Here is a 54,678-nt window from a genome sequence, read left to right as displayed (position 1 = left end):
CCGGCCGACGTCGTTGCGGCCGAGGTCGAGCAGCATCAGGTGCTCGGCGCATTCCTTGGGATCGGCCAGCAGGCTCTGCTCGGCCGCATCGTCTTCCTGCCGCGTGGCGCCGCGCGGGCGCGTGCCGGCGATCGGGCGGATCGTCACTTCGCCGTCGCGCACGCGGACGAGTATCTCCGGGCTCGAGCCGACCACGGCGAAGCCGGGAAGGTCGAGAAAATAGAGGAACGGCGAGGGGTTCACGCGCCGCAGCGCCCGGTAGAGCGCGAACGGCGGCAGCGGGAAGGGGCAGGTGAAGCGCTGCGCCAGCACGACCTGGAAGATGTCTCCGGCGGCGATGTAGTCCTTCGCCTTGAGCACCATCGCCTCGTAGTCGCTGCCGTTCATCACGGGCGCGAGGGCCATGTCGGGCAGGCTTGCGTCCCGGACCGCCGGCGGAGCGGCCTGAGCCAGCTTGCGCAACACGATGTCGATGCGCTCCGCCGCAGCTTCCAGCGCGCGGTCCGGATCGGTCCCGTCTGCCCACAGGGGCGCGATGCAGAACAGCTCGTCGGACAGGTTGTCGAACACCAGGATCGTCGTCGGGCGCACGAACAGCATGTCGGGCAGGGCCAGTTCGCCCTGCGGCGCGCGCGGCAGCTTCTCGACCAGGCCGATCGTCTCGTAACCGAAATAGCCGACCAGGCAGGCGATCGGCGGCAGGTCTTGCGGCACGTCGATGCGGCAGGCCTGCACCAGCGCGCGCAGTTCGGTGAGGCTGTCGCCGGCCAGCGGCTCGAAGCTCTCGCGATCCTGCCGCCAGCGGCGGTTGACCTCGCATTCGCGGCCGGTGGCGCGGAACACGAGATCGGGATCGATCCCGAGCAGGCTGTAGCGTCCGCGCACCTCGCCGCCTTCGACGGATTCGAGCAGGAAATCGCCGCGGCCCGGCTCGATCAGCTTGAGCGCGGCGCCCACTGGCGTTTCGGTGTCGGCGATCAGCCGGCGCCAGACCAGCGCGGGGCGGCCTTCCGCCAGCTGCTTGCGGGCAGCCGCGGCGTTATCGGGCAGGGGACCGGACAGAGTAGGGGTCCTACTCGGTCTGGCCGGTGAGCTGCCTCGCCACCGCGTCGATCGCTTCCTGGTTGCGCTCCACGCCGACTTCGCGCTGCGCCGCCTTCACCAGCTGCTCGGCATATTCCTCGCCGAACACGCCGGCCAGCTGCTGCCGGGTCGCGCCGACCAGCGGATCCTGCCGCTCCATCTCCGGGACCGTGACCTGATCGAGCTGGACCACGAACCAGCCGTTGTCCTGCGGCGCTTCGAGCCGCTTCACCGTGCCCTTGGCCATGCTGAACAGCAGCGCGAGCACCGGCGGGACCTGCTGGGCTTGGGCGAGTTCCTCACGCCCCATGTTCACCGGGTCGATCGGCGGGAGCTGGACCTTCTCGGCCGCGAGCGCAGCGGCAAGGGCCTGGCCCTTCTGAACCCGCTGCAGGACCCGCTGGGCCGCAGCCTTGGCCCGTTCAGAGCCGACGCTGCGGCGCCAGTCGGCGATCACGTCCTCGCGGATCTGGGCGAGCGGCGCGGGCGCCGAGGGCGTGATGTCGGTCACGCCGAAGACCAGGAACGTCTTGCCGGGCTCGACTTCGGCCAGCTGCGGCTCTTCCTCCTCCATGTCGAACGCGGTGCGCAGGGCCGGAGCGAGAACCGGCGGAGCGGTTTCGTCCGTGCCGTAGACGCGCCCATCGGCAGTCAGCGGGCGGGTGGTCTGGAGTTCGAGGTTCAGCTCGTCTGCGACCTCGGCCAGGCTGCCGCCCTCCTCGAGCTGTTCCTCGATCCGCGCGGCGATATCGAGAAACGCGGTGCGGCGCAGTTCGGCGGCGAGCGATTCGGCGATCTCGCCGCGCACGTCCGCCAGGCTGCGCGCCGGCTTCCGGTCGATCTGGTCGACCCGCAGGACATACCAGCCCAGCCCGCCGCGCGCCGGGGCGGCGACTGCGCCCTGGCCGGCAGCGAACGCCGCATCGGCCACGGCCTGAGAAGTCTGCGCCGCGAACGCGGCCTTCGTCACCGGACCTACGGTGGTGGTGGCGAGGCCGCTGGCGCTCGCCGCTGCGGCCAGGGAGGTACCGGCGGCGACCCTGTCGGCGACCGCCTTGGCCGCGGCCTGGGTCGGCACGACGAGCTGGGTGAAAGTGCGGCTTTCGCTGGCCGCGTATTGCTCGCGGTTCTGTTCGTAGCGCGCGGCAATCTGCGCATCGGTCGGCGCGGGCGTATCGCCAAGCACTTCCTCGCCGAACGTGGCGTAGCTGATTACGCGCCGTTCGGGCCGGATATAGTCGCTGTTGTTCTCGCGGTAGTAGGCCTGCAGCTGCTCGGCCGTGGGGGCGCCCTCCGGTGCGAACGCGGTGCTGGGGAGCACGGCGATCGATCCCTGGCGGCGTTCACGCAAGAGACGGGCGTAACGCTGCGCCAGGCTTTCCGGCACGGCCGTGCCGAACGTCGCCGGAAGCAGGACTTGCCGCGCGAACAGCCCGGCGGCAATGTCCTGCCGCACCAGCGCCTCGGACAGGCCGCGCTGGCGCAGCACTGCCTGGAAGGCTTCGTTGTCGAACTTCCCGTCCGCGCCGCGGAAGGCGGGGATCTGGACCAGTTCGCTGTCGATCAGCCGGTCGCCGGCGCGCAGGCCGTGCTTGCGGGCGTACTCGGAGATCGCCGTGCGCTGCAGCAGTTCGTTCAGGACCCGGTCCATGCCGCCCTGGGCGATGAACGCCTGCATCGTCAGCGTGGGGTTCTGCTGCTTTTCGTTATCCAGCGCGGCGGTCATCGCCGCGGCGAGATCCGCGGTGCTGATCCGCTGGTCGCCAACCACCGCGACCCGGTCGCCGCCCGAAACGCCCCCGAAGGTGCCGGTGTTGGCGACGTCGGCGCTGGCGAAGGCCAGGCCGATCAGCACCAGGAACGCCAGCATCACCGGAACACCGAGCTTGGATTTGAAGAAATTTCGGAAAAATTGCAGCATCGGGCCACTTCATCATGAGGAACGGCGTATCAGGAACGGATGGCGCCATATCCCCGCTGCGGCGCTGCGGCAACAGTTCGCCGCGCCTTTCCCACTCTGTGGAAATGCGACTTTGACAAGCGGGGCCTTGCCGATTAGCGCGCCTCATCCCGCCTGGCTGTCAGGCTTTTCCAATGGTCTGTTTCTAAGGCAACATGTCTGAACGTCCCTACATCGTCGGTAACTGGAAGATGCACGGCACCCGTGCGATGCTGTCGGAAGCGCGCGCGATCGATCGCGCCGCCGAACGGCTCATGAAGGTCGAAGTCGCCCTGGCGCCGCCGTTCACCCTGATCCACGCCACCCGCAAGGAAGCCTCGCTGATCGGCGTCGGCGCGCAGGATTGCCATGCCGCCGAAGGTGGCGCGCACACTGGCGACATCTCCGCGGCGATGATCAAGGATTCCGGCGCCGGTTTCGTGATCGTCGGCCACAGCGAACGCCGCGCCGATCATGGCGAAACCGATGCCGACGTGCGCGCCAAGGCGGAATCCGCCCTGTCGGTGGGCCTGAACGTGATCGTCTGCGTCGGGGAAACCGAAGCGCAGCGCGATGCCGGCGAGGCGGAGGCGGTCGTTGCCCGTCAGCTCGAAGGCTCGCTTCCGCAGGCCGATGGCGCCGTGGCCAAAGTCACCGTGGCTTACGAGCCGGTCTGGGCGATCGGCACGGGCCGCACCCCGACGGTCGAGGACATCGGCGCGATGCACCGCGCCATCCGTGCGAAGCTCGTTTCACTCTATGGCGAAGACGGCGCCTCGGTGCGCATTCTTTACGGCGGTTCGGTCAAGCCGGACAATGCCGGTGTGTTGCTGGCGGCGGACGAAGTGGGCGGCGCCCTTGTCGGCGGCGCAAGCCTGACGGCCGAAAGCTTCCTCGGCATTGTCGCCGCAGCGCACGAGGCTCTGGAAGCCTGAGATTGTAAAGCAGCGCCGCGCTCGCTATCTCGCGCGGCGACTGCAAGCTTGCGAGTATTTCGGCTATGAGCCTTTTCCTGTTCCTCACCGTCGTCCAGGCGATCATCGCCGCAGCGCTCGTCGGCCTCGTGCTGATGCAGCGTTCCGAAGGCGGCGGCCTGGGGATCGGCGGCGGTGGCAGCCCCGGCGGCCTGATGTCGGCGCGCGGCGCGGCGGACTTCCTGACCCGCTCCACCAAATGGCTCGCGGTCACATTCGTGGTCCTCGCCATCGTGATGGCCGCGGTTGCGGTGGAAACCACGTCGGAGCGCGAGATCGACGATTCGCTCGAGCGGATCCAGGTCCCGGCCGCCGGCGCGCAGCAGGCTCCGGCCGCTCCCGCCCAGCCGGCGCAGGACGATCCACTGGCCGACGTCGCGCAGTAAGCGCTTCCAAGTTCGCAACCCTGTGTAAATCCGCAAGCAATCGCTTGCGCCGAATCCGAAAGCGGGCGTAGGGCCCACCTCCCATGGCGCGGTTCATTTTCATTACCGGCGGCGTGGTCTCATCGCTCGGCAAGGGTCTCATGGCGGCAAGCCTCGCGGCGTTGCTGCAGGCGCGCGGCTACAAAGTCCGCATTCGTAAGTTCGACCCCTATCTCAACGTCGATCCCGGGACCATGAGCCCCTATCAGCACGGCGAGGTCTATGTGACCGACGACGGGGCCGAGACCGATCTCGACCTCGGTCACTACGAGCGCTTCACCGGCGTCTCCGCCCGGCAGAGCGACAACGTCACCTCCGGCCGCATTTATCAGCAGATCATCGCCCGCGAGCGGCGCGGCGACTATCTCGGCGCGACCGTGCAGGTGATCCCGCACGTGACCGACGCGATCAAGCAGTTCGCGCTGGCCGATACCGACGGTCACGACTTCATCCTGTGCGAGATCGGCGGCACCGTCGGCGATATCGAGAGCCTTCCGTTCATGGAGGCGATCCGCCAGCTCAGGAACGAGCTCGAGCCGCTGCAGACGCTGAGCGTGCATGTGACGCTGGTGCCGTACATCGCGGCGGCGGGCGAGCTGAAGACCAAGCCGACGCAGCACTCCGTTCGCGAGCTGGCTTCGCTCGGCATCAAGCCCGACGTCCTGCTGTGCCGCACCGAGCATCCGCTGCCGGACACCGAGCGGCGCAAGATCGCGCAGTTCTGCAACGTGCGCGCCGAAGCGGTCATTCCCGCGCTCGACGCCCGCTCGATCTACTCCGTGCCGCTGCAGTACCACCAGGAAGGGCTCGACTCCGAAGTCCTGCGCGGCTTCGGCATCACCGACGCGCCCGAACCGGACCTGACCCGCTGGCACGACGTGACCGAGCGCTACTTCAACCCGGAAGGCGAAGTGACGATTGGCGTCGTCGGCAAGTACGTCGGCCTGCCTGACGCCTACAAGTCGCTCAACGAAGCGCTGGTCCACGGCGGCCTGGCCAACCGGGTCAAGGTCAACATCCGCTGGATCGACGCCGAGGTGTTCGAGCAGGACGAAGCGGACATCGCCGCCCAGCTCGAACCGATGCACGCGATCCTCGTGCCCGGCGGGTTCGGGGAGCGCGGCTCCGAGGGCAAGATCGCCAGCGTCCGCTTCGCGCGGGAACGCAAGGTGCCGTTCTTCGGCATTTGTCTGGGCATGCAGATGGCATGCATCGAAGGCGCGCGCGCCGCCGGCCACGAGGAAGCCTCCTCCACCGAGTTCGGCCCGACCGAGGCGCCGGTGGTGGGCATCATCACCGAATGGATGAGCAAGGAAGGGCTGCAGCAGCGGTCCGCGGAGGGCGATCTCGGCGGCACCATGCGGCTCGGCGCCTACGAGGCGAAGCTGGCCGGCAACAGCCATGTCTCCCAGATCTACGGCGGGGCGACCGAGATCTTCGAACGCCACCGCCACCGCTACGAGGTCAACTCGGCCTATCGCGACCTGCTCGAGAAGCAGGGGCTGATCTTTTCCGGCATGTCGCCCGACGGCCTGCTGCCCGAAATCGTCGAGCGGCCGGACCATCCCTGGTTCGTCGGCGTGCAGTTCCACCCGGAGCTGAAGAGCAAGCCGTTCGACCCGCATCCGCTGTTTTCCGGCTTCATCGCCGCAGCGCTTGCCCAGTCCCGACTTGTCTAAAAGCGAGACACTTCCGCTCGGTTGAGCGAAATCGCTTGCGTTCCTTGCCCGCGCGGACTTAGCGCACGAATTCGGGTCGCACCGAGATACCCGTGCCTACGCGGCACGGGGGAGGGCGCCTGACACTCCGAAAAATCAGGGCGTCCGAGCAGTTCGCCGCTTGGACTGGCCGTCTTCTGCGACCCGGTCGGCCATTTTGGGGGGCGGATCGGCGCTTACGCGTCGAGGGGGCGGAGCCTTGCGGTTCCGCCCCCGAATTCCGGAGCTTGGGTAGCGAAGGCCGGCCGATCAGGCGGCGTCGGCCTGCCGCTCCTGGTGCTCCACGACTTCGAGCTTCTGCTGGCCCGGAAGCAGGATCTTTTTCGGCTTCATGGCTTCCGGAACCTCGCGGACGAGATCGATCACCAGCAGCCCGTCGGCCAGGTCGGCATTATCGACTCGCACGAAGTCGGCCAGTTCGAAGCGGCGTTCGAACCCACGGTTGGCGATGCCCAGGTGGAGCATCTCGCCTTCCTCCTGCTCTTCGCGCTTCTTGCCCTGGACCACGAGCAAGTTCTGCTGCGCGGTGATCTCCAGGTCGTCGGGCTTGAAGCCGGCGACCGCCAGGGTGATGCGATAGCTGTCCTCGCCGCGGCGCTCGATGTTGAACGGCGGGTAGTTGTCGCCGGTGTTGTTGCGCACCTGGTTTTCGAGCAGGTCGAACAGGCGATCGAAGCCCACCGTCGAACGGCGATAGGGGGTAAAGTCAAAGCGGTTCATCGAAACAAATCCTCCGTTGAGCAATTTGACACGCGGGGGCCCGCAATCGGCACCCCCATCTGCCGCCATGCCCGCGACGGAGCCTGGCGACAGAAAATAGATATGATAACGCGTGCACCGTTCAAGAGGTGAGGGCGCCCAGCGGAAAGGACGAAACAACCGTGGTTGCGAAGGTCGAAATCTACACCAAGATGTTCTGCGGCTACTGCGTGCGCGCCAAGCGATTGCTCGAGCAGAAGGGCGTCGGGTTCACCGAGTACGACATCACTATGGACGGGGCGAAGGGCGAAGAGATGCGCCAGCGCGCGCCCGGCGCCATGACCGTGCCGCAGGTGTTCATCGACGGCAAGCCGGTGGGCGGCAGCGACGATCTCGCCGCACTGGAACGGCAGGGCAAGCTGGACAGCCTGCTCGGCATCTGACTACGACCCGGGCCATGAGCCGCATCGCCATCCTGCAAATGACCAGCGGCGTCGACCCCGCGGCCAACGCGGAGACCCTCGTCAGCGCGGCCGGACAGGCCGCAGAGGGCGGAGCGGCGATGCTGTTCACCCCCGAGATGTCCGGAATGCTCGACCGCGACCGCACGCGTGCGGCCGGGAACATCCGGCCGGAGAGCGAGGACGTCGTGCTCGCCGCGGTGCGCGACGCGGCCGCTGCGAACGGAATGTGGATCGCGCTCGGCTCGCTGGCGGTGCAGCGCGAGGACGGCCGCTGGGCCAATCGCTCGTTCCTGATCGACGGCAGCGGCGCGATCGCCGCCCGCTACGACAAGATCCACATGTTCGACGTCACGCTGGCGAACGGGGAGAGCTGGCGCGAGTCCGCCGCCTATGCTCCCGGCGAGGCGGTCGTCACGGCCGAGACGCCGATCGGGAAGCTCGGCCTGACGATCTGCTACGATGTTCGCTTTCCTGCGCTGTTCGAGGAACTGGGGCGCCAGTCCTGCGATGTCATCGCAATTCCGGCCGCCTTCACCGTGCCGACGGGCGAGGCCCACTGGCACTTGCTCCAGCGCACCCGCGCGATCGAGGCATCGGCCTTCGTCGTCGCGGCGGCGCAAGTCGGTGAACATGAGGACGGCCGCCGGACCTACGGCCACTCGCTGGTGATCGATCCTTGGGGCGAGGTCCTGCTCGACATGGGCGGAGAGGCCGCCGGGCTCGGTTTCGTCAACCTGGATCCCGCGCGCATCGCCGATGTTCGCTCGCAATTACCGAGCCTTGCCAACCGCCGCGCGATCCCTAGATCGAGCGCATCATGATCGTGTTCGACCTTGCCTGTCACGCCGGCCACCAGTTCGAAGGATGGTTCGGTTCTTCCGAGGATTACGCCAGCCAGCAGGACCGCGGCCTGCTCGCTTGTCCGCAATGCGGTTCGGCGGAGATCGGCAAGGCGCCGATGGCTCCGGCCGTGCCCAGGAAGGGCAACCAGCAGTCGGTCGCCAAGCAGCCGGTCGCCGGGGGCAAGCTGCCGCCGGAGGTGACCGAGATGCTCGTGAAGCTGGCAGAGGTTCAGGCCAGGGCGCTTGAAAGTTCGACCTGGGTCGGCGACGACTTCGCCGAACGGTCGCGGGAAATGCATTATGGGGAGCGAGAGCCGGAGCCGATCCACGGCCAGGCGACCCGCGACGAGGCCATGGAACTGGTCGAGGAAGGCATAACCATCGCCCCTTTGCTGGTGCCGGTGGTGCCGCCCGAGGAACGCAATTGACCACGCGCCCACGCGTTTCGCCGATTGCATCCCCCGCACCCGCATCCTAAATGGCGCGCCAAGCGCCCGTAGCTCAGTCGGATAGAGCATCGGATTCCTAATCCGGGGGCCACAGGTTCGAATCCTGTCGGGCGCACCACATTGTCAGCGTCGATCCACGTCTGCGTTGCAGAAGCGCAATGCCCCGTCGTGCCATGACTACGGCGGGGCATTCTCGTCATGTGACTGCTGACGAAGCACGGCCAGTGCGGATTCTGCCGTGGCTTCTTGTGGCCTACTCGGCCTTACCAGTAGAAGCCCGTCTTCAGGCAAGCTTCCCAACGTCGCATGGCGCTCATCCTGCCCGTGGTATCGGATGCGAGCGCCGCGTCGGCCGCGAACTTCTGTTGGCACTCGAGCTTCCGCCTGTCTTCGGGGTTGTCGGGCGCCTTCGCGGAGTTGTCCGATCCGAGCAGTGCCTTCATCTCGGCTGAGGTTGCCAGATGGGCTGCCGTTTCACCGTCCTTGTTTCGCGACCCGCTCTTCGCACCATAGTCGAGGAGGATACGCGCCAGCGGCACACGATCGCGCTGCGCTGCGTGGTGCAGGAGAGTCCAACCGTACTCGTCAGCGTCTGCAGGGCCAACGCAATCCTGCAGCAAGCCTTCGAGCTCATCGGGATGATTATACCAAATGGCGTCTCTGGCGGCCAGGAACGGACGCATGGCGGGTGAGCGGCTTGAGCTGGCCGGATTGTTACGTGCGAGCTCGCACATGCCATTGGAAGCGCGCACGGCGCCAAGGCCGGCTTGCGGAGCCGTGACCGCCGGAGCGGGGGTGGTCGTCCGGGGCGCCTGCGGCGATACAGCAGCGCGAGCCGTCATCGCTTTGCGGATCTCCGCCTTCACCATGGTACCGATCGCCATCTCGTACGGAGTGCCGCCTACAGCAGCCTTGAGCGTGGGATCGGCGCCACGCGCGATCAGCGCCTTTACCATCTCCAGGTTACCGGCGCTGGCCGCATAATGAAGGAGGCTATAGCCCTCATCGGTCTGCATGTTCACGTCGAATTCGCCGCTGTCGATCAGCGCGATGGCATCCGCGTTCGACTTCGTGCGGATATGATACCGCGCGTCGTCGAACGGATCGCCAGCGAACGCGGCAGTGGAGATGGAGAGTGCGATAACTCCCGCGACGAATCGATGCATGTTTAGCCCCCTAGCCAAGTTACGCCCGCCCTCTTGCTCAATTGTGTCTGGAAGACAATACGGCGCAGAGCACTGACTCGAGTTCAGCGAGCAGCCGCAAGCGCCTGTTTGTTCTCAGGTTTTCGGGCGCGGGACGAGATGCTGCGGGCCCTCGGGCATGCCGCTACGTTCGTGGGCACCGGGCAGACTGGCACCGGATTAAGCTGCCGTCCAACAGGCCCCCCGTAGGAACGCAAATCACCCTAGACGCGGAGGACACCTCTTGCTTGACGCTTCCGGCGATGCTGACCTAATGGCGCATGCGCGAGCGGAGTTACTTCCCTCGATGCAACGCAGATGCAGTAACGGGGGAAAACCCTAGGATACTCTAGGGCCTGAACCGATCCTCGATCAGGGGACCACTGGTTCGAACCCTGTCGGACGAACATTATGAGACGCGCTGCCGCCTCGCCACCTGAGCGCGGATGGGCGCTGTAAGGCCAAGGATCTCGCTGCCGCGCAGCTTTGCCAGTTCGATGCACGCTTTCGCCAATCCCGCACGCTTCTTGCGCATTGCCCGGCCGCTGACGCCGGTGCTGCTGCTGTCGGGCCTGGCGATCACCGCGGCCGCGCTGGTCTATGGCCTGTTCTTCGCCCCGGCCGAACGGCTGCAGGGCGAAACGGTGCGCATCCTGTTCATCCACGTTCCCACTGCCTGGCTCGGCATGGGCGGGTGGACGGCCATCGCCATCGCCAGCCTGGTCGAGCTCGTCTGGCGCCATCCGCTTGCGGCGCTCGCCGCGCGGGGGGCGGCAGTGCCGGGTGCGGTGTTCGCCGCCGTCTGCCTCGCCACCGGATCGATCTGGGGCCGTCCTGCCTGGGGCACCTGGTGGGTGTGGGACGGGCGGCTGACCAGCATGCTGGTGCTGCTGTTCCTCTACATCGGCTATATCGCGCTTGCCGGCGCGGTGCAGCGGGAAGGCGGCTCGAGCCGCATACCGGCGATCTTCGGCCTTGTCGGTGCGGTGAACATCCCGATCATCCACTACTCGGTGATCTGGTGGAACAGCCTGCATCAGCCTCCCAGCCTGGGCATGGGCAGCTCCGCCATGGCGGCGCCGTTCCTCTGGGGCCTGCTGGCTGCGACGCTCGGCTTCAGCCTGCTGTTCGGCGGTGTCGTGCTGGCGCGAATGCGCGCCTTGCTGGCGGACATCCAGGCGGAGGCGCGGCTTCGCCGCAAGGCACAGGAGGTCTGATGCGCGAAGCTCTCGACCAATGGACTTTCGTGATCGCGGCTTACGTGGTCGGCGTCGGCGCTACGCTGGCGCTGGTGCTGTGGAGCTGGTGGGCGATGCGGCGCGCCGAACGCCGCCGGGACAAGGCACGCGGCAAATGAACACGGGTTTGAAGGCGAAGCACCAGCGGCTCGTGCTGGTCGTCATCGCGCTGGTCGCGATCGTCGCAGCCGGCATCCTCGCCGCATGGGCGCTGCGCAATCAGGCGAGCTATTTCTACGTTCCCAGCGACATCGCTTCGGACCCGCCGGAGCCCGGCCAGGCCGTGCGCCTCGGCGGAATGGTCGAGCAAGGCTCGCTGCGAACCGCATCCGATGGGGTGACGCTGCATTTCGTCGTCGGCGACGGCGAGGCGCGCGTGCCGGTCGTGTTCGCCGGCATCGTGCCGGACTTGTTCACCGAAGGTTCTGGCGTGGTCGCCGAAGGCGAAATGATGCCGGACGGGACTTTCAAAGCCAACAACCTGCTCGCCAAGCATGACGAGAACTACATGCCGCGCGAGCTCGAGCAGATGTCAGAGGATCAGGCGCGGGCGACCGTGGCCGAAGCCACTGAATGATCGCCGAGTTTGGCCTCGCCGCATTGTGGCTCGCCGCCGCGCTGGCGGTGCTGCAGCTTGTCGGCGCCGCGCTGGCACAGACCGCGGGCGGCAAAGTGCTGGCGCAAGTGGTGCGGCCGGCGGCAGTGGTCCAGGCGCTGCTTTGCACGATCGCCTTCGTCATGCTGCTCTGGCTGTTCGTCCGCACGGACCTCTCGGTCCTGCTCGTCGCCAGCAACTCGCATTCGGCCAAGCCGCTGATCTTCAAGCTGGCCGGTGCCTGGGGCAATCACGAAGGCTCGATGCTGCTGTGGATCACGGTCATGGCCCTGGCCGGCGCGCTGATCGCGCTGATCGAGTACCGCCTGCCTGAGAAGACGATGCATGCGACGCTCGGCGCGCAGGCGTTCGTCGGGCTCGGGTTCTACGCCTTCCTGCTGTTCTCCTCCAATCCGTTCGAGCGGATTTCGCCGGTTCCGCCCGAAGGGATGGGCCTCAACCCGCTGCTGCAGGACATCGGCCTCGCGCTGCATCCGCCGACGCTTTACGCCGGCTATGTCGGCCTCTCGGTGGCCTTCAGCTTCGCCGTGGGCGCTCTGCTGACCCGGCAGGTGACGCCGGAGTTCGCCAAAGTCATGCGCCCGTGGGTGCTCGGCGCGTGGATCTTCCTGACCCTGGGGATCACTGCAGGCAGCTACTGGGCTTATTACGAGCTGGGCTGGGGCGGTTGGTGGTTCTGGGACCCGGTCGAGAACGCCAGCCTGATGCCCTGGCTCGCCGCCACGGCGCTGCTTCACTCGGCCAGCGTGCTTGCCTCGCGCGATGCGCTGCGCACCTGGACGATCATGCTCGGCGTCGTTGCCTTCTCGATGAGCATGCTCGGCACCTTCCTGGTCCGCTCCGGCATTCTCACCAGCGTCCACGCTTTCGCGGTCGACCCGGAGCGCGGGTCTTTCATTCTCGCGCTGCTGGCGCTGTACATCGGCGGGGCGCTGGTGCTGTTTGCGATGCGGGCGAACACGATCTCCGAAGGGAAGCGGTTCTCCCTGCTCAGCCGCGAAGGCGCGCTGGTGGTCAATAATGTGGCGCTTTCCGCGATCCTCGGCATCGTGCTGCTCGGCACGCTCTACCCGCTGCTGACCGAGGCGTTCGACGTGCGGGTGTCGGTCGGACCGCCGTACTTCAACCCGGTCAGCGCGATCTTCTTCCTGCCGATGCTCGTCGTACTGGCCGTCGGCCCGCTGCTGCGCTGGCGGCATGACCGTTTCGCCCGGGTCCGCCTGCCCGTGATCATAATCGCGGCGGTCGGCATAGCCGTTCTGCTCGGGGTCTGGCTGATTGCCGGGATCGCGCTGCTTCCGCTGCTGGGGATGGCTCTCGCGGCGACTGTCGCCGTGGCCAGCTTCCTTCCCCTTCGCGGCCGCGCGCTCCGGCGACTGCCGATCGCCGTCTGGGGCATGGCCGTGGCCCACTTCGGCGTCGCCGTGGCCCTGTTCGGCATGGCCGCCGACAGCGCCTTCACGATCGAGAAGCTCAGCGCCGCCAGAGTGGGCGAGACCACAGTGGTCGGTCCCTGGCAGGTGCGGCTCGACCGGGTGGAGCCCGTCGCCGGCCCGAACTGGACTGCGCTCGAAGCGGCAATGACCGCCAGCTACGACGGCGGTGAAGGGCAGGTCATAAGGCCGCAGTCGCGCAGCTTCTGGTCGCCGCAGCAGCAGACCAGCGAGTCCGCCCTGCTGACGCGCTGGAACGGCCAGCTCTATGCGGTGCTCGGTCAGGCGGCGGAGAATGGCCGCTGGCAGCTGCACTTGTGGTGGAAGCCGTTCGTGACCTGGATCTGGTTCGGCGGTCTGCTGATCGCACTGGGCGGACTGCTGTCGCTGATCGGGCGGGTCAGCGTCGATGTCCGCCGCCGCTCGGCCACCACGCGGATCGAAGCGCGCCACGCGGAGGCGACGCGATGAAGCGCCTGCGCTGGGGCCTGTGGGCGGTCGTCGCGGTGTTCGCCGCGCTGCTGGCCCTGTTCGCGCTACAGCTTTCGCGGCCGAAGGACGATTTCGTCCAGAGCGCGATGATCGGCAAGCCGGTGCCTGAATTCGCGCTACCGGCAGCGGTCGAGATCCGCCCGGGGCTGTCCAGCGCCGACCTGGCCGACGGCCGGCCCAAGCTGCTCAACATCTTCGCGAGCTGGTGCGTGCCGTGCGCGGCGGAAGCGCCTTACTTGGCCGAACTGGAGCGGCAGGGCGCGACGATCGTAGCCGTGGCGATCCGCGACCGTCCGGAAGACGTAGCGGCGTTCCTCGAACGCTACGGCAATCCGTTCGCCCGCATCGGCGCGGATGACAAATCGGAAGTGCAGTTCCTGATCGGCTCGTCCGGGGTTCCGGAGACATTCGTCGTCGACGGCAAAGGCGTGATCCGCCACCAGCACATTGGCGACATCCGCGAGAGCGACGTGCCGAAGCTGCTGGAGAAGCTGCGGGAGGCTGGGGAATGAGTCCCTCACTCGTCGTCCCGGACTTGATCCGGGACCGCTGGCCGCTGGGTCGGTCCGGGCGGCCAGCGGTCCCGGCGTTCGCCGGGACGACGTTGCTGGCCGGGATAGCGCTGCTGATGGCACTGCTTGCCGCGCCCGTCGCCGCGCAGGATTCGCTGCCGCCGGCGCCTTACGCCTACCAGCAGCTCGACGACCCGAAGCTCGAGGCGCAGGCGCAGGCGCTGATGCAGACGTTGCGCTGTCTCAAGTGCCAGAGCCAGTCGATCGCCGACAGCGACGCGCCGATGGCCGGCGACATGCGCCACCAGGTCCGCAGCCGGCTCATGGCAGGCGACCGGCCGGAGGAGATCCGCGACTGGTTGATCGACCGCTACGGCGATTACGTCAGCTACGAGCCGCGGGTGACCAGCGCGACCTGGCCGCTGTTCGCGCTTCCGCTGGTCCTGTTCGTCGTGGCGCTGCTGGTCGTGGCCCGGCGCCTGAGGAAACGCGCATGAGCTGGATTCTGGCGATCGGCCTTACGCTGGGCGCTTTCGTAGCGATGGCGGCGCTGTTCCGCCTGCCGCGCGCGGCGTGGACCAGCGTGCTGGCGGCGCTCGTGCTCGGGCTTGCAGGCTATGCCGCGCAGGGGAACCCGGACATGGCGGGAAGCCCGCGCTCGGCCGAGATCGAGGTTTCGGGCGAGGGCGATGGCCTCGTCGAGCTGCGCCGCGCCGTGCTGCCGCAGGAGCAGTGGAGCCAGCACAATGCGCTGATCACCGCCGATGCGCTCGCCCGCCGCGATCGGTTCGCCGATGCCGCCACGATGCTCCTCAGCGCCGTGCGCGCCGATCCGGACGACGGGGAGGCCTGGCTGGCGCTCGGCAACGCGCTCGTCGCCCAGGCGGATGGGTCGATCACGCCCGCAGCCCAGCTCGCCTACCGGCGCGCGGAAGCCGCCGCTCCGACGAGCCCCGGCGTGCCGTTCTTCGTCGGCATCGCGCAGCTGCAAGCGGGCGCTTTCGCCGACGCGCGCGGGCTCTGGGCCGAGGCGGCCGGCCGCACTCCGGAAGGCAGCGAAGCGCGCGCGCAAATCGAGGGGCGCATGGCCCGGCTCGACCAGTTGCTCCAGATCCTGGCCGAGCAGCAGGCGCAGCAGCGCTGATCAGGCTGATCAGGCTGATCAGAAGGTGACGACCACCTTCCCGATCTGATCGTTCGATTCGAGGTATTCGTTGGCCTCGCGCAGCGATTCCAGGCCTTCGAACTGGCGGGCGATGACCGGCTTCAGTTGACCGCCTTTCAGCCCCGCCAGGATCGTCTCCCTGGCGCGGTCGAAGCGGTGCGGGTGGTTCCAGATCTCGCTGGCCACCCAGCCGCGCATCGACAGGCCTTTGAAGGCGCACTGCCAGTGGGGGTAGGGCGTGTCCTGCCCGCTCAGCCCGCCATAGATGAACAGGATGCCGCGCGGCCGCAGGGCCGCGGCCAGGGTCTCCACATAGGGCCCTCCGACCGGGTCGAAAGCGACATAGGCGCCCTTGCCGTGGGTGATCTCCATCACCCGTTCGACCAGGTCCTCCTCCTCTGTCGCCACGACATGCACCGCGCCTTGCTGGCGCAGGTCGTCGGCCTTGGCGCTGGTGCGCGTGGCGGCAATTGGGACGGAGCCCGCCCAGTTCGCCAGCTGGATCGCTGCGACGCCGACGCTGGACGAGGCCGCGCGGATGATCACGCCATCACCGAGTCCGATGTCCGCCACTTCGACCAAGGCGAAAGCAGTCATGTACTGCATCCAGATCGATGCCGCTTCGGCCGCGGAAAGGCCGGGCGGGGCGGGCAGCAGGATGCGCGCGGGCACGATCGCCTGCTCGGCCCAGATGCCGTACTGGCCCTGCTGGATCATCGGCAGGACGCAGACCCGGTCCCCTTCCTTGTAGTTGGTGACCCCGTGGCCGAGCGCCTCGATCCGGCCGACTCCTTCGTAGCCGATCAGGGTGGGGAGGTGCGGCTTCACAGGGTAGCGGCCTGCACGGTACATCGCCTCGGCCCGATTGAGCCCCACGGCCTCCACGCGGATGCGGACCTCGCCAGGGCCGGGATCGCCGACCTCCATCTCGTCGATGGTCAGGACCTCGGGTCCTCCGAGTTGATGAACCCTGACTACTCGCGCCATCGGCAGCCTCTCCCCGTTCGATTTTTTCCAGGCCGGAAGGTGATCGGGCGGGGCCCCTTTGTCCAGATTGCGGATCGACCGCAGGCAAAGAAAAAGGGGGCCCCTCCGCGAAGGAGGGGCCCCCAGGTAATCGTACTCTTACGTAGGCTTAGAACTTCATGTTCGCGCCGACGAAGAAGCGACGGCCCAGCGCGTCGTAGTTGTTGGTGTTGAGACCACCACCCGGCAGTTGGAAGAACGCCGGGTTTGCGTTCGGGTTGGCGTTGCCGAACGGCGGCGCCTTGTCGAACAGGTTGTCGATACCGAAGCGCAGGCGGACGTTCTCGGTCACGTCGTACGAGCTGTTCAGGCTGAACAGGTCGTAAGCCGGGTACCCGGTGTTGGTCGTGCCCGAGTCGATCGCCGGAAGGTGCTGCCACTGCAGACCGACCCGCACCCTGTCCAGCGCGTAGCTGACCGTGGTGAAAGTCTTCCAGCGGTATGCGCCGTTCGTGCTCAGACCGCTGTCAGGTGACAGGAAGGTCCCGGCGTACTCGACGAACGGTGCCCGCGATTCTTCCGGAATGCCCGAATAGAACGGCGAAGACTTCAGCGAGATCAGGTAGTTGAACACTGTGTTCAGCGACACGCGGCCCGGACCCGCTTCGAAGTTCCAGTCGAACTGGGCGTCGATGCCTTCGGTCTTGAACGCACCGGTGTTGGTGTAGGCCAGCTGGACCGCACCGATTCCGCCGCCCGTACCGCGGGCGAAGTTGTTGCAGAAGAAGGTGTTCGGATCGAACGTCGGGTTGAACGCCGGATCGAGGCAGAGCTGCTGAAGCGTCTGGCCGGACTGCAGGCCAATCGCGTCTTCAACCTCGATGTTGTAGTAGTCGAGCGTCAGGCGCATCGCGTTGAAGATCCCCGAGAACGGGGACTCGATCACCGCACCCAGCGTGATCGTCTTCGCCTTTTCCGCCTCGAGGTTCGGGTTGCCCACGAAGTAGGGGAACGCGAAGCCCGGTGCGGTCGACGTGCTTGTCGCTCCAGCCGAAGGAGCAATGTAGTTCGGATCGTTCGGCGAGAGACCGTTACCGTAGAACGACACCGAGTTGAGCGGCTGACCCGGGATCTGGGTCTTGTCCATCAGGGCCGCGCACAGCTGCCTGACCTGCGCTCCGTTCGCGTTCGCCGGATTGGCCGAGTACGAGAACGGGTTGCCGATCGAGCACGCGTCACCACCGGTCAGCAGACCGAAGTTCTGGGTGAACGAGTAGAGCTCGCCGATGTTCGGTGCGCGCTCTGCCTTGTTGTAGCCGCCGCGGAAGCGGAGCCAGTCGGTAACTTCCCAGTTCGCTTCGATCTTCCAGGTCGTGCTGCCGCCGGTCTGGCTGGAGTCCGAGTAGCGCGCACCACCGATCAGTTCCAGCATCTGGATGCCGGGCGTGTCGTGGATCAGCGGGACCGAGACTTCGCCGTAGACTTCCTTGCTGCTGATCGACTCGTCGATGCTGCGAGCAGGGTAGATACCGAGGATCTGGTCGTTGAAGGCGCTGTCGCGTTCCTTGAGGTTGTCCTCGAGGAACTCGTAAGCGTTCTTGCGGTAGGTGGCACCGAACGCAGTGCGGACATCGCCGGCCGGGAGCTGGAACGCCTTGCCCTGGAAGTTGGCTTCCACGACGGTCTGCACCATGATGCCGGTCTCTTTCAGCGGCGCCTCGATGGCGTCGATGCAGTCTTGCGACACGACCAGGTTCGGATCGAACGGGTTGAGACCGCTCGTGCACGTCGCCGCGTTTGCGCCGAAACCGCCGCCCGTCGGGTTGCCGACGCGCGAGAAGCCGGCACCGAAGCGAGGTGCGGACATCACTGCGCGGAGACGCTCGAGCGAGGCCGTGCCGGTGGTCAGCGAGTTGGTGACCGATTCACCGCGCTGCACCGTTGCGTCCCAGGTCCAGTCGGAACCGGGGATGTTGCCTTCGAAACCGGTGAGGAGGTTGTAGGTGAACTGATCGGTGAACACCTCGCGGTTGCCGAGACCAGGCACATAGCCGGTGGGCGAGTAAGCGCAGCTGGCGCCGGATACGAAGTCGTTCTCGTCGGGCGTTCCCACGCCGCAACCGACCTGAGCGATCCGAGCCTGATAGGCGGCTTCGGTCTCGTTTTCTCCACGGGTAACCGTAGCGCCACGAGCGTTCAGGAGCGCCACCAGGTTGGCCGGCAGGTATTCCGCATCGTTCGCATAACGCGGGACGATAACGTTCCAGCCACCGACGATCGGGCCGGGCTGCTGGACCGTCGCGGTCTCGCTCTTGTTGAAGTAGCCTTGCCCGATCACCGACACCCAGTCGTTGATCTCGTAACTTCCCCGCAGGTAGAAGTTGTAGCGGGTGAGCGGCAGGTTGATGTAATCTTCCTGGAAGTTCTGGCTGAGCGTTCCGAGCGAGGAGCGCTTGGTCAGCTGCTGGTCCACCAGCGATTCCGGGAAGTTCGAAACACCGGAGAACCCAGCGGCCGAATTGCCGAAGGTGAACGGCGTGTTGCCGAGGAAGTACAGCGTGCCGGTCGCCGAAACGTTGGTGTTCGGCGGACGGTTCGGGAACATGCTGTTGAGCACTTCCTGGTACTGAGGATTGGCGCCCGTCTGCTGGATGCCCGAGTAGATCGGGAAGAAGTAGTTACCGCCCACGTCGGGATCGGCCATCACGTCGCGGAAGTAGTCGCGGTCGACGCGCAGCGAAGGCTTACGCTCGGCCGTGGACATTGCGATGCTGATGTTGCCGCGGCCATCGGCGAAGTCGGTGCCCATGATGCCGCTGATCGAGTATTCCTCGCCATCGCCATGTTCGGTGATGCCGCCCTGCGCGTCGAACTCGAGGCCTTCGAAGTTCTTCTTCAGGATGAAGTTGACGACGCCGCCGACGGCGTCCGCGCCGTAGGTCGACGATGCACCGCCCGAGATGATTTCGACGCGCTCGATGGCGGCCGACGGGATGGTGTTGATGTCCACGGCCATCGAAGCGTTGCCGGGGGTCGCACGGCGGCCGTCGATCAGGACGAGGTTACGGTTCGAGCCGATGCCGCGCAGCGAGACCGTTGCGGAACCCGGGGTGTTCGTCGGGGTCGCCTGGATGTCGCCACCCTGCGTCGGGGTCTTCTCCGGCGTGAACTGCGGCAGCTTGTTGAGGTTGACCTCGACCGAAGACGTGCTCGAATTCTGCAGCAGTTCTTCGCCGACCGTCACGATCGGGCTGTTGGCCTGGAAGTCCTGGCGCTGAATGCGCGAACCGGTGACGACGATGCCGGTGCTAGCCTGGCTGCTGTCGGCTACGACGGCTGCGTCGATCGGATCGCCTTCTTGTTCGACATCCTGTGCCAGCGCCGGCTGGGCCAACGCCACGATACCGGCACCGCCGGCGAGCAATACGGCCTTGAATGCCGTATTGCGGGTTGTCTGCAAACTCCTCACTTCGAGCTCCCTTCGCACAATTGTCAGCGGCCGGGCGGCCGCTGCCTGATTTTTTCGCAGATGCGCACCGAGGGCGGTGGCCCGCCTCGGCATCTGCTTAATTCTTGGGGATTTTTGGCCCCGGTCACCCGCTTCGGGGTTTCCGGGCGCGCTCTACAGCGCTGTAACCAAGGTAGTTCCTCCCCTACGGTCCCCCTCTGAGTCGGCGGGTTCCGTCAATTGCCGTTCTTATGGTCGAGCGTTGATAATGTCTAGGTGCTAGTCATCTTGCGGCGCCAGAGCTTCGCTGGTTTCGCGCAATTTTCGATCAAATCCGGCGGCAATGCAGCCCCAATCGGGTCCAAACGCGCGCCACCGGAGGCCCTGCGGTCGCCAGATTTACACGAAAACCCTTGAAATCTAAGGTTTCGGCGATCACGATGACCCATGTGTTGCCGATCTGCATCTCTCTGGGAGAGATTGTCTGATTGCTTGAGTTTGTCTGATTTTTTGACTCGCTCATGGGTTGTTGACGAAGTCCGCCGCTGATGCCGGGGAGGTCCAGACAAGGCGGCGGGGGATGAGCCGTTCGGGCGCTGTTCATCGGCCCGAAAGCAGTTTATTCGTTGGGCAAAACGCTAATAAGTTGCCGCAAAAGCGGCGGGGGTGGGGAGACTTTGCAGCACATGAGCAGACACGGCGAAGCCGGGACTAACAGCACTGGCGCGGAACTGATGCTTGCGCCCAAGCAGCAGGACGAGTGGGGAACCGTGCTGCGCGACCACGCCTCGGCACTGTGGCGCGAAGCTGCCGGGGGAGCCACGGTCGAACGCCCCGCCGCCGAACAGCTAGCCCTGCTGGGGCCGATGGCCGAGGAAGCTCTGACGCTAGTCGAAACCTTCACCCTCGGCGCGCTGGCTCGGGCCGACGCGAACGGCCGCGCGCGGGCGGCAGAACCGCCGGAGGATTTCAACGCTCAGCTGGGACTCATCCTGAAAGGTCTGCAGCCGTCCGCGCAGGCGCTTGGCAATGGCGAAAAGCCTGGCAAGCCGATCATATTCCAGAGCGAGTTGTGGCAGGTTCTTCACAAGATTCGTGAAAGTGCCGAGCTGTCTTACGCCCACGAGCCGGAGCTCGTGGAACTCGACCGCCGGATCCTGTTCCTCCTGCGCATGAAAGGCCCGTTGGTGCCGGCGGACCTGTCCAGTTCCGTCGGAGTGGACAAGGCGCAGGTCAGCCGATCGGTCAAGCGGCTGCTCGAACTGGGCATGGTCCAGCGTGCCCAGATCCGAGCGCCCTTGATGCTGACGGCGCACGGGGAAGACCTGGCGGACCGCCTTCTGCGCCTGGCCGACTTGCGCAATCGCGAGCTGACGTTCGACATCGGGGACGGGGAACTGTCCGACTTCTTCGCGGCCATCGAACTGCTGCTCGAACGCTCGGTGTCGCTCTACGATCAGGAACGCGCGCGGGCCGTCGCGCCCGACCGCGCGGAACGCGGCGCCGAAGCCTATCGCTTCACCGAGCGGAAAGCCGACGATGCGGTACTGATCGATCGTTCGCGGATCGTCTCCCCGCTGTTGACGCTGAGCGCCTACTTCAGCCGCAGCGGCGCGCTAGCGTTCAAGCGCAGCACGGGGCTGTCGAGCTTCGAAGCATGGGTGCTGAACGAAATCTCGATGAACCCGCCGATCTCGTGGGGCGAACTCGCCGCTGCGCTGCAGCGGGACCACAGCCAGGCCGGGCGAACCGTGAGAGCCTTGATCGAGCGCGGGCTGGTCGCGCGGGAAGGGCGGCCGGGGCGGCGCCACGGCAAGTTCTATCCGACGCCGGAGGGTGAGCGACTGTACAACATCATCCAGCAGACCGGCATCGAGCGCAGCCGTTTCCTGATGGCGCCGCTCGGCGAGCAGCAGCGGGAGAAGTTCCTTGCCACGTTCGCCAAGCTGCGGCGCAATGCTGTCGCCCAGCTGCAGCGGGAACGGGCCTTGCGCGAATTCCAGCGCGACTGACCGTTCTCGCGAACGGTTGCCGCGAAACTACTTGATGCGGGTGACCCTGACGCCCTGCTGCCGGCCGACCACCATCAGGTAGCCGCCCAGGGCGCCGCGCTGGATCTCCACCGTGCCGCCGCGCCGCGGGGGCGTGAAGTCTCGGGCGGTGCTCTCCGTGAACAGCCATTCGGCGCCGCTGTCGAGCGTCACGAGATATACGCCGGGCTCGCGCTCGCGTACGGCGGAAACGCGCGCAGTGACCTCGCTGGCGCCGTTGCGCTCCGGATTGAAGCGTTCCGGCGTGCGCACCGCCTCGGCTCCGAACCCGCCGGGCGCGGCGGGAGCCACCGGGGCAGCGCCGCCTTGCGGTGCCGGTAATTGCCCCGGCACGGTGGCGCGCGGCGCGGCGCCCGCACTGCGGATGTTGTTGTCGTAGCAGGCGAGACGGGCGCTGGGATCGTCGACTTTCGCGCACTCGCGCATGATGTTGACGATAATCGAGTCGCTCACCTGGGCAGCGGCGGGCGCGGCGGCGATCGCCATGGCAGCCCCGCCAAGAAGGCCCAAGATTCGGCCATGGATTTCGGAAGTTGCGCGCGGCGCCGTGGTCATCGAAGTAGCTCCCTCTCGTCCGCCGCTTACTGAAGCTTCGGCTTGCCGCGCGCAAGAGCCTTGCGGCGCATTGAGGCGCGCCGGCCGCAGCGGGTTCAGCTGTCCGGCGTCGGCTTGAGCGCGCCGCGGCGGAGCTGGTCCTCCTCGATCGACTTGAAGAGGGCGGTGAAATTGCCTTCGCCGAAGCCCTCGTCCTTCTTGCGCTGGATGAACTCGAAGAACACCGGGCCGATCATCGTCTTGCTGAAGATCTGCAGCAGGAGGCGCGGATCGCCATCGTCGGTCGAACCGTCGAGCAGGATGCCGCGCTTGCGCAGCTCCTCCACCGGCTCTCCGTGGCCCGGAAGTCGGCCCTCGAGCATCTCGTAATACGTGTCGGGCGGGGGCGGGGCGAAGGGCGTGCCGCATGCCTGAAGGCGGTCCCACACCTCGTAAAGGTTCTCGCAGCTCATGGCGATGTGCTGGATCCCTTCGCCGTTAAACTCGCGCAGGTACTCCTCGATCTGTCCGCCGCCCTTCTTGCCTTCTTCGTTCAGCGGGATGCGGATCTTGCCGTCCGGGGCGGTCATCGCCTTGGAGGTGAGGCCGGTGTATTCGCCCTTGATGTCGAAGTAGCGGATCTCGCGGAAGTTGAAGATCCGTTCGTAGAACCCGGCCCAGTGGGCCATGCGGCCGCCGTAGACGTTGTGCGTCAGGTGATCGATGATCCGCAGGCCCGCGCCTTCGGGATGGCGCTCGACCTCGGGCTCGTAGACGAAGTCGATGTCGTAGATCGACAGCGCGCCGTTGTCGTCGACCTCGTAGCGGTCGACCAGGTAGATCAGCGAGTGGCCGATGCCGCGGATCGCCGGGATGTTGAGCTCCATCGGCCCGGTGCGGACGTCGACCGGCTCGGCCCCGCGGCGGATCGCCTCCGCATAGGCCTTCCCGGCGTCGCGTACGCGGAAGCCCATACCGCAGGCGGAGGGGCCATGTTCGGCGGCGAAATAGGCCGCCGGGCTGCGCGGCTCGTAATCGGCGATGAAGTTGATCTGCCCCTGGCGCCAGAGCTGCACGTCCTTGCTGCGATGCCGGGCGACGAGGGTGAAGCCCATTGCCGTGAAGGCAGCTTCCAGCACGCCCTTCTCCGGGGCGGAGAACTCGAGGAACTCGAAGCCGTCGAGCCCCAGCGGATTGTCGAACAGATCAGCCATAGTTTCAGATGTAACCGCCAGTCACGCCAACGACAAGCGATCACTTCCAACCAGCGAACGCAAATGCGTGAGGTTCCTGTCGGAAACGCTTGAACTGGCAGCTTAACTATGATTCTGTCGGATACGATGAATCATCCCCTTCCATCCCGCGCCGCAGCCGCAGAAAAACTGCGGCAATTCGGCGCGCTCGGCTACCTGCTGGTGCTCGGTGGGCTGGCGTTCGCCGGGCCTTACGGCATGCTCGCCTGGGGAGAGAACCTGTCGCTGCTCGATAAGCGGGAAGCGCAGATCGCCAAGCTCGAGCGGGAGCGGGCCGACCTGAAGAACCGCGTCGCGCTGCTCGATCCCGAGCACGTCGATCCGGACATCGCGGGGGAGCTGATTCGCAGCGATCTGAACGTCGTTCACCCGGACGAATACATCCTCGAACTCGACCAGGATTGACGCGTTCGCCCGGCGCTCGCCCCGCATTATCGCGAGGCGTTGCAAGCTAACTGATTGTGCGCCTATAGGCACCCCGCATCCGCCGGTGCGCGCACCGCTTGAAACGGGGAATAACGCCTTGGCCAAAGCCGCCAGTTCCAATTCGAATAAGTCCCGGACCCCGGCAAAACCGACCGATTCCGAACCCTCTGCCGCCGGCGCAGGCGATTTCGCCCTGCACAGCCTGCAGGACGCCCTCGAGAAGGATCCTCGCTACAAGGCGAGCCAGGAAGAGCTCCTCGGCTTCTACGAGCAAATGCTGCTCATTCGCCGTTTCGAGGAAAGAGCCGGCCAGCTTTACGGCCTCGGCCTGATCGGCGGCTTCTGCCACCTCTACATCGGCCAGGAAGCCGTCGCGGTCGGCCTGCAGTCCGGCCTGGAAGAGGGCAAGGACAGCGTCATCACCGGCTATCGCGATCATGGCCACATGCTCGCCTACGGCATCGATCCGAACATCATCATGGCCGAGCTGACCGGCCGCCAGGCGGGCATCTCCAAGGGCAAAGGCGGCTCGATGCACATGTTCAGCACCGAACATGCGTTCTACGGCGGCCACGGCATCGTCGGGGCGCAGGTCTCGCTCGGCGGCGGTCTCGCCTTCGCGCACAAGTACCGCGATGACGGCGGCCTGTGCCTCGCCTATTTCGGCGACGGTGCGGCCAACCAGGGCCAGGTCTACGAAACCTTCAACATGGCCAGCCTGTGGCAGCTGCCGATCGTCTTCGTGGTGGAGAACAACCAGTACGCGATGGGCACTTCGGTCAAGCGCAGCAGCGCGGAGACCGAGTTCTACCGCCGCGGCGCCGCGTTCCGCATCCCGGGCCTGCGCGTCAACGGAATGGACGTGCTCGAAGTGCACCAGGCCGGCCGGATCGCTGCCGAGCATGTCCGCTCCGGCAAGGGCCCCGTGCTGATGGAACTCAGCACCTACCGTTATCGCGGCCACTCGATGTCCGACCCGGCCAAGTACCGGACCCGCGAGGAAGTGCAGGATATGCGCGAGCACAACGACCCGATCGAGCGGGCCAAGGCCGAACTCCTGGAGATGGGCGTAGCGGAGGACAAGCTGAAGGACATCGACAAGGCGATCCGCGCCCGCGTGGCCGAAGCCGCCGATTTCGCCGAGACCTCGCCGGAGCCGGAGCCCTCCGAACTCTACACCGACGTGCTGGTGGAGAGCTACTGATGGCGATCGAGTTGAAGATGCCCGCCCTTTCCCCGACGATGGAGGAGGGCACGCTGGCCAGGTGGCTGGTGAAGGAAGGCGACACGGTCGCTGCCGGCGACGTGCTGGCCGAGATCGAAACCGACAAGGCGACAATGGAATTCGAATCGATCGATGAAGGTACTGTCGGCAAGATTCTCATCCCCGAGGGGAGCGAGAACGTGAAAGTCGGAACGGTGATCGCGATGCTGGCAGGCGAGGGCGAAGATGCGTCGAGCGTCTCGGCTCCCGCTGCTTCCGAAGCTCCGGCTCAGGAGCAGAAGGCGGACGAGTCCGATGCCCCGAAGGGCGCGGCTGCTTCCGGTACCGACAAGCTCAAGTCCAGCGCGAAGCCGGCCACCGACCCGGCCATTCCCGCGGGCACCAACATGGCCACCGTGACCGTGCGCGAAGCGCTGCGCGACGCGATGGCCGAGGAAATGCGCCGCGACGACCGCGTGTTCGTGATGGGCGAGGAAGTCGCCGAGTACCAGGGCGCCTACAAGGTCACCCAGGGCCTGCTCGAGGAGTTCGGGCCGAAGCGCGTGATCGACACGCCGATCACCGAATACGGCTTCGCCGGCATCGGCACGGGCGCGGCGATGGGTGGCCTGCGCCCGATCGTCGAGTTCATGACCTTCAACTTCGCCATGCAGGCGATCGATCACATCGTGAACTCGGCGGCCAAGACGAACTACATGTCAGGCGGCCAGATGCGCTGCCCGGTGGTGTTCCGCGGCCCCAACGGCGCGGCGAGCCGCGTCGGCGCGCAGCACAGCCAGAACTATGCCCCGTGGTACGCCAGCGTGCCCGGGCTGATCGTTATCGCACCTTACGACGCGTCCGACGCCAAGGGCCTGCTCAAGGCCGCGATCCGCAGCGAGGATCCGGTGGTGTTCCTCGAGAACGAGCTGCTCTACGGCCGCAACTTCGAGCTCGCGCAGCTCGACGACCACGTACTGCCGATCGGCAAGGCGCGGATCGTGCGCGAGGGCTCGGACGTGACCATCGTCAGCTACTCGATCGGCGTCGGGCTCGCGCTCGAAGCGGCGGAGAAGCTGGCGGGCGAGGGGATCGATGCGGAAGTGATCGACCTGCGCACGCTGCGCCCGCTCGACACCGACACGATCCTCGAAAGCCTCAAGAAGACCAACCGCCTGGTCGTCGCCGAAGAAGGCTGGCCGACCTGCTCGGTCGCTTCGGAAGTGATCGCGGTGTGCATGGAGAAGGGCTTCGATCACCTCGATGCCCCGGTGCTGCGCGTCTGCAACGAAGACGTGCCGCTGCCGTACGCCGCGAACCTGGAATCGATGGCACTGATCGACAGCGACAGGATCGCCGAGGCCGTGCGCAAGGTCTGCTACAAGGGCTGAGCGCCGGCACGGCACATTTGTATGAGAGCTGCGGTGGGGAAGTAAGGTCCGCCACCATTGCTGTCATGCTGAACTCGTTTCAGCACCCATTTGCCCGCTCGCGCCGTCGGTGCGGGTGGCGCGATGAACCCTGAACCGGGTTCAGGGTGAGGGGTTAGTGGTGCCGGGCAGGGCGGTTCAGGACGGTGCCAGCAGGAACACCGGCCGCTCGTATTGCAACTCGAGCACGTCACCCGGCACGAACGCGAGGAAGTCGGGCGCACTGTAGGTGACCCGTATCTTCATTTCGATCGATCCGGCGATCCGGCTGGGGCTCTGTTCCGTGACGGTGACGCCGAGCCTGTCGGTATTGAGGTTGTACTTGCCGCCGACGCCCTCGGAACGGATCCACGTCTCGATCACCTCGGTCGGGCTGTGCCGTTCCCTCTGGTACTGGACGACGGCGAAGCGCGCGCCGTCTGAGGCCAGGTTGCGGACGGCATTGGCGTTCTGCATGTGCAGGCCGACCTGCACGGCGCCGATCAGCAGCGTCAGGAACACAGGGGCCAGCAGCGCGAATTCGATCAGCACGCTCCCGCGTTCGTCGTGGCGCAACTTGACCGGCCGGTCGCGGCAGGGCGAGGGCGTCATTGCACCTGCACCGTGCGTTCGACGTCGTACGTGTGCGGCTCCATCCCGAACCATGTCCAGACGGGCGCATAAGTGTCGGTCACATGCAGCACGACATAGCGGTATATCGGCCGTTCGGTGTCGCATGTGGTGCTGTCGTCGGTCATGGTCTCCGCCGTGTCGCAGCGGAAGCGCTGCTCCAGGCTGACCTGGTCCGGATCGAGGTTCAACGAATGCTCGATGACCTGCTCGATCTTGGCGGAATCCGTGCCGGCGCCGGCCGCGGCGGCCAGGATGATGCCCTCGGCTTCGCTGGCGGAGCTTTGTAGTTCCTGTTGCCGCGATACCAGCGTGCCGACCTCGAACACTCCGATCGCCATCACGGCGAGGACGGGAGCGACCACGGCCGTCTCGATGGCCATCGTCCCGCAGACGTCCCGCAGCAGTTGGAGAGGGCTGCGCAGCGTCATGCCACCAGCCTCACGGTAGGAGTTTCTTCGCCCAACTCGGTGCTCTCCTCGGCTTCGCAAAGCGTCCTCAAATAGGCGCTGCCGCGAATGTCGAGCGTGTAGGCGGAGATCTGGAAGCACAGCTTGGTGGTGGTTCCGGAGTCACCGTTGACCTGCACGTCGCCGTTCGGGAGGTACAGGATCCCTTCGAGGTTGAGCCTGGAGTTGCCGTTGACCTGGTGCTGGGCAGGCTCGGTCTCGCCGGTCTTGTCCTCGATGAACAGCATCCGCGCGAGGCGCTCGGCATCCTCTCCCGCGAAGCCCTTCTGACTGGCGATTTCGACGCCCATCGGCGAAAGCGTGATCGAGCCGCCGCCGCCTTGGCCGCCCAACTTGAGTTCGGCTCCCTTCCGCAAGACGAACAGCACGTTGTGGCCCACCACGGTAGCGTTGGTCGAAAGGTCGAGCGTTCCGCCATCGATGAAGTAGACGCCCGGCGCGAAGTTCGTCGCGCATTTGGCAACGTACCCACCGGTCATGATTCCGGGTTTCAGGTTGGCGATGGCGTTGTTGCCGTTGCCGACGCAGTAATCCTTCTTGGTGTTGTCGGGCGTAGTGCCAGTCGGCGCCGGAATGGGAAGATCGCCATAGGCGTCGTACAGCGCGTCCTCCCCGACATTTTCCGTTACCGAATCTTCCAGGTCTGGAGGGACATCGGCAGTTCCGCACGTCGTGATCGCGGTGGTCTCCACCGTGGCGCTTCCGTCGATGACGATCGCGTTGTCGCTGCAGGACAATGCGCCCAGGCCGCAGTTGGCGATGACGTGCGCGCTGCCGCCGACCTTGAACGTGGTTCCGTCTTTCCGCAGCGTGATGAGGCACGCGTTGAACTTGCCGCCCGACTTGAACGCTGCCTGGGCCGACGCCGTCACCGTTACGGCGCGGCTGAGCAACAGGCCCGTGAACGGCAGCTGCCGGGTGACGCTGGCGGTCACCAGAACGCTGTTGGCGGCGCCGCCGTCGTAGCTGGTGAGCTGGATCTCGGGTTCGCTGGCGAAGTCTTCGGTAATCGCCTGGTTGCCGAAGAACTCCTGCTCCGCCCGCTTCGCGTAATCGGCGCTCTCGTCGTAGACGAGCGCCCAGGCGCCGCCGATGGCCGCCTGGTCCACGGAGTGCTGCAGTTCGCGCTGCCACATGTACCATTGCGCCGTGTCGACGCCATAGCCGGCCGCGCCGACCAGCATTGGCATGCCCAGGCCGACGAACATCATGGCGTTGCCACTCGTCGAACGCGCGAGGCGTCTCAAGAACCGGATAATCATCGTGGGGACAGCCCCTGCCTCTGGTGGAAAAGTGCGGTCGGACATGGTCCTAGGCAATCGTGCCAACCACCGAGTAAAGGAAACGGGTTAACGTCTGCTCACCATGTCTTGCGGGTTCTACGAGCAGCGGTGCTTGACCGCCGGTGCAGGGCCGCCGATGGCGGCGCACGATGATCCTGGTCGAAGAGCTTCCTCCTGCGCAAAGGCTGGCGCTGGCCTACGCACCGCGCGTCGCAAGGGAGCCGACGCTAGCCCTGCTGACGCTGGATGCGCGCCTTGCCAGGACCCTGCAGCGCAAGAGCGAGCCGGTGCTGGCGCAGATGCGCTTCGCCTGGTGGCGCGACACGCTGGCCAAGGAGCCGGCACAGTGGCCGCGCGGCGACGCTCTGCTGGCCCTGCTGCGGCATTGGCGGAACCCGGCCGCGCTGACGCCGCTGGTCGACGGTTGGGAAATGCTGCTGGCCGAGCAGCTCGACTCCGCCGCGATCGCTGAGTTCGCCGGCGGACGGGGCGCGGCGTTCGGCCAGCTTGCGGCCGAGCTCGGCGCGGATCCGCTCGCGGCCAGGGCTTGCGGCGAAGTCTGGGCGCTCGGCGATCTCGCGGCGAACATCGCCAATGCTGCTGAGCGGGAAGCTGTGATCGAGGCGGCCCGCCGACTGGGCAATTGCGGCAGGCTTCCGCGCGCGCTGCGTCCCCTCACGGTGCTTGCCGGCCTGGCGCAGCGGGGGGTGAGGCGAGGGGGCACGCCGCTGCTCGACGGCCCCGGAGCCGCGGCCCTGGCTATGCGTCTTGGAATCGCGGGCCGCTGAGCTATGCTCCGCTCCCGATGGTTGGGGGGCGATCGTGAACAGGGTGATCCTGGGGGCGCTGGTGGCGCTCGTGCTGGTCGGTATCGGGCTGTTCTGGCTGCAGGGCCGCGCCGCGGTCGAGCGCGGCGCTCCGCCGCCCCTGCCGCCGGCCGCGCAGCCCACGGGCCTGCCGAGCGCCGACATTGCCGGTCTCCAGGGCCCGGCACCGCCCGAAGCGAGCGAGTTGAGCAAGGAGGAGCGGCGCTTCTTCCGCTACGACCGCGATCACGACCGCAGGATCACGCGCGAGGAAATGCTCGCGAGCCGCACCGACGCATTCCGCAAGCTGGACCGCGACGGCAACAACCTGCTGACGTTCGAGGAATGGGCCGTGAAGACATCGGACAAGTTCGCCGGCGCCGATGCGGACCGCAACGGCGAGCTGAGCCCGGCCGAATTCGCCACTACCGCGCCGAAGCCCACCGCCAGGCCGCGCTGCAACTGTTGAAGATTGGGCGTGGCGGCCCGACTACGCGGGGATGCGCTCGGCGGCCAGCCACTCGCCGAAATCGGCCTTGGCGCGGCTGGTGTAAGCCTCCTTGCGGGACTTCTTCTTCACGTCGTGCAGCGGCGGAAACAGGCCGAAGTTGACGTTCATGGGCTGGTAGCTGTCCGCCTCTGCATCGCCGGTGATGTGCGCCAGCAGCGCGCCCATGGCCGATGTCCGCGGCGGGCTGACCCAGTCGCGACCCGCCAGCTCTGCCGCCGCCATCAGACCGGCCAGCAGGCCCACGGCCGAGCTTTCCACATATCCCTCGCAACCGGTGATCTGCCCGGCGAAGCGTATGTGCGGCGCGCTCTTCAGCCTGAGCTGCCGGTCGAGCAGGATCGGCGAGTTGAGGAAGGTGTTACGGTGCAGCCCTCCGAGCCGCGCGAACTCGGCGTTCTCCAGGCCCGGGATCGTGCGGAACAACCGCACCTGCTCGGCATGTTTCAGCTTGGTCTGGAACCCGACCATGTTCCACAGCGTGCCGAGCTTGTTGTCCTGGCGCAGCTGGACCACGGCATAGGGCCAGCGGCCGTTAGGGTGCTCGGGCGTCGCCCAATGGGGATTGTCGAGCCCGACCGGTTTCATCGGCCCGAAGCGCAACGTCTCCACCCCTCGCTCGGCCATCACCTCGATGGGCATGCAGCCTTCGAAGTAGGGCGTATCCGCTTCCCATTCCTTGAAGGCAGTTTTCTCGCCATCGATCAGGCCTTGCACGAAGGCGAGGTACTGCTCCTTGTCCATCGGGCAGTTGATGTAGTCCTTGCCCCCTTTGTCCCAACGCGCGGCCATCCAGCAGATCGACATGTCGATGCTGTCGTGATGCACGATCGGCGCGATCGCATCGAAGAACGCGAGACTGTCCGCGCCGGTCGCCCGGCCGATGCTCTCGGCAAGCGAGGCGGCGGTCAGCGGGCCGGTGGCGACGATGGTGACGCCACTTTCCGGCAACGTGTCGACTTTCTCGCGAACGATCTCGATGTTCGCATGGCTTTCGAGCGCCTTCTGCACCTCCGCGCTGAACACGTCCCGATCGACCGCCATCGCCGACCCGGCCGGCACCCGCGCTACCTCGCCTGCGCGCATGATCAGCGAGTCGAGCCGCCGCATTTCGTGATGCAGCAGGCCAACGGCGTTCTTCTCGTCGTCGTCGGACCGGAAACTGTTGGAGCAGACCAGCTCGGCGAGACTGTCGGTCTGGTGCGCCGGAGTCGACCCGCCTCGGCCGTCTCTGGCACCGCGCATTTCCGACAGGCGAACCTTGAACCCGCGCTGCGCCAGCTGCCACGCAGCTTCACTGCCGGCGAGCCCGCCACCGATGATGTGTACGTCGTGCGTCATGCCGCGCGCTTGCTCCGAGCGGGGCGTGACGTCAAGGAATGCGCGATGGCCAGGTACGCCGGGACCTTGCGTGGCGGGGCCGCTGATGTTATAACGGGCGTATGAACCATCCTGTCGACATAAAGAAGCTCAAGCTGGTCAAGATCGGCAACTCGACCGGCGTGATCCTCCCGAAAGAGGTCCTCGACCGGCTGAACCTTTCGGCCGGAGATCAACTGACCTACACCCAAACTCCGGACGGCATCGCTTTGTCCTCTCGCGGAGACGACTTCGACAGTCAGATGGCGGCGGCGCGCGATGTGATGAAGCGGTACCGCAACGCGCTACGCGAACTGGCGAAGTGACCGAATGGGTTTGGCTGCGCGAGGATGTCGTCCTCGCGTTCCATGACGAACAGCTCGCGGAGCATGGTGGAGCCGCCGGCATCCGCGATCGCGGCCTCCTCGACAGCGCTCTCGCGCGGCCCCAGAACCTGCAGGCGTATGGTGAACCGGATGCAGCCGCTCTGGCCGCAGCTTACGCGTACGGTATTGCCCGGAACCACCCGTTCGTGGACGGAAACAAGCGCACCGCTGCGGTGGCTGCCCTCCTGTTCCTTGACCTCAACAGTGCTGCTTACTCGATCGGCGAGGCCGAACTGGTAGTCATGGTCCTGGCGCTCGCAGCCGGCGAACTCTCCGAAGACGAAGTGGCGCAGTGGTTTCGGGAGCGGCTGGTCTAGGCACAACTGCTAAGCCCTTCGCCCCTCCTCTTTAGAGGAGGGGCAGTGAGACTTGGGTCCGCGAAGCGGGCCCTAGTCGCAGCGGGGTGGTGCTGCAGCCAGCGCGACGTTTCGCTTCGCCTCCACCACCCCCAACCCCCTCCTCTGAAGAGGAGGGGGCTTCGCTCCGGCTCAGGCCTCGCTGTCGTTCTCGTCCTCGGGTTCCTCGTCGCGGTCGCGGGTCGGTTTCGGCGCGGTCTTCTCGCTTCCGCGGGCGATCATTTCCTCGACGATCGCTTCCTCGGCCTCGTTCTCCGGCGCTTCCTGCTCGTCGATCAGCACTGCGCTGACGATCAGTTCGCCTTCGCTTACGTCGAACAGCCGCACGCCCGCCGAACCGCGGCCGATGATGCGGAAGGCGCGGTCGGCGTTCTCCGCCAGGTGCCGGAAATCGACCGGCATCCGGATCAGCTTGGCCCGGTCCGTAACCAGCATCAGCTGCTGGCCGTGCTCGACCGGGAAGCTGGCCACAACGGGGCCGTTACGCTCGATGTTGTCGATGTTGGTCACGCCCTGGCCGCCACGGCCTATGCGGCGATACTCGTAGGCCGAGGAGACTTTGCCGTAGCCCTTGGCGCAGACGGTCAGGATGAACTGCTCCCGCTCGACAAGTTCGTTGAAGCGCTCGCCAGGCAGGTCGGGTTCGCCGTCCTTGTCCGCCTTCCAAGGAGCGAACCGCAGATACTGCTCGCGCTCTTCCTGCGTGGTGCCGACGCGGTGGAGGATGGAGAGCGAGACGACCTCGTCATCCTCCCGCAGGCGCATGCCGCGCACACCCGTGGAGGTGCGGCTGACGAACTCGCGGATCGCTTCGCCTTCGAAGCGGATCGCCTTGCCCTGGCGCGTGGCCAGCAGCACGTCGTCGCTCGCCTCAAGCAGGGCCACGCCGATCAGCCGGTCCTCGCTGCCTTCTTCGAAGCGCATGGCGAACTTGCCGTTGCTCGGGATGTTGGTGAAAGCATCCATGCTGTTGCGGCGTACGTTGCCCTTCGCCGTGGCGAAGACGACGTGGAGCGAGCCCCAGCTTTCCTCGTCCTCCGGCAGCGGCAGGACGGCGGCGATTGCTTCGCCTTCGTCCAGCGCGGGCAGAAGGTTGACGATCGGCCGGCCGCGCGTTGTCGGGCCGCCTTCGGGTAGCTTCCAGACCTTCAGGCGATAGACTTTGCCGGCGGTCGAGAAGAACAGCACCGGGTTGTGCGTCGAGGTGACGAACATCTCCGACACGGCGTCCTCTTCCTTCGTCGCCATGCCCGCGCGGCCTTTGCCGCCGCGGTGCTGGGCCCGGAAGGTCGAGAGCGGAGTGCGCTTGATGTAGCCGTCGAGGGTGACGGTCACGACCATCTCGTCGCGCTCGATCAGGTCCTCGTCCTCGAGCCCGTCCCACGCGGGGGCGATCTCGCTGACCCGCGGCGTGGCGTAGGCAGCGCGGATCTCGACCAGTTCCTGGCGCATCACTTCGAACAGCTTCGCGCGGTCGGCCAGGATGGCGAGGTAGGCGGAGATCGCCGTCGCCAGTTCCTTCAGCTCGTCGCCGATCTCGTCGCGGCCGAGCGCCGTCAGGCGGTGCAGACGCAAGTCGAGGATCGCCTTCACTTGCCGCTCCGACAGGCGATAAGTGCCGCCGCTCTGCTCGGCGTCGGGCTCGATCGCTTCGACCAGGCGGATGTACTGCGCGATATCGCCGATCGGCCATTCGCGGGCGAGCAGCTTGCCGCGCGCCTGCGACGGGTTGGACGAGCTGCGGATCATCACCACGACTTCGTCGAGGTTGGAGACCGCCACCACGAGGCCGAGCAAGATGTGCGCCCGGTCGCGCGCCTTGTTCAGTTCGAACTTGGTGCGCCGGGTGATGACCTGCTCGCGGAAAGCGATAAAGGCCTGGATGAACTCGCGCAGCTCCAGCGTTTCCGGCCTTCCGCCGCGGATCGCCAGCATGTTGGCCGGGAAGCTCGACTGCGCCGGGCTGTGCCGCCAGATCTGGTTGAGCACGACTTCGGGCGTGGCGTCGCGCTTGAGGTCGATCACCACGCGCACACCCAGGCGGCTGGATTCGTCACGGATGTCCGCAACGCCTTCGATGCGCTTTTCCTTGGCGGCCTCAGCGATCTTCTCGACCAGGCCGTTCTTGCCGACCTGGTAGGGGATCGAGGTGAACACGATCGAGCGCCGGTCGCCGCGGCCTTCTTCGATCGTATGGCGGCACCGCTGCAGGATCGAACCGCGCCCGGTGGTGTAGGCGGAGCGCGCGCCGGCCTGGCCGAGGATCAGCGGCGCCGTCGGGAAGTCCGGGCCGGGGATGATCTCGAACAGCTCTTCGGAAGTGATCCCCGGGTTCTCCATGAACGCCAGGCACCCATCGATCACTTCGCCCAGATTGTGCGGCGGAATGTTGGTCGCCATGCCCACGGCGATGCCGCCGGAGCCGTTGACCAGCAGGTTCGGGAAGCGCGCAGGGAGGACCGAAGGCTCCGAGCGGGAGCCGTCGTAGTTTTCGACGAAATCGACAGTGTCCTTGTCGAGATCGTCGAGCAGCATCGTCGCCACCCGGGCCAGGCGGGCTTCGGTGTAACGCATCGCGGCCGGCGGATCGGGGTCCATCGAGCCGAAGTTGCCCTGGCCGTCGATCAGCGGCACGCGCATCGACCAAGGCTGGGTCATGCGGGCAAGCGCTTCGTAGATCGCGCTGTCGCCGTGCGGGTGGTAGTTACCCATGACGTCGCCGACGATCTTCGACGATTTCCGGTAAGGCCGGTTGTAGACGAAGCCGCCTTCCTGGCTGGCGAAAAGGATTCGGCGGTGGACCGGCTTGAGGCCGTCGCGCACGTCGGGCAGCGCGCGACTCACGATCACGCTCATGGCGTAATCGAGGTAACTGGCCTTCATCTCATCGACGATGTCGATGCGTTCGTAGCCACCCTGTTCGGCAGGGGGATCGATAAGGTCGGTGCTGTCGCTCACGCGCGAAAAATGCCTGTTCTGTTTCTGGTGACTGGCTCGCCGAAAACCCTAGGGCAAGGGGCGGCGGAGGGCTAGCGGCAGGGCTTAGGGCGGGCGCGTTTGAACGCCGTTTTCCACACTTCCCGTCCGATCGACCCTCGCACCTTCATTTAGGCGTAAAATCGGCATGTTCAATCGCCGTTCAGCGCCCGAACCCTAGGTTGAGGTTTGCAAATTCCTATCTGTCGCGGCAGGGATCCCCGCGCATCTGTTTAGATGGCCGATTGAGCCACAAGTCCCCCAGGAGAGATGTTTTATGGTTCGCAGTTCCACTCAGCTTTCTACGACCGTCCGCAAGCGCGGCCTCGGCGCGCGCCTGGCGCTTGCCGCCGTCCTGACCGGCGGCATGGTGCTCGGCAGCACCGCGCTGTCCGCTCCGGCCCACGCGCAGAACAAGAAGAGCAGCAAGCAGTCCAACACCAAGGCCTTCGTCGAAGCCTATCAGCCGATCGCGACGATCGCCAATGCCGAAGGCGGCGATTATGCCTCCGCCAAGGCCCAGCTCCCGAACGTGATGGCCGCCGTCGGCAACGAAAGCGATCGCTACGCCGCCGGCCAGCTCACGCTGCTGCTCGGCAACAAGCTGAAGGACAAGGCCCTCCAGCGCCAGGGGCTCGAAACGATGCTCGCCAGCGGAATGGTTCCCGCCGAGCAGATCGGGCAGATCCAGTTCTTCGTCGGCAATCTGGCCTTCGAAGCCAAGGACTGGAATGCCGCGCGCACCGCTCTGCAGGCTGCCGTGCAGGCCGGCTACACGGAGAACGATCCGCAGGGCCTCATCGTCGAGACCTATTTCGCCGGCGGGCAGCAGGCGGAAGGCCTGCAGTATCTCGGTAACTTGATCCAGACCCGCAAGGCGGCCGGCCAGACCGTTCCCGATGCATGGCTCCTGCGCGGGCTGAAGGTCGCCTACGAGGGCAACCTGGTCCAGCAGGCGAACGACTTCTCGGCACTGCTCGTGCGCAACAACCCAACCCCGCAGAACTGGGTCAACAGCCTGCAGGTGGTCAATGCGGTCAACAAGCTCGACCCGCAGGCCGAGCTCGATCTCCTGCGCCTGATGCGGGAGACCGGCGCGCTGAAGCAGAAGCAGGAATTCGCTGCCTATGTCGACGCGGCCGATCCGCGGCGCATGGCCAACGAAGTGCTCGCCGTGATCGAGGAATCGGTCGCTGCCGGCGCGTTCACCAAGCAGGATGCGTTCTACACCGAGACCAAGGCCCTCGCCAGCGGACGGGCCGACGCCGACCGCAAGGAAGCGCCGGCACTCGTGGGTGAAGCGCGCAAGTCGTCCAGCGGCGTTACCGCCCAGGGCGCCGGCGACGCGTTCTTCTCCTTCGGCGCCTATGCCGAAGCCGCCGACATGTACCAGGTGGCGCTGGAAAAGGGCGTGAAGGACCGCGAACTGGTCCTGACCCGTCTCGGCATCGCCCAGGCGCGGACCGGCCAGCTCGACAAGGCCCGGGCCAGCTTCACCCAAGTTGCCGGGGCGCGTGCTCCGGTGGCGAAGATGTGGCTCGCCTACCTCGACACCAAGGCCGGCTGAACGCCGCTGCCTTCGGGTGAATAAGGGGCGCGGGAGCTACGGCTCCCGCGCCCTTTTGCTATCGTTTAGACGTTGAACTTGAACAGCAGGACGTCGCCGTCCTGGACGACGTATTCCTTGCCTTCCTGGCGCAGCTTGCCGGCTTCGCGCGCGCGAGCTTCGCCGCCGAGGGCCACGTAATCATCGTAGGCGATGGTCTCGGCACGGATGAAGCCCTTCTCGAAGTCCGAGTGGATCTCGCCCGCCGCCTGTGGCGCCTTGGCGCCCGCGGGGAAAGTCCAGGCACGGGTCTCCTTCGGGCCGGCAGTGAAGAAGGTCCTCAGGTCGAGCAGCTGGTATCCGGCGCGGATCACGCGGGCGAGGCCGGTTTCCTCCAGCCCAAGGTCGGCGAGGTATTCCTGCCGCTCCGCCGGGTCCATCGCCACCAACTCCGCCTCGATCGCCGCCGAGACCACGACCGCCTGGGCACCTTCGGCTGCCGCCTTGGCGAACACCTGGTCGCTGAGCGCATTGCCCTTGGCGGCGTCTTCTTCGGAGACGTTGCAGACGTAAAGCACCGGCTTGGCGGTCAGCAGCTGCGCCTGCTGGAACATCCGCGCCTCCTCCTCGTCCTTCGGCTCGGTCAGGCGCGCCGGCTTGCCCTCGCGCAGCAGCTCGAGCGCCTGGCCGAGCACGCTGGCGGTGATCTTCGCCTCCTTGTCGCCGCCGGTCGCGCGCTTCTGCGCCGCGGGAACGCGCTTCTCCAGGCTTTCTAGGTCGGACAGCATCAGCTCGGTCTCGACCACTTCGGCATCGGCGATCGGATCGACCTTGTTGGCAACGTGCTGGATGTCGTCATCCTCGAAGCAGCGCAGCACGTGGACGATCGCGTCGACCTCGCGGATATTGCCGAGGAACTGGTTGCCGAGCCCTTCGCCCTTGCTGGCGCCCTTCACCAGGCCGGCGATGTCGACGAACGCGAGCTGCGTCGGGATGACCTTGGCCGAGCCCGCGATCGCAGCGATCTTCTCGAGCCGCTCGTCCGGCACGGCGACCTGGCCGACGTTCGGCTCGATCGTGCAGAACGGATAGTTCGCCGCCTGCGCCGCCTGCGTCTCGGTGAGGGCGTTGAAAAGAGTGGACTTGCCGACGTTCGGCAGCCCGACGATCCCGCAGCGGAAACCCATGACTTACTCCGGAGATGAGGTGTGGCGCGCCCGATAGGCTGGGCGCGGCGGAAAAGCTAGCTGCAACGGGCGCAGGACCTTCCCCGGCCGGCAGTGCAGCGCGTGGTGGGCGGGGCCCGTGCGGAACGGACCTGCTCGCACTCCGTTGTGCGGCCCGAGGGGGAAAGAAACAGGAGGACACATGCGCCGACTTTTCTACTGGCCTGCTACGGCCTTGATGCTCGTGAGCGCGCAAGCAGCGTTTGCTCAGGAACCGACTACCGACGATCCCGCCATTTCCGCCCAGACGACGACGGACACTGGCGTCGACGCCGAAGCCGACACAGCTGTCGACGCGGGCGCTACAACCACCACGACCGATCCGCTGGCCACTGACCCTATGGCAGTCGAGCCGATCGTATCCGAGACGACGACGATCACCACCACCACCGACGATCCCGCGCTCATGGCGGCCGACACGGACGATGACGACGGGGATTTCCCGTGGGATTTGCTCGGTCTGCTCGGCCTTCTCGGGCTCCTGGGGCTCAGGCGCCGCGATCACGACCATGTCCGCACTCGTCTCTGACGGGCCGGAACCGATACCTACGACATCAAGGAGAAGCGAAATGAAGCTTGTACTCGCACCGTTCGCCGCCGCCGCCATCCTCATCGCATCGCCCGTCGCCGCCCAGGAAATGGGCACGACCGACACGATGACGACGACCACCGAAGACGATGACGATTTCCCCTGGGGCCTGCTCGGCCTGCTCGGTCTGGCCGGCCTGATGGGCCGCAAGCGTCGGGACCACGATACGGTCGTCGATCGCCGCTAAGTAGACTGGACCGGTGCCCTGTCGCAGGCGATAGGGCACCGTTTCCGGCACGCCGCGCCCAACGCCACTCAGTCCTGCTGGCGCAGCGCGACATCACTCATGAAGCGGGCATCGTCGCCCTTCGCGAGCCAGTCTGCCTCGGCAGATATTGCGGCGAGCATGTCGGTCAGGTCGTCGATCTCGGCCTTGGCATAGTTTCCGAGCACATGGCCGGTCACCCGCTCCTTGTGGCCCGGGTGGCCGATCCCGATGCGCACGCGGCGAAAATCGGGCCCGAGATGCTGGTCGATCGAGCGCAGCCCGTTGTGCCCGGCCGTGCCGCCGCCGCGCTTCACTTTGACCTTGAAGGGGGCGAGGTCGAGCTCGTCGTGGAACACGGTCAGCGCGTCCGGCTCCAGCTTGTAGAACCGCAGCGCCTCGCCAACGGAGCGGCCGCTTTCGTTCATGAACGTCGCCGGCTTCAGCAACAGGACTTTCTCGCCGCCGACGCGCCCTTCCTGCAGCCAGCCCTGGAACTTCTTCTGCACCGGCCCGAAGCCGTGCAGCTCAGCGATGACGTCGCAGGCCATGAAACCGACGTTGTGCCGGTGCATCGCGTATTGCGGACCAGGATTTCCGAGGCCTACCCAAAGTTGCATGGGCCTCCGTCTAGCCGGACTTCCCGTGCAGGCAACCCTTCAGCACTCGAAGCAGGCCGACCAACGCTCAGGGCCCGCAAACAAGAACGCCGGCCGCGCGATTGCGGGCCGGCGCTCGTGTTCGCAAGGCGGAAGGATTACTCCTCGCCGGCCTTTTCTTCGACTGCTTCGGCTTCCCCTTCGGTTGCTTCGGCGCGCTTGAGCGCGGACGGGGCGACCAGGGTGGCGATGGTGAAGTCGCGATCGGTGATCGCGCTTTCGGAACCGTCAGGCAGCTTTACGCTGCTGATGTGGATCGAATCGCCGATGTCGAGGCCGGTGACATCGATCTGGATGTCGTCAGGGATCTTGTCGGATTCGCAAACCAGTTCGAGCTCGTGACGAACGACGTTGAGCACGCCGCCACGCTTGAGGCCGGGGCTTTCTTCCTCGTTCACGAACAGCACAGGCACTGCGACCTGGATCTTCGAGTCCTTCGAAAGGCGCAGGAAGTCCACGTGCAGCGGGCGGTCGGTGACGGGGTGGAACGCGACATCCTTGGGCAGGGCGCGAACGGTGTTGCCGCCGACTTCGATCATCACGATCGAGTTCATGAAGTGGCCGGTGCCGAGCTGGCGGACCAGCTCCTTTGCCTCGACGTGGATCGGGAGAGGTTGTTCCTTGCCGCCGTAGATCACGGCGGGGACACGGCCTTCGCGACGCAGAACTCGGGAGGCTCCCTTGCCAGCCCGTTCGCGCGTCTCGGCCGGCAGGGTCAGAGCGTCGCTCATCGTATGTGCCTTTCGAATTGCATGGATACAGTCCGCCACGCCTCCAGGGATGACCATAGCGGAGCCGCGCGCCTTAGTGGGGTAGGGCGCGGAATGCAAGCGTGTGTTCGCCGAGGGCGCGTTGGCGAGAATCCTCCCCGGGACGGGGAGGGGGAACGCCCGCGAAGCGGTGGTGGAGGGGGCCCGTGGCCTGGACAAACGGTTAAGCTAGGCCGCGCCCCCCCTCCGTCAGTCGCTACGCGACTGCCACCTCCCCATGAATGGGGAGGATTTGAGTGTAGCTACTGAACCCGCCGCACCTTGAAGCCCTTCGCCGCAAGCAGCGCCGGCAGCCCTTCGTCGCCCCACATGTGCGCAGCGCCGACAGCCACGAACGGCCGCTCGCCCCGTTTCAGCAGCGCCGCGACCCGCAAGGCCCAGGCACGGTTGCGGGCGAGTTGCAGAGCTTCGCGCAGTTCCGGATCGGCCAGGATGCCGGCCGTGGAATCCCGCTCCAGGGCAACCATGTCGCCGGTCAGCCAGGCGATGACCCGCCGGTCCTCGAAATCTCCCTCGGCATCGGCAGCGAGGCCGGTTAGCAGCTCGGCCTGTTCGAGGGCCGGGAGCCGGTCGAACATTCCGTACTGGTCTTCGAGGCTCTCCAGTCCCTCGACACGCTGGGCTTCGGCGATCAGCGCCCGGTCCACGCCGTTGCCGCTGTCGCTGCGCCGCACGGCATTGGCGAGCAGCAGCGCCGCGCCCCAGCTCTCGGTGTCGGAGAACGCATCCTCGTCCATTTCCGCCCGGTCAAGGAAGGCGGCGAGGGCGGGGCGATCGTCGGGTGGAACGCGCTGAGTGAGCGGCGGTAGGCCTGGTGTCGTCGACAGTCGCCGGAACACGGCCGCGGCCTTGTCGGCTTGGCCAAGCTCGGCCACTTCGACCACCAGCAGGCTCGAACGGGCGAATGCGTCATCCACCGTCGCGGTGCGCCACTCGGCGCCTTCGGGCAGCGAATGGATCGTGCCGAACAGCCAGCCACGCTCGCCGCCCAGGCCGGTTACTTCCCACAACGCGGGGGAGGGCTCAGGCCAGTCGCGATCCGGCTCCCCGCAGCCGGCCAGCGCCAGTGCACCGGCCAGCGCCAGCAGCCAGCGCATCGTCACTGCCAAACGCGGCGGACCTTCAGGCCCCGCTTCTTGAGGTAATCCTGTACGCTGTCCTTGCCGGCGAGATGCCCGGCGCCGACCGCCACGAACACCGTGCCCGGCTGCTGCAGGCGCGCGCCGATCCATTCGGCCCAGTTGGCGTTGCGGTCGGTCAGCAGGCGCTTGTGGAGCACCGGATCGGCCAGTTCGTCGTTGAGCAGGCGGGCGAGCTGGTCGGCATCGCCCTCCAGCCATTCCGCCACCATCGCGTCGAGCGTGCTGCTGGCGCTGGTCACCGATTCGGTGGTCTTGTCGAGAAATGCGAGCTGCGCTTCCATCGGCAGCCCGTCGAACAGCTCGATCTGCTGGTCCACAGTTTCCAACGCCGAGCGCTTCTTGCCGTCGGACCTGCCGCTCAGCGCCGCCTCGACTCCTGCCTGCGGGTCATAGCCAGCCTGCATGACCGGCAGCAGGGACAGGGTCATCGCCGCGTACCACGGCTCGAACCGGTCCATCGCCTCGACCGACAGGCCGAGGGCGACGAGAGCCTCCTCGAACTGCATGCGGTCTTCGGCGGTCATCAGCTCGCGCAGGCTCTGTCCCTGCGGCAGCAGCGCCCGCGTGGCGATCGCCTGCGCGTGGCTGGAGGCGTCCCCCAGCGAGATCTCGGTCACGAGCTCGTCCGAGCCTTCGTAGGCGCGGGCCACGGGCCCGGCGAACCACTGCTTGTCCTTCGGCAGGGCGTGGACGGTGCCGAAAAGGTAGATCGTCGTATCGGCGTCCGACACCTGCCACAGCGCCGGCCCGCGATAGGCGCCCTCCGTGCTGGCCGGCGGAGCCATCATCGGCACGCACGACGGCAGCAGCAAAGCGAGGACTGGCGCTAGAATGCGTCTAACTGCGGACATGAATTGGCAAACCCTGTTCGAATACGGCCTTATCTAGTGACGAACATGCCCCGCGGGTAGTGGCGTTCTGCAGCGCGGCATTGACGCTGTCGGGGCCATCCTGCAAAGCGCCGCGCCATGACCGCTCCCGGTGCGAAAAGCTTCCAGGACATGATCCTCGCGCTCCACGATTACTGGAGTGCGCAGGGCTGTCTGATCCTCCAGCCTTATGACATGCGGATGGGGGCCGGCACGTTCCACCCGGCCACCACCTTGCGCGCCCTCGGCCCGGAGCCGTGGAAGGCCGCCTACGTGCAGCCCAGCCGACGACCCACCGACGGCCGCTATGGCGAAAACCCCAACCGCCTGCAGCACTACTATCAGTATCAGGTGATCCTGAAGCCGAATCCGGACAACCTGCAGGAGCTTTACCTCAAGAGCCTGGAGGCGATCGGCATCGATCCGCTGAAGCACGATATCCGCTTCGTGGAGGATGACTGGGAAAGCCCCACGCTCGGTGCTTGGGGCCTCGGCTGGGAAGTCTGGTGCGACGGGATGGAAGTGACCCAGTTCACCTATTTCCAGCAGGTCGGCGGGTTCGACTGCAAGCCGGTCGCCGGCGAGCTGACGTATGGGCTCGAGCGCCTGGCGATGTACCTCCAGGGCGTCGACCGGGTCTACGACCTCTCGTTCAACGCCGAAGGGGTCACTTACGGGCAGGTGTTCCTGGAGAACGAGCGCGAGCAATCGAAGTACAACTTCGAGATCGCCGACACCGATCAGCTCTTCAAGGGCTTCCAGCACGCCGAGGCGGAAGCCCGGCGCTGCATCGAAGCCGGCATCCCGCTCGCCGCCTACGACCAGGCGATCGAGGCCAGCCATCTGTTCAACCTCCTCCAGGCCCGCGGCGTCATCAGCGTCCAGGAACGCGCCAGCTACATCGGCCGCGTCCGCGATCTCGCCAAGGGAAGCTGCGAAGCCTGGATCGCCAAGAACGAGGCGCAATGGGCCGAGAAATACCCGGGGTGGTCGGCATGAGCGATCCCAATCATAATCCTCCCCGGGACGGGGAGGGGGACCGCGCGAAGCGCGGTGGAGGGGGGTTGCCTCCCTCACTCCGGCGCGCCGAAGTCTACACAGCCCGCCGCCAGCGCCGTGAGATGTCACTCCCTGAGGTCCTGCTCTGGCGTGAGTTGAAGGGCCAAGCTGGCGGTCTACGCATTCGCAAGCAGCATCCGATCCCGCCATATTTCGCCGACTTCTATTGCGCCGCTGCGAAGCTTGTGATCGAGATCGACGGTATCGCCCACGACATGGGTGATCGCCTCGCACGCGACGTTGAGAGAGACTTGTTCCTGAAAGGCAAAGGGTACCATGTCGTGCGGATTCCAGCATCTGAGGTGCTGTCGAACGCTGGCGCGATAGCTCAAGCGATAGCGCGAATGGCCGACCCCCTCCGTCAGTCGCTACGCGACTGCCACCTCCCCATGAATGGGGAGGATCTATGAGCGACTTCCTCCTCGAGATCCGCTGCCAGGAAATTCCTGCGCGGATGCAGGCCGGCGCGCGCGCCGATCTCGACAGGCTGTTCCGTAAGGAGATGGAGGCCGCCGGCGTAACGTTCGGGCAGGTCACCGTGTGGTCGACCCCGCGCCGCCTGGCGCTGATTGCCCGCGATCTGCCCGCGGCCACGCAGGCCATTCGCGAGGAAGAGAAAGGCCCGCCCGTCGGCGCGCCCGATCAGGCGATCGACGGCTTCTGCCGCAAGAACGGCGTGAGCCGCGAGCAGTTGCAGGTGCGCGAGCTCAAGGGCCGTGAGACGTACTTCGCGGTCAAGGACGTTGCCGGCCGCGCGGTCCGGGACGTTCTCGCCGAGGCGATCCCGGCGATGATCCGCGCATTCCCCTGGCCCAAATCGATGCGCTGGGGCCCGGCCTCGCTCACTACCGAGAGCCTGCGCTGGGTGCGCCCGCTGTCCGGCATCGTCGCCATCTTCGGCGAGGATCTGGTGGAGTGCGAGGTTGGCGGCATCGCCAGCGGCTACGCCACGCTCGGCCACCGCTTCCACTGCCCGGGCCCGATCACCATCGGCTCGGCCGCCGATTACCAGGAAAAGCTGCGCGCCTGCCACGTGATCGTCGATCATTCCGAACGGCAGGACCTGATCCGCGAGGAAGCGCGCTTCGCCGCGACCGACGCCGGGCTCGTCCTGGTGGAGGACGAAGGCCTGGTGATCGAGAACGCCGGCCTCACCGAATGGCCGGTCCCGCTGCTCGGCCGTTTCGACCAGAGCTTCCTCGACGTTCCGCCGGAAGTGATCCAGCTCACCGCCCGGGTGAACCAGAAGTATTTCGTGTGCGAGAACGACGGCCAGCTCGCCAACGCCTTCGTCTGCACCGCCAACATCGAGGCTGCGGACGGCGGCGCCGCTATCGTCGACGGCAACCGCAAGGTCCTTGCCGCCCGCCTGAGCGACGCGCGCTTCTTCTGGGAGCAGGACCGCAAGGTGCCGCTCGCGCAGCAGGCCAAGAAGCTCGAGCGGATCACTTTCCACGAAAAGCTCGGCACCGTCGCCGACAAGGTCGAGCGCGTGGCCAAGCTGGCCCGCTGGCTGGTGGAAGAGGGTATCGTAAAATCCTCCCCAGGACGGGGAGGGGAGGATCCTGAGCACCTCGCCGACATGGCCGAACAGGCTGCCCGCCTCGCCAAGGCCGATCTCGTTACGGAAATGGTCGGCGAGTTCCCCGAGTTGCAGGGCCTGATGGGCGGCTACTACGCTCGCGCGGAGGGCCTGCCGGCGGAAGTCGCCGATGCGATCCGCGATCACTACAAGCCGGTTGGGCAGGACGATGACGTGCCCACCGCGCCGGTAACGGTGGCGGTCAGCCTGGCGGACAAGCTCGACACGCTCGTCAGCTTCTTCGTGATCAAGGAGCGGCCTACCGGCTCGCGGGATCCTTTCGCCCTGCGGCGCGCCGCGCTGGGGATCATCGAGATCGTCCTTCGCAATGGCCTGCGTCTCGAGCTGGACTATGCGGCTGCCAAGGCAGGGCAGGCGCTCTCGGCACAGAACGAAGGCCGGGTTGGGGCGGAGGCCAATGCCGCCTGGATTGCGGAGCACCTTACCGCCGAGCTGTTCCGCGCGGTGCCCGAGTTCTTCGTCGACCGGCTGAAGGTTCAGCAGCGCGAAGCTGGGGTCCGGCACGATGTGATCGATGCGGTGTTCATGCTTGGAAAGCTCAAGGATGATCTCGTGGGAAACCTCGCCCGAGTGAAGGCCCTGCAGAACTTTGTCGCCACGGAAGACGGCGCCAACCTGCTCGCCGCCTACAAGCGTGCGGCCAATATCCTCAAGAAGGAGGACTGGCACGGGCTGGAAGGCGAGATCGCGCAGACCGGCGAGGAAGATCCGCTGGCCCTGGTCGACGATCCCGATCTCGCGCCCGTGATTGCCGCCAAGATGGCGGAGCGGCACCGGAAAGAGCTTTCCTACAAGCCTGAGCCTGCGGAGCAGGCGCTGGTCGATGCGCTGGACTTCGCGGCGCCGAAAGCGGCGGCGGCGGTGGAGGCGGAAGACTTCGAAGCGGCGATGGCAGCGCTCGCCAGCTTGCGCGCGCCGATCGACCGGTTCTTCGACGAAGTAACTGTAAATGACGACGATTCCGCCAAGCGCGGCGCCCGGCTGGACCTGCTCGCCAGGTTCCGCGCCGCCGTGCACGAGGTGGCCGATTTCTCGCGGATCGAGGGCTAAGGCCCCCGGCACCTAGAAGGTGCAACCTGCCGGTCGGCGGGTCATTCGCTCGGGAAATCATCAGGTTGGAAGTGATTCTTCAAGGGGCTCGATCGAATGCAGACTGTCTACACCTTCGGCGGTGGCGCCAACCATGACGATCCGCGAGCAAGGGACAAGACGGTCACAGGCGGCAAGGGCGCCAACCTCTCCGAGATGGCCTCGATCGGCCTGCCGGTTCCGCCGGGCTTCACAATCACCACCGAGGAGTGCGTCCGCTACCTGCAGCATGGCGCGGATTTCTCCGACGATCTCAGAAGAGAAGTAACCAAGGCGCTGATCCATATCGAAAACACCGTCGGCAAGCGTTTCGGCGATGCGGCCGATCCGCTGCTCGTCTCGGTGCGCTCCGGCGCGCGGGTCTCGATGCCCGGCATGATGGACACCGTGCTCAACCTCGGCCTCAACGACGAGACGGTGAAAGGGCTCGCCGCCGTCTCCGGCGACGACCGCTTCGCGTGGGACAGCTATCGCCGCTTCATCCAGATGTACTCCGACGTCGTTCTCGGCCTCGATCACGGGCTGTTCGAGGAAGCGCTGGAGATCGCCAAGGAAGACCGCGGCTACTTCACCGATACCGAGATGAACGCCGCCGACTGGCGCTCGCTGGTTGCCGAGTACGAGGCGATCGTGAAGCGCGAACTGGGGCAGCCTTTCCCGCAGGACGTGCAGGCGCAGCTCTGGGGCGCGATCGCGGCGGTGTTCGATAGCTGGGACTCCGAGCGCGCCAAAGTCTACCGCCGGTTGAACGACATCCCGGGGGACTGGGGCACGGCGGTCAACGTCCAGGCGATGGTCTTCGGCAACATGGGCGATACCAGCGCCACCGGCGTGGCCTTCACCCGCGACCCATCGACGGGCGAGAAGGCCTATTACGGCGAATGGCTTGTCAACGCGCAGGGTGAAGACGTCGTCGCCGGCATCCGCACCCCGCAATATCTGACGCGCAGGGCCCGCGAGCTGTCGGGCTCCGACAAGCCGAGCATGGAAGAAGCGATGCCGGAGGCATTCGCCGAGCTCGCCCGCACGTTCGAGCTGCTCGAACGCCACTACCGCGACATGCAGGACATCGAGTTCACCGTCGAGCGCCGCAAGCTGTGGATGCTGCAGACCCGTTCCGGCAAGCGCACCGCAAAGGCGGCGCTGAAGATGGCCGTCGACATGGCGGCCGAAGGGCTGATCGACGAGAAGACCGCCATCCTGCGCGTCGACCCTATGGCGCTCGACCAGTTGCTCCACCCGACCCTCGATCCCGAGGCCCCTCGCGACGTCCTCGGGAAGGGCCTGCCGGCCAGCCCCGGGGCCGCAAGTGGCAAGATCGTGCTCGACGCCGATACCGCCGAGACCTGGTCCGCGAAAGGCGAGAAGGTCGTCCTGGTGCGGGTCGAAACGAGCCCGGAGGACATTCACGGCATGCACGCCGCGCAGGGCATCCTCACTGCGCGCGGCGGAATGACCAGCCATGCGGCGGTCGTCGCCCGCGGCATGGGCCGTCCCTGCGTCTCGGGCGCATCGCAGATCTCGATCCAGCTGTCGGAACGGACGCTGACCGTCGGCGCCGCCCAGCTCATGGAAGGCGACACGATCACCATCGACGGCGCAACCGGGGAGATCATGCGCGGCCAGGTGCCGACGATCGAGCCCGAGCTGGCCGGCGACTTCGGCACGTTGATGGAGTGGGCCGACCGGCACCGACGGATGAAAGTCCGCACCAACGCCGAAACGCCCGACGATTGCCGCAAGGCGCGCCAGTTCGGCGCCGAGGGCATCGGCCTATGCCGCACCGAGCACATGTTCTTCGACGCGGCGCGGATCAGCGCCGTGCGCCAGATGATCCTGGCGGAGAACGAGGCCGGGCGCCGCAGGGCCCTGGCCAAGCTGCTGCCCGAACAGCGCAGCGATTTCGTCGAGATCTTCACCACGATGGCCGGGCTGCCGTGCACGATCCGGCTGCTCGATCCGCCGCTGCACGAATTCCTGCCGCAAGCCGACGCCGACTTCGAGGAGCTGTCCCGGACGCTCGAGGTCAGCATCGATCACCTGCGGCGCCGTGCGGCGGAGCTGCACGAGTTCAACCCGATGCTCGGCCACCGCGGCTGCCGCCTCGGCATCACCTATCCCGAGATCTACGAGACGCAGGCACGGGCGATCTTCGAGGCTGCATGCCAGGTGACTGCCCGCGGCGGCGAGCCAGTCGTGCCCGAGATCATGATCCCGCTCGTCGGCACCCGGCGCGAGCTGGCGATCCTGCGCAAGCTGGTCACCGAGACCGCCGCCCAGGTGTTCGCCGAGCGGGAGATGCAGCTCGACTACCTCATCGGCACGATGATCGAGCTGCCGCGCGCGGCACTGATGGCCGGCGAGATCGCCCAAGAGGCGCGGTTCTTCTCGTTCGGCACCAACGACCTGACGCAGACGACCCTAGGCCTCAGCCGCGACGACGCGGCCAATTTCCTGTCTGCTTATGTCGAGAAGGGCATCTACGCCCGCGACCCGTTCGTCAGCCTCGACATCGAAGGCGTCGGCCAGCTCATCTCGCTGGCGGCAGAGCGGGGCAGGGCGGCCCAGCCGGGCATCAAGCTCGGCATCTGCGGAGAGCATGGCGGCGATCCGGCCAGCATTGCCTTCTGCGAAAGCCTCGGCCTCGATTACGTCAGCGCCTCCCCTTACCGCGTGCCGATCGCCCGGCTGGCGGCGGCGCAGGCGGCGTTGCGCTCGCATCCTTCGACAAGCTCAGGATGAACGGGTGTGGGTGAGGGATTGCGATAAGCGGAGGGGGTGAGGAAGCCGTCGTGAACGGATGTTCTGAGGCCGCTCAACTATCCCCATACCCGTTCGTGCTGAGCCTGTCGAAGCACGCAGGCGCTACGTCCCCCGCAAGGACCGCCGGCCGCTGAGCGTCAAAATCTCGAAGGTCTCGACCACCCGACCGTCTGGTCCGGCGGCCTGCAGAAACGCGGCTCGGGCCCGTTCCAGCGCCGCTTTCCCGAGCGCCGGTGCAGGCGAGGCGAGGGCGCTGCCGAGCCCCTGGTCGCGCAAGTCGCCGACCAAGCGGTCGAGCGAGCGGTAGGAGACGCGAAGCGTGCGGCAGTCGGCCACCGGCTCCGCCCACCCGGCGCGTTGCAGCAACTGGGCGGCCGCGCGGATATCGACCATCGGGTGCATCCGCGCCGCCGGCCTCTCGCCGTCGCCGGCGAACATCGCGGCACGCAAGTGCCCCAGGCTGCCGGCTCCGACGAACGAGGCGATCGCCCGCCCGCCCGGCTTCAGCGCCTCCCGGATGTGGATCAGCGCCCCCGGCAAGTCGTTGACCGTGTCCAGCGTGCCCAGGCTGGCGATCAGGTCGAACTCGCTCTGCGGATAAGGCTGCTCCTCATCCAGCTCGTGCACATCCGCCCGCGCGACCTCCGCCCCCTGCTGCTCCAGGGCCGCCCCGAGCGAACCGCTCCAATCCCCCACCACCAGCGTCCTGCCCGGCTCGTGCCGCACGAACGACAGCCGGTCGAGCACGTCCTCGACCATGTCCTCGATCACGAAGCGCGCGGCATCGGGCCGCATCTGCCGGGCCGCAATGCGCGCGCGAACCGCGCGGCGGCGGGCCGGGTCGAAAATCCTGGGAGGGGTAGCCATGCCGCGGTCCTGCCTCGCCGGAGCGGAGGGTGCAAGGCCGCTTGCGGCAGGGTCTGCGCCGGGGCAGCATGCGGCGATGCTGCGCCAGGCCATCGCCCCGCTGGTCGATCTCGTCTACCCGCCGCGCTGCCCGCTCTGCGGAGAGGGGCTGGCGGCGCAAGGCGGGCTCTGTCCCGCGTGCTGGCAGGACCTGGCAATTCCGGGCGAACCGGCCTGCATGCTATGCCAGCGACCCTACGGTGAAAGCACGCTGGCAGGAACGATCTGCGCCCCCTGCCTCGCCGAACCGCCGCAGCACGACGGGATCGCCGCCGGCACGCTCTACAACGAAGCTTCGCGCAAGCTGGTGCTCGCCTTCAAGCACGGCCGGCGCATCGCGCTGGCGGGCCTTCTCGCCAGGCTGGTCGCCGCGCGGCTGCCGCAACTGCAAGGCGAGTGGCTGGCCGTCCCGGTGCCGCTCCACCGCCGCCGCCTATGGCAGCGCGGGTTCAACCAGTCGGCCCTGATCGCCGGAGAGCTGTGCAAGCTTACCGGGGCCCGCCTGCTGGTCGATGGCCTGGTCCGGCGCAAACCCACCCCGGTCCTCGGCGGGCTCGGCCGGAAGGCTCGCGCGCGGGCCCTGTCCGGCGCCATCGCGGTGAACCCCCGCCGTGCCGACCGGCTCAAGGGCGCGCAGATCTTGCTGGTCGACGACGTGATGACCAGCGGCGCCACAAGCGCGGCCTGCGTCTCCGCCATCAAGCGAGGCGGAGCGGAGAAGGTCGTCGTCGCCTGCTTCGCCAGGGTGCTCGACGAAGCGCTGGAGCACGCGGGCCCATGATAGCGAGGGGGCCCATAAGCAAAACGCCCGGGGGTTGGCCCCGGGCGTTCGCGTGACGAATATCGCTGGATCGAGGCAACACCCCCCAGTGGATGCCGCAACCCAAACCCTCATGTTTCGGCCCGTCAAATTTGATCGGGTACCGAGACCCCCCATACCTTGGCGCATTCCGGCGCTACCGGTGTGGACTCGCAGCTCGTCAAAGCCGCTGACGCATTCATTTCATTGAACGGTTGCCGACAAAAGCGCCTTCGTTGCCCGCCATGGATTTTGCCGTTCATCTGTGGTTATCGTGCAACAAGCTGGCGCCGTTTCCCGCGTGCCGCGCAACAGACTGAAAGGAACGCGCCATTTCCGGCACCGACAGCCCGCGGAGCGAGCAAGAGGAAGGCCGTGCCTTCATGCCCAAGTTCGACGCAGCGGGGTTGCTTTCCGCGATCGTCCAGCACGCAGAGACGGGCGAGATCCTGATGTTCGCCTTCATGGACCGGGAGGCGCTCGACAAGACCCGCGAGACCGGCTTGGCCCACTTCCATTCGCGCAGCCGCGGCCGGCTGTGGATGAAGGGCGAGAGTTCCGGCCATGTCCTGCGCGTGCAGCAGGTGCTGGTCGATTGCGACCAGGACGCGCTGGTGGTCGAGGCCTTGCCCGAAGGGCCGGCGTGCCATACCGGCGCGCGCAGCTGCTTCTACCGCGCTTTGGAGGGCGACGAGCTCCGGCGCATCGACTGACGGGACTCAGACGCCAATGCCGAGCTATACCCCACCCGCGCGCGACACGCGCTTCGTCCTGACCGAACTGCTGCGGATCGGAGACCATGCCGACCTGCCGGCGTTCGCGATGGTCGACAGCGAGCTGCTCGAAACGATCGTGGACGAGGCCGGCCGCTTCGCCGCCGAGGTCATCGCACCGCTTAACCGCACCGGCGACCTCGAGGGCTGCACCCGCCTTCCCGATGGCTCCGTGACCACCCCGGCCGGCTTCCCGGAAGCCTACCGCGCCTATGCCGAGTCGGGCTGGGGCACGCTGGCCCTGCCGGAGGAAATCGGCGGGCAGGGCATGCCGCACGTCTTGGCGACCGTGGTCGAGGAGTACCTCAACTCCGCCTGCCACGCCTTCAACATGTACCCCGGCCTGACCCACGGCGCCGTCGCCGCGCTGCGGGCGACCGGCAGCGAGGAGCTGAAGGCGCGCTACCTGCCGAAGCTCGTTTCGGGCGAGTGGCTCGGGACGATGGCGCTGACCGAAGCGCACTGCGGCACCGACCTTGGCCTGATCCGCACGCGGGCCGAGCCGCAGGAAGATGGCAGCTACCGGATCAGCGGCGAGAAGATCTTCTGCTCCGGCGGGGAGCAGGACCTCACGGAGAACATCGTCCACCTCGTCCTCGCCAAAGTGCCGGGTTCGCCGGAAGGATCGCGCGGGATCTCGCTGTTCCTCGTGCCGAAGATACTGCCGGACGGAGCGCGCAATGCCGCCACTTGCGGCTCGATCGAGCACAAGATGGGCGTACACGGCAGCGCGACTTGCGTCATGAATTTCGACGGCGCCACGGGTTGGCTCGTCGGCGAGGAGAACGCCGGGCTGGCGGCGATGTTCATCATGATGAACGCCGCGCGCCTGAGCTGCGGCAACCAGGGCCTGGCGCAGGCCGAGCTCGCTTACCAGAACGCCGCCCTCTACGCGCTCGACCGGCGCCAGGGCAGGGCGCCTACGGGGCGGGCGGAGCCGGGAGCCGCGGCCGATCCGATCGTGGTTCATCCCGACGTGCGGCGCATGCTGATGGATGCGCGGGCCTTCACCGAAGGGTTCCGCGCACTCGTGCTGTGGACCTCACTCCAGATCGACCTGTCGCACCACGCGGCGAGCGAGGGAGAGCGGACCGCCGCCGATGCCCTGGTCGGCTTCCTCACGCCAGTCATCAAGGGCTTCGGCACCGACCGTGGGTTCGAAACCGCAGTGGCCATGCAGCAGTGCTTCGGCGGCCATGGCTACGTCGCCGAATGGGGCATGGAGCAGATCGTCCGCGATGCGCGGGTGGCGATGATCTACGAAGGCGCGAACGGGGTCCAGGCCCTCGATCTCGCCGCGCGCAAGCTGGCGCGGGACAATGGCGTCGTGGCGGAGCGGTTCCTCGCGCTGGTCGAAGCCGCCTGCGACGGCGCCGACGCGGAGCTCGGGTTCATCGCCGCGCCTCTGCGCGAGGCCGTGCACGAAACGCGCGAGGCCGCCCGCTGGCTGATCGACAACGCGGCAGGCGATCCGCACACGATCGGCGCGGGGTCCTACGCCTTCATGCAGTTGATCGGCACGCTCGCACTGGGGTGGATGTGGCTGCGGATGGCGGTCGTGGCGCAGGGCAATGAGGACGACCCGTTCTACGCCGCCAAGCTGGTCACCGCGCGCCACTATGCCGAACGCAGCCTGCCGGACTGCACGGCGCTCTGCCGCAAGGTCGTGGCCGGCGCCGAGACGCTGATGGCGCTGCCGGCGGAGCAATTCCTCCGCGACTAGGGAAAGCCGAAGAACAGGCCCTGCGGATCGTAGCGGCTCCGCACCTCGGCCAGCCGCTCGAGAGCACCAGGGGTGAAACACTCCGCCAGGCGCTCCGGCCCCGCCGCCAGGGAGGCTTCGCCGACGTAGCGGGCGGTGCGGTAGGGCGCGAGGGCCAGGTCCACCGCGCGCACCCACTCGAACTGCGCTTCGTCGTTGGCCGGATCGTCCCACATCGCATAGATCCCGATCCCGGTCCCGCCGCCGACCGACAGCGCGCTCTCCCGCTCGTCCGGGCGGGCGGCGACATGCCCGCTGCCGCCGAGCGCGAAGATGTTGATTGTGGAGGCCTTGCCCGGCGCCTGGGCGTGCGGCTGCAGCGCAAGTAGCAAGTCGCCCAGCGGAGCTTCGCTCCATACGTGATCGGCCGCGACTCGCTTGCCGGATGGCACCGCCGACAGCCGGGTCAGGTCGGCGAAGTGGATGTCCTTGTACTCGGGCGGCTCGAACGCGTTGGCGTGCTGCGGCGGCGAGGCGAAGGAGGCGATCTTCGCGCGGGCCTCCTCGCGCGTCGAACCCGTTGCCGAGACGCGGACGATAATCGACGGCTCGCCGCTTTCGTGGTGAGGACCGACCAGGCAGGTCATTTCCGCGCCTTGCGCCGCGCTGCGCAGCGCCTCTCCGAGCCAGGGTGCGAGGGTCGGCGCGCTGGCCGCGGTGAAGCTGCCGCTCCAGTAGCAGGCCGCATCGGGCAGCCGGTGCAGCCGCAGCCTGTATCCGGTAACGACCGCGAAGAAACCGCAGCCTGCGCCGCGCGCGGCCCAGAACAGGTCGGTATGATCCTCGGCAGTAGCGATGATCGCCTCGCCATCGGCCACCACCATCTCGATCGCTTCGACGTTTGCGATGGCCGGGCCCCAGCAGCCCGAGTTCCACCCGAAACCGCCGCTGAGGATGTAACCGCTCAGCGCCACGTCGGCGCAGTGCCCGATCGGAAACCCAAGGCCCTGCTCCGACAGCCGCTCGATCAGCTCGCCGCCGAGGGCGCCGGCTCCGACCCATGCGGTCAGGCTGTCCCGATCGATCTCGATGCGGTCGAGGCAGCCGAGGTCCAGCAGCAAGCTCCCGTCGCGCAGCGCCGCCGCCTCGTAGTTGTGCCCGCCGCCGCGCGGCGAGACCTTCAGGCCGTGCCCCGCAGCGAAGCGGACCGCCGCCTGCACCTGCTCGGCCGACTTGGCGACCACGATCGCCGCCGGGGCCCGTGCCTTGTCGAGCCGCTTGTTCCAGGTAATCCGCTCCCGCGCCTCGTCGTAACCGTCGCTTTGACGCGTTATGACCTCGCCGACGAGCGGCTCCAGTTCGGCGAAGGAAAGAGGTTCGGAAACAGTGGCCATGCGGTCGTGGCTAAGCGCGCGGGGGAGCGAACCGTTCCAGCCTGTAAGGCGCCCACCGCAGCCCACCCGTCACCCTGAACTTGTTTCAGGGCCCATCCCTCCACCCGCACGGACCTGCGCCAAGAGGCACCATGGATGCTGAAACGAGTTCAGCATGACGGGGAAATAGGCCAGCCGCAACCTTTGCTAACCCCGCCTCCACCCTCTCTCGTCACCCTGAACTTGTTTCAGGGCCCATCCCTCCACCCGCACGGACCTGCGCCAAGAGGCACCATGGATGCTGAAA

Annotated in this window: 52 protein-coding genes and 1 tRNA gene (1 of these 53 only partly in view); 32 read left to right on the top strand and 21 right to left on the bottom strand. The window is 66.7% G+C overall.

What is annotated here, in order from left to right; genetic code table 11:
* Both trpE and GRI75_RS11885 read right to left on the bottom strand, forming a co-directional pair.
* Positions 1-1,050, bottom strand: partial view of an anthranilate synthase component I gene (trpE, locus tag GRI75_RS11890; RefSeq protein ID WP_235911486.1) — the 5' portion only. Its footprint begins 450 nt before the window's first position; the window shows 1,050 of its 1,500 coding nt (coding positions 1-1,050); the start codon lies at positions 1,048-1,050; the stop codon falls past the left edge of the window.
* A 22-nt stretch (positions 1,051-1,072) separates the two neighbouring features.
* Positions 1,073-3,004 carry a peptidylprolyl isomerase gene (locus GRI75_RS11885; protein WP_160747210.1) on the bottom strand — a complete coding sequence of 644 codons (1,932 nt, stop codon included), beginning with the start codon at positions 3,002-3,004 and terminating at the stop codon, positions 1,073-1,075.
* A gap of 194 nt (positions 3,005-3,198) precedes the next feature.
* Between GRI75_RS11885 and tpiA the strand changes: the two genes are divergently transcribed.
* The 3 genes from tpiA (at position 3,199) to GRI75_RS11870 (ending at position 6,100) form a co-directional block, all read left to right on the top strand.
* Positions 3,199-3,957 carry a triose-phosphate isomerase gene (gene tpiA, locus GRI75_RS11880; RefSeq protein WP_160747209.1) on the top strand — a complete coding sequence of 253 codons (759 nt, stop codon included), beginning with the start codon at positions 3,199-3,201 and terminating at the stop codon, positions 3,955-3,957.
* Positions 3,958-4,022: 65 nt separating this feature from the next.
* Entirely contained in the window at positions 4,023-4,382 is a 360-nt protein-coding gene (gene secG, locus GRI75_RS11875) for a preprotein translocase subunit SecG (protein ID WP_160747208.1), read from the top strand.
* 83 nt (positions 4,383-4,465) lie between these two features.
* On the top strand, positions 4,466-6,100 hold the full coding sequence (locus GRI75_RS11870) for a CTP synthase (protein ID WP_160747207.1): 1,635 nt from the start codon (positions 4,466-4,468) through the stop codon (positions 6,098-6,100).
* Between the two features lie 288 nt (positions 6,101-6,388).
* Here the strand turns inward: GRI75_RS11870 and GRI75_RS11865 are convergent, their stop codons facing one another.
* Positions 6,389-6,859 carry an Hsp20 family protein gene (locus tag GRI75_RS11865; protein WP_160747206.1) on the bottom strand — a complete coding sequence of 157 codons (471 nt, stop codon included), beginning with the start codon at positions 6,857-6,859 and terminating at the stop codon, positions 6,389-6,391.
* Positions 6,860-7,020: 161 nt separating this feature from the next.
* Between GRI75_RS11865 and grxC the strand changes: the two genes are divergently transcribed.
* The 4 genes from grxC to GRI75_RS11845 all read left to right on the top strand — a co-directional run bounded on the left by grxC (position 7,021) and on the right by GRI75_RS11845 (position 8,711).
* On the top strand, positions 7,021-7,281 hold the full coding sequence (gene grxC, locus GRI75_RS11860) for a glutaredoxin 3 (RefSeq protein WP_160747205.1): 261 nt from the start codon (positions 7,021-7,023) through the stop codon (positions 7,279-7,281).
* A 14-nt stretch (positions 7,282-7,295) separates the two neighbouring features.
* Positions 7,296-8,123, top strand: a complete 828-nt coding sequence (locus tag GRI75_RS11855; protein ID WP_160747204.1) for a carbon-nitrogen hydrolase family protein — start codon at positions 7,296-7,298, stop codon at positions 8,121-8,123.
* Positions 8,120-8,572, top strand: a complete 453-nt coding sequence (locus GRI75_RS11850; protein WP_160747203.1) for a DUF1178 family protein — start codon at positions 8,120-8,122, stop codon at positions 8,570-8,572. Before GRI75_RS11855 ends, GRI75_RS11850 begins: the two co-directional genes overlap by 4 nt.
* Before the next feature lie 62 nt (positions 8,573-8,634).
* Positions 8,635-8,711 (top strand) — tRNA-Arg (locus GRI75_RS11845).
* A gap of 145 nt (positions 8,712-8,856) precedes the next feature.
* Here GRI75_RS11845 and GRI75_RS11840 read toward each other — a convergent pair.
* On the bottom strand, positions 8,857-9,759 hold the full coding sequence (locus GRI75_RS11840; protein ID WP_160747202.1) for an ankyrin repeat domain-containing protein: 903 nt from the start codon (positions 9,757-9,759) through the stop codon (positions 8,857-8,859).
* Positions 9,760-10,274: 515 nt separating this feature from the next.
* Here GRI75_RS11840 and ccmC point away from each other — a divergent pair.
* The 7 genes from ccmC to GRI75_RS11810 all read left to right on the top strand — a co-directional run bounded on the left by ccmC (position 10,275) and on the right by GRI75_RS11810 (position 15,212).
* Positions 10,275-10,994, top strand: coding sequence for a heme ABC transporter permease CcmC (gene ccmC, locus GRI75_RS11835; RefSeq protein WP_160747201.1), 720 nt, complete (start codon positions 10,275-10,277; stop codon positions 10,992-10,994).
* Entirely contained in the window at positions 10,994-11,134 is a 141-nt protein-coding gene (locus tag GRI75_RS14470; protein ID WP_202389735.1) for a hypothetical protein, read from the top strand. The genes ccmC and GRI75_RS14470 overlap by 1 nt, the downstream gene beginning before the upstream one ends.
* Positions 11,131-11,592: a cytochrome c maturation protein CcmE gene (ccmE, locus tag GRI75_RS11830; RefSeq protein WP_160747200.1), complete on the top strand. Its 462-nt coding sequence runs from the start codon at positions 11,131-11,133 to the stop codon at positions 11,590-11,592. The genes GRI75_RS14470 and ccmE overlap by 4 nt, the downstream gene beginning before the upstream one ends.
* Complete coding sequence (locus GRI75_RS11825; RefSeq protein ID WP_160747199.1) at positions 11,589-13,535, top strand: heme lyase CcmF/NrfE family subunit; 1,947 nt, start codon at positions 11,589-11,591, stop codon at positions 13,533-13,535. Before ccmE ends, GRI75_RS11825 begins: the two co-directional genes overlap by 4 nt.
* Entirely contained in the window at positions 13,532-14,068 is a 537-nt protein-coding gene (locus tag GRI75_RS11820; protein WP_160747198.1) for a DsbE family thiol:disulfide interchange protein, read from the top strand. Before GRI75_RS11825 ends, GRI75_RS11820 begins: the two co-directional genes overlap by 4 nt.
* Before the next feature lie 116 nt (positions 14,069-14,184).
* On the top strand, positions 14,185-14,565 hold the full coding sequence (locus GRI75_RS11815) for a cytochrome c-type biogenesis protein (RefSeq protein ID WP_202389742.1): 381 nt from the start codon (positions 14,185-14,187) through the stop codon (positions 14,563-14,565).
* A complete protein-coding gene (locus GRI75_RS11810) occupies positions 14,562-15,212 on the top strand; it encodes a tetratricopeptide repeat protein (RefSeq protein ID WP_160747197.1) in 651 nt (216 codons plus the stop codon). Before GRI75_RS11815 ends, GRI75_RS11810 begins: the two co-directional genes overlap by 4 nt.
* Positions 15,213-15,230: 18 nt before the next feature.
* Here GRI75_RS11810 and GRI75_RS11805 read toward each other — a convergent pair whose 3' ends face one another.
* The 3 genes from GRI75_RS11805 to GRI75_RS11795 form a co-directional block, all read right to left on the bottom strand.
* Positions 15,231-16,220: a zinc-dependent alcohol dehydrogenase family protein gene (locus GRI75_RS11805; protein ID WP_160747196.1), complete on the bottom strand. Its 990-nt coding sequence runs from the start codon at positions 16,218-16,220 to the stop codon at positions 15,231-15,233.
* A 148-nt stretch (positions 16,221-16,368) separates the two neighbouring features.
* Entirely contained in the window at positions 16,369-19,668 is a 3,300-nt protein-coding gene (locus GRI75_RS11800; protein ID WP_328597977.1) for a TonB-dependent receptor domain-containing protein, read from the bottom strand.
* Between the two features lie 307 nt (positions 19,669-19,975).
* Complete coding sequence (locus GRI75_RS11795) at positions 19,976-20,251, bottom strand: hypothetical protein (protein WP_160747194.1); 276 nt, start codon at positions 20,249-20,251, stop codon at positions 19,976-19,978.
* Between the two features lie 82 nt (positions 20,252-20,333).
* Between GRI75_RS11795 and GRI75_RS11790 the strand changes: the two genes are divergently transcribed.
* Positions 20,334-21,659, top strand: coding sequence for a MarR family winged helix-turn-helix transcriptional regulator (locus tag GRI75_RS11790; protein WP_160747193.1), 1,326 nt, complete (start codon positions 20,334-20,336; stop codon positions 21,657-21,659).
* A 27-nt stretch (positions 21,660-21,686) separates the two neighbouring features.
* On the opposite strand, the gene GRI75_RS11785 is transcribed toward GRI75_RS11790, so the two are convergent.
* Together GRI75_RS11785 and hppD are read right to left on the bottom strand one after the other, a co-directional pair.
* Positions 21,687-22,184 carry a hypothetical protein gene (locus GRI75_RS11785; protein WP_160747192.1) on the bottom strand — a complete coding sequence of 166 codons (498 nt, stop codon included), beginning with the start codon at positions 22,182-22,184 and terminating at the stop codon, positions 21,687-21,689.
* 164 nt (positions 22,185-22,348) lie between these two features.
* On the bottom strand, positions 22,349-23,446 hold the full coding sequence (gene hppD, locus GRI75_RS11780) for a 4-hydroxyphenylpyruvate dioxygenase (RefSeq protein ID WP_160747191.1): 1,098 nt from the start codon (positions 23,444-23,446) through the stop codon (positions 22,349-22,351).
* Positions 23,447-23,572: 126 nt separating this feature from the next.
* Between hppD and GRI75_RS11775 the strand changes: the two genes are divergently transcribed.
* The 3 genes from GRI75_RS11775 (at position 23,573) to GRI75_RS11765 (ending at position 26,506) form a co-directional block, all read left to right on the top strand.
* Positions 23,573-23,890, top strand: coding sequence for an FtsB family cell division protein (locus tag GRI75_RS11775; protein WP_160747190.1), 318 nt, complete (start codon positions 23,573-23,575; stop codon positions 23,888-23,890).
* A gap of 118 nt (positions 23,891-24,008) precedes the next feature.
* Positions 24,009-25,115: a pyruvate dehydrogenase (acetyl-transferring) E1 component subunit alpha gene (gene pdhA / locus GRI75_RS11770; protein WP_160747189.1), complete on the top strand. Its 1,107-nt coding sequence runs from the start codon at positions 24,009-24,011 to the stop codon at positions 25,113-25,115.
* Entirely contained in the window at positions 25,115-26,506 is a 1,392-nt protein-coding gene (locus GRI75_RS11765) for a pyruvate dehydrogenase complex E1 component subunit beta (RefSeq protein WP_160747188.1), read from the top strand. Before pdhA ends, GRI75_RS11765 begins: the two co-directional genes overlap by 1 nt.
* 177 nt (positions 26,507-26,683) lie before the next feature.
* Here GRI75_RS11765 and GRI75_RS11760 read toward each other — a convergent pair whose 3' ends face one another.
* The 3 genes from GRI75_RS11760 to GRI75_RS11750 are packed head-to-tail and all read right to left on the bottom strand — an operon-like array spanning position 26,684 to position 28,835.
* Positions 26,684-27,136 (bottom strand): TadE/TadG family type IV pilus assembly protein, encoded by a 453-nt coding sequence (locus GRI75_RS11760; RefSeq protein WP_160747187.1) that lies wholly within the window; start codon positions 27,134-27,136, stop codon positions 26,684-26,686.
* A complete protein-coding gene (locus tag GRI75_RS11755; RefSeq protein ID WP_160747186.1) occupies positions 27,133-27,585 on the bottom strand; it encodes a TadE/TadG family type IV pilus assembly protein in 453 nt (150 codons plus the stop codon). Before GRI75_RS11755 ends, GRI75_RS11760 begins: the two co-directional genes overlap by 4 nt.
* The gene (locus GRI75_RS11750) at positions 27,582-28,835 is read right to left on the bottom strand and encodes a Tad domain-containing protein (RefSeq protein WP_235911483.1); all 1,254 of its coding nucleotides are present in this window, start codon (positions 28,833-28,835) and stop codon (positions 27,582-27,584) included. Before GRI75_RS11750 ends, GRI75_RS11755 begins: the two co-directional genes overlap by 4 nt.
* Positions 28,836-29,056: 221 nt before the next feature.
* On the opposite strand from GRI75_RS11750, the gene GRI75_RS11745 reads away from it, so the two are divergent.
* Entirely contained in the window at positions 29,057-29,695 is a 639-nt protein-coding gene (locus GRI75_RS11745) for a hypothetical protein (protein ID WP_160747184.1), read from the top strand.
* Positions 29,696-29,729: 34 nt separating this feature from the next.
* Positions 29,730-30,182 carry an EF-hand domain-containing protein gene (locus tag GRI75_RS11740; protein ID WP_160747183.1) on the top strand — a complete coding sequence of 151 codons (453 nt, stop codon included), beginning with the start codon at positions 29,730-29,732 and terminating at the stop codon, positions 30,180-30,182.
* 21 nt (positions 30,183-30,203) lie between these two features.
* Here the strand turns inward: GRI75_RS11740 and trmFO are convergent, their stop codons facing one another.
* The gene (gene trmFO, locus GRI75_RS11735) at positions 30,204-31,562 is read right to left on the bottom strand and encodes a methylenetetrahydrofolate--tRNA-(uracil(54)-C(5))-methyltransferase (FADH(2)-oxidizing) TrmFO (protein WP_160747182.1); all 1,359 of its coding nucleotides are present in this window, start codon (positions 31,560-31,562) and stop codon (positions 30,204-30,206) included.
* 101 nt (positions 31,563-31,663) lie between these two features.
* Here trmFO and GRI75_RS11730 point away from each other — a divergent pair, with 101 nt between their 5' ends.
* Both GRI75_RS11730 and GRI75_RS11725 read left to right on the top strand, forming a co-directional pair.
* A complete protein-coding gene (locus GRI75_RS11730; protein WP_160747181.1) occupies positions 31,664-31,906 on the top strand; it encodes an AbrB/MazE/SpoVT family DNA-binding domain-containing protein in 243 nt (80 codons plus the stop codon).
* The gene (locus tag GRI75_RS11725; protein WP_160747180.1) at positions 31,903-32,283 is read left to right on the top strand and encodes a type II toxin-antitoxin system death-on-curing family toxin; all 381 of its coding nucleotides are present in this window, start codon (positions 31,903-31,905) and stop codon (positions 32,281-32,283) included. Before GRI75_RS11730 ends, GRI75_RS11725 begins: the two co-directional genes overlap by 4 nt.
* A 171-nt stretch (positions 32,284-32,454) precedes the next feature.
* Here the strand turns inward: GRI75_RS11725 and gyrA are convergent, their stop codons facing one another.
* The gene (gene gyrA / locus GRI75_RS11720) at positions 32,455-35,280 is read right to left on the bottom strand and encodes a DNA gyrase subunit A (protein ID WP_160747179.1); all 2,826 of its coding nucleotides are present in this window, start codon (positions 35,278-35,280) and stop codon (positions 32,455-32,457) included.
* A 295-nt stretch (positions 35,281-35,575) separates the two neighbouring features.
* Here gyrA and GRI75_RS11715 point away from each other — a divergent pair, with 295 nt between their 5' ends.
* Entirely contained in the window at positions 35,576-36,865 is a 1,290-nt protein-coding gene (locus tag GRI75_RS11715; RefSeq protein ID WP_160747178.1) for a hypothetical protein, read from the top strand.
* Between the two features lie 65 nt (positions 36,866-36,930).
* Here the strand turns inward: GRI75_RS11715 and ychF are convergent, their stop codons facing one another.
* Positions 36,931-38,031: a redox-regulated ATPase YchF gene (gene ychF / locus GRI75_RS11710; protein ID WP_160747177.1), complete on the bottom strand. Its 1,101-nt coding sequence runs from the start codon at positions 38,029-38,031 to the stop codon at positions 36,931-36,933.
* Between the two features lie 181 nt (positions 38,032-38,212).
* Here ychF and GRI75_RS14465 point away from each other — a divergent pair, with 181 nt between their 5' ends.
* Both GRI75_RS14465 and GRI75_RS11705 read left to right on the top strand, forming a co-directional pair.
* On the top strand, positions 38,213-38,599 hold the full coding sequence (locus GRI75_RS14465; RefSeq protein WP_202389734.1) for a WGxxGxxG family protein: 387 nt from the start codon (positions 38,213-38,215) through the stop codon (positions 38,597-38,599).
* A gap of 40 nt (positions 38,600-38,639) precedes the next feature.
* Positions 38,640-38,846 (top strand): WGxxGxxG family protein, encoded by a 207-nt coding sequence (locus GRI75_RS11705; protein ID WP_160747176.1) that lies wholly within the window; start codon positions 38,640-38,642, stop codon positions 38,844-38,846.
* Between the two features lie 68 nt (positions 38,847-38,914).
* Here the strand turns inward: GRI75_RS11705 and pth are convergent, their stop codons facing one another.
* The 4 genes from pth to GRI75_RS11685 form a co-directional block, all read right to left on the bottom strand.
* Positions 38,915-39,484, bottom strand: a complete 570-nt coding sequence (gene pth, locus GRI75_RS11700; protein ID WP_160747175.1) for an aminoacyl-tRNA hydrolase — start codon at positions 39,482-39,484, stop codon at positions 38,915-38,917.
* Positions 39,485-39,621: 137 nt separating this feature from the next.
* Positions 39,622-40,254: a 50S ribosomal protein L25/general stress protein Ctc gene (locus GRI75_RS11695; protein ID WP_160747174.1), complete on the bottom strand. Its 633-nt coding sequence runs from the start codon at positions 40,252-40,254 to the stop codon at positions 39,622-39,624.
* Positions 40,255-40,535: 281 nt separating this feature from the next.
* The gene (locus GRI75_RS11690; RefSeq protein ID WP_235911484.1) at positions 40,536-41,390 is read right to left on the bottom strand and encodes a TraB/GumN family protein; all 855 of its coding nucleotides are present in this window, start codon (positions 41,388-41,390) and stop codon (positions 40,536-40,538) included.
* A gap of 2 nt (positions 41,391-41,392) precedes the next feature.
* A complete protein-coding gene (locus tag GRI75_RS11685; RefSeq protein ID WP_160747172.1) occupies positions 41,393-42,286 on the bottom strand; it encodes a TraB/GumN family protein in 894 nt (297 codons plus the stop codon).
* 117 nt (positions 42,287-42,403) lie between these two features.
* Between GRI75_RS11685 and GRI75_RS11680 the strand changes: the two genes are divergently transcribed.
* The 4 genes from GRI75_RS11680 (at position 42,404) to ppdK (ending at position 48,797) form a co-directional block, all read left to right on the top strand.
* Positions 42,404-43,303 (top strand): glycine--tRNA ligase subunit alpha, encoded by a 900-nt coding sequence (locus GRI75_RS11680; protein WP_160747171.1) that lies wholly within the window; start codon positions 42,404-42,406, stop codon positions 43,301-43,303.
* Complete coding sequence (locus GRI75_RS11675; RefSeq protein ID WP_160747170.1) at positions 43,300-43,773, top strand: endonuclease domain-containing protein; 474 nt, start codon at positions 43,300-43,302, stop codon at positions 43,771-43,773. Before GRI75_RS11680 ends, GRI75_RS11675 begins: the two co-directional genes overlap by 4 nt.
* Complete coding sequence (gene glyS, locus GRI75_RS11670; protein ID WP_160747169.1) at positions 43,770-46,016, top strand: glycine--tRNA ligase subunit beta; 2,247 nt, start codon at positions 43,770-43,772, stop codon at positions 46,014-46,016. The genes GRI75_RS11675 and glyS overlap by 4 nt, the downstream gene beginning before the upstream one ends.
* A gap of 96 nt (positions 46,017-46,112) precedes the next feature.
* Positions 46,113-48,797: a pyruvate, phosphate dikinase gene (gene ppdK, locus GRI75_RS11665; protein WP_160747168.1), complete on the top strand. Its 2,685-nt coding sequence runs from the start codon at positions 46,113-46,115 to the stop codon at positions 48,795-48,797.
* Between the two features lie 123 nt (positions 48,798-48,920).
* On the opposite strand, the gene GRI75_RS11660 is transcribed toward ppdK, so the two are convergent.
* Positions 48,921-49,685 (bottom strand): methyltransferase domain-containing protein, encoded by a 765-nt coding sequence (locus tag GRI75_RS11660; protein ID WP_160747167.1) that lies wholly within the window; start codon positions 49,683-49,685, stop codon positions 48,921-48,923.
* 76 nt (positions 49,686-49,761) lie between these two features.
* Here GRI75_RS11660 and GRI75_RS11655 point away from each other — a divergent pair, with 76 nt between their 5' ends.
* From GRI75_RS11655 to GRI75_RS11645, 3 genes are all read left to right on the top strand, one after another.
* The gene (locus tag GRI75_RS11655) at positions 49,762-50,505 is read left to right on the top strand and encodes a ComF family protein (protein ID WP_160747166.1); all 744 of its coding nucleotides are present in this window, start codon (positions 49,762-49,764) and stop codon (positions 50,503-50,505) included.
* A 350-nt stretch (positions 50,506-50,855) separates the two neighbouring features.
* A complete protein-coding gene (gene hisI, locus GRI75_RS11650; protein WP_328597981.1) occupies positions 50,856-51,236 on the top strand; it encodes a phosphoribosyl-AMP cyclohydrolase in 381 nt (126 codons plus the stop codon).
* A 16-nt stretch (positions 51,237-51,252) separates the two neighbouring features.
* Positions 51,253-53,019 (top strand): acyl-CoA dehydrogenase C-terminal domain-containing protein, encoded by a 1,767-nt coding sequence (locus tag GRI75_RS11645; RefSeq protein ID WP_160747164.1) that lies wholly within the window; start codon positions 51,253-51,255, stop codon positions 53,017-53,019.
* On the opposite strand, the gene GRI75_RS11640 is transcribed toward GRI75_RS11645, so the two are convergent.
* Complete coding sequence (locus tag GRI75_RS11640) at positions 53,016-54,392, bottom strand: FAD-binding oxidoreductase (protein WP_160747163.1); 1,377 nt, start codon at positions 54,390-54,392, stop codon at positions 53,016-53,018. The two genes, GRI75_RS11645 and GRI75_RS11640, sit on opposite strands and share 4 nt — an antisense overlap.
* Between the last annotated feature and the right edge of the window lie 286 nt (positions 54,393-54,678).

It is taken from the genome of Croceibacterium soli (genome assembly GCF_009828065.1).
GTDB lineage: Bacteria > Pseudomonadota > Alphaproteobacteria > Sphingomonadales > Sphingomonadaceae > Croceibacterium_B > Croceibacterium_B soli.
The sequence above is the reverse complement of the archived record's forward strand: the minus strand, read 5'-3'. Positions and strand labels throughout refer to the sequence as shown.

What these genes read in the sequence shown, in the direction of transcription:
- GRI75_RS11850 (WP_160747203.1), top strand. Translation starts at nt 8,120, where the DNA reads ATGATCGTGTTCGACCTTGCCTGTCACGCCGGCCACCAGTTCGAAGGA.
- GRI75_RS11705 (WP_160747176.1), top strand. Translation starts at nt 38,640, where the DNA reads ATGAAGCTTGTACTCGCACCGTTCGCCGCCGCCGCCATCCTCATCGCA.
- GRI75_RS11785 (WP_160747192.1), bottom strand. Translation starts at nt 22,184, where the DNA reads ATGGCGATCGCCGCCGCGCCCGCCGCTGCCCAGGTGAGCGACTCGATT.
- GRI75_RS11685 (WP_160747172.1), bottom strand. Translation starts at nt 42,286, where the DNA reads ATGTCCGCAGTTAGACGCATTCTAGCGCCAGTCCTCGCTTTGCTGCTG.
- ppdK (WP_160747168.1), top strand. Translation starts at nt 46,113, where the DNA reads ATGCAGACTGTCTACACCTTCGGCGGTGGCGCCAACCATGACGATCCG.
- GRI75_RS11840 (WP_160747202.1), bottom strand. Translation starts at nt 9,759, where the DNA reads ATGCATCGATTCGTCGCGGGAGTTATCGCACTCTCCATCTCCACTGCC.
- GRI75_RS11690 (WP_235911484.1), bottom strand. Translation starts at nt 41,390, where the DNA reads ATGCGCTGGCTGCTGGCGCTGGCCGGTGCACTGGCGCTGGCCGGCTGC.
- hppD (WP_160747191.1), bottom strand. Translation starts at nt 23,446, where the DNA reads ATGGCTGATCTGTTCGACAATCCGCTGGGGCTCGACGGCTTCGAGTTC.
- GRI75_RS11745 (WP_160747184.1), top strand. Translation starts at nt 29,057, where the DNA reads ATGATCCTGGTCGAAGAGCTTCCTCCTGCGCAAAGGCTGGCGCTGGCC.
- GRI75_RS11765 (WP_160747188.1), top strand. Translation starts at nt 25,115, where the DNA reads ATGGCGATCGAGTTGAAGATGCCCGCCCTTTCCCCGACGATGGAGGAG.
- GRI75_RS11805 (WP_160747196.1), bottom strand. Translation starts at nt 16,220, where the DNA reads ATGGCGCGAGTAGTCAGGGTTCATCAACTCGGAGGACCCGAGGTCCTG.
- GRI75_RS11730 (WP_160747181.1), top strand. Translation starts at nt 31,664, where the DNA reads ATGAACCATCCTGTCGACATAAAGAAGCTCAAGCTGGTCAAGATCGGC.
- GRI75_RS11870 (WP_160747207.1), top strand. Translation starts at nt 4,466, where the DNA reads ATGGCGCGGTTCATTTTCATTACCGGCGGCGTGGTCTCATCGCTCGGC.
- pth (WP_160747175.1), bottom strand. Translation starts at nt 39,484, where the DNA reads ATGCAACTTTGGGTAGGCCTCGGAAATCCTGGTCCGCAATACGCGATG.
- GRI75_RS11885 (WP_160747210.1), bottom strand. Translation starts at nt 3,004, where the DNA reads ATGCTGCAATTTTTCCGAAATTTCTTCAAATCCAAGCTCGGTGTTCCG.
- glyS (WP_160747169.1), top strand. Translation starts at nt 43,770, where the DNA reads ATGAGCGACTTCCTCCTCGAGATCCGCTGCCAGGAAATTCCTGCGCGG.
- tpiA (WP_160747209.1), top strand. Translation starts at nt 3,199, where the DNA reads ATGTCTGAACGTCCCTACATCGTCGGTAACTGGAAGATGCACGGCACC.
- ccmC (WP_160747201.1), top strand. Translation starts at nt 10,275, where the DNA reads ATGCACGCTTTCGCCAATCCCGCACGCTTCTTGCGCATTGCCCGGCCG.
- secG (WP_160747208.1), top strand. Translation starts at nt 4,023, where the DNA reads ATGAGCCTTTTCCTGTTCCTCACCGTCGTCCAGGCGATCATCGCCGCA.
- GRI75_RS11715 (WP_160747178.1), top strand. Translation starts at nt 35,576, where the DNA reads ATGGTTCGCAGTTCCACTCAGCTTTCTACGACCGTCCGCAAGCGCGGC.
- GRI75_RS11675 (WP_160747170.1), top strand. Translation starts at nt 43,300, where the DNA reads ATGAGCGATCCCAATCATAATCCTCCCCGGGACGGGGAGGGGGACCGC.
- GRI75_RS11750 (WP_235911483.1), bottom strand. Translation starts at nt 28,835, where the DNA reads ATGATGTTCGTCGGCCTGGGCATGCCAATGCTGGTCGGCGCGGCCGGC.
- GRI75_RS11820 (WP_160747198.1), top strand. Translation starts at nt 13,532, where the DNA reads ATGAAGCGCCTGCGCTGGGGCCTGTGGGCGGTCGTCGCGGTGTTCGCC.
- GRI75_RS11790 (WP_160747193.1), top strand. Translation starts at nt 20,334, where the DNA reads ATGAGCAGACACGGCGAAGCCGGGACTAACAGCACTGGCGCGGAACTG.
- GRI75_RS11865 (WP_160747206.1), bottom strand. Translation starts at nt 6,859, where the DNA reads ATGAACCGCTTTGACTTTACCCCCTATCGCCGTTCGACGGTGGGCTTC.
- GRI75_RS11855 (WP_160747204.1), top strand. Translation starts at nt 7,296, where the DNA reads ATGAGCCGCATCGCCATCCTGCAAATGACCAGCGGCGTCGACCCCGCG.
- GRI75_RS11755 (WP_160747186.1), bottom strand. Translation starts at nt 27,585, where the DNA reads ATGACGCTGCGCAGCCCTCTCCAACTGCTGCGGGACGTCTGCGGGACG.
- GRI75_RS11815 (WP_202389742.1), top strand. Translation starts at nt 14,185, where the DNA reads ATGGCACTGCTTGCCGCGCCCGTCGCCGCGCAGGATTCGCTGCCGCCG.
- GRI75_RS11810 (WP_160747197.1), top strand. Translation starts at nt 14,562, where the DNA reads ATGAGCTGGATTCTGGCGATCGGCCTTACGCTGGGCGCTTTCGTAGCG.
- GRI75_RS11645 (WP_160747164.1), top strand. Translation starts at nt 51,253, where the DNA reads ATGCCGAGCTATACCCCACCCGCGCGCGACACGCGCTTCGTCCTGACC.
- ychF (WP_160747177.1), bottom strand. Translation starts at nt 38,031, where the DNA reads ATGGGTTTCCGCTGCGGGATCGTCGGGCTGCCGAACGTCGGCAAGTCC.
- GRI75_RS14470 (WP_202389735.1), top strand. Translation starts at nt 10,994, where the DNA reads ATGCGCGAAGCTCTCGACCAATGGACTTTCGTGATCGCGGCTTACGTG.
- GRI75_RS11825 (WP_160747199.1), top strand. Translation starts at nt 11,589, where the DNA reads ATGATCGCCGAGTTTGGCCTCGCCGCATTGTGGCTCGCCGCCGCGCTG.
- GRI75_RS11795 (WP_160747194.1), bottom strand. Translation starts at nt 20,251, where the DNA reads ATGAACAGCGCCCGAACGGCTCATCCCCCGCCGCCTTGTCTGGACCTC.
- GRI75_RS11695 (WP_160747174.1), bottom strand. Translation starts at nt 40,254, where the DNA reads ATGAGCGACGCTCTGACCCTGCCGGCCGAGACGCGCGAACGGGCTGGC.
- ccmE (WP_160747200.1), top strand. Translation starts at nt 11,131, where the DNA reads ATGAACACGGGTTTGAAGGCGAAGCACCAGCGGCTCGTGCTGGTCGTC.
- GRI75_RS11640 (WP_160747163.1), bottom strand. Translation starts at nt 54,392, where the DNA reads ATGGCCACTGTTTCCGAACCTCTTTCCTTCGCCGAACTGGAGCCGCTC.
- GRI75_RS11760 (WP_160747187.1), bottom strand. Translation starts at nt 27,136, where the DNA reads ATGACGCCCTCGCCCTGCCGCGACCGGCCGGTCAAGTTGCGCCACGAC.
- GRI75_RS14465 (WP_202389734.1), top strand. Translation starts at nt 38,213, where the DNA reads ATGCGCCGACTTTTCTACTGGCCTGCTACGGCCTTGATGCTCGTGAGC.
- GRI75_RS11660 (WP_160747167.1), bottom strand. Translation starts at nt 49,685, where the DNA reads ATGGCTACCCCTCCCAGGATTTTCGACCCGGCCCGCCGCCGCGCGGTT.
- GRI75_RS11655 (WP_160747166.1), top strand. Translation starts at nt 49,762, where the DNA reads ATGCTGCGCCAGGCCATCGCCCCGCTGGTCGATCTCGTCTACCCGCCG.
- trmFO (WP_160747182.1), bottom strand. Translation starts at nt 31,562, where the DNA reads ATGACGCACGACGTACACATCATCGGTGGCGGGCTCGCCGGCAGTGAA.
- GRI75_RS11680 (WP_160747171.1), top strand. Translation starts at nt 42,404, where the DNA reads ATGACCGCTCCCGGTGCGAAAAGCTTCCAGGACATGATCCTCGCGCTC.
- GRI75_RS11775 (WP_160747190.1), top strand. Translation starts at nt 23,573, where the DNA reads ATGAATCATCCCCTTCCATCCCGCGCCGCAGCCGCAGAAAAACTGCGG.